This window comes from Ligilactobacillus equi DSM 15833 = JCM 10991, from assembly GCF_000615765.1.
GTDB classification, from domain to species: domain Bacteria; phylum Bacillota; class Bacilli; order Lactobacillales; family Lactobacillaceae; genus Ligilactobacillus; species Ligilactobacillus equi.
Genome location: NZ_BAMI01000010.1, coordinates 1 through 52,196, shown reverse-complemented (window position 1 = coordinate 52,196; position 52,196 = coordinate 1). Strand labels below are relative to the sequence as shown.

General features: G+C 40.1%; 42 protein-coding genes, 6 pseudogenes and 1 riboswitch. Of the genes and pseudogenes, 11 read left to right on the top strand and 37 right to left on the bottom strand.

The window, feature by feature from the left end; genetic code table 11:
* Positions 1-216: 216 nt before the first annotated feature.
* The 7 genes and pseudogenes from JCM10991_RS03895 to JCM10991_RS03865 form a co-directional block, all read right to left on the bottom strand.
* Positions 217-843: a histidine phosphatase family protein gene (locus JCM10991_RS03895; protein ID WP_025020616.1), complete on the bottom strand. Its 627-nt coding sequence runs from the start codon at positions 841-843 to the stop codon at positions 217-219.
* A gap of 65 nt (positions 844-908) precedes the next feature.
* Complete coding sequence (serS, locus tag JCM10991_RS03890) at positions 909-2,186, bottom strand: serine--tRNA ligase (RefSeq protein WP_023860128.1); 1,278 nt, start codon at positions 2,184-2,186, stop codon at positions 909-911.
* 295 nt (positions 2,187-2,481) lie between these two features.
* Positions 2,482-3,928, bottom strand: a pseudogene (locus tag JCM10991_RS16310) (amino acid permease).
* A 118-nt stretch (positions 3,929-4,046) separates the two neighbouring features.
* A riboswitch (Lysine riboswitch) is annotated at positions 4,047-4,224 on the bottom strand.
* A 37-nt stretch (positions 4,225-4,261) separates the two neighbouring features.
* Positions 4,262-4,981, bottom strand: coding sequence for an acetolactate decarboxylase (gene budA / locus JCM10991_RS03880; RefSeq protein ID WP_023860126.1), 720 nt, complete (start codon positions 4,979-4,981; stop codon positions 4,262-4,264).
* Positions 4,982-5,001: 20 nt separating this feature from the next.
* Positions 5,002-6,683: pseudogene (gene alsS, locus JCM10991_RS12560) on the bottom strand (acetolactate synthase AlsS).
* 211 nt (positions 6,684-6,894) lie between these two features.
* Positions 6,895-7,668: a zinc-ribbon domain-containing protein gene (locus JCM10991_RS14335; protein ID WP_025020615.1), complete on the bottom strand. Its 774-nt coding sequence runs from the start codon at positions 7,666-7,668 to the stop codon at positions 6,895-6,897.
* A gap of 5 nt (positions 7,669-7,673) precedes the next feature.
* Positions 7,674-8,528 (bottom strand): LysR family transcriptional regulator, encoded by an 855-nt coding sequence (locus tag JCM10991_RS03865; RefSeq protein ID WP_025020614.1) that lies wholly within the window; start codon positions 8,526-8,528, stop codon positions 7,674-7,676.
* Between the two features lie 119 nt (positions 8,529-8,647).
* Here JCM10991_RS03865 and JCM10991_RS03860 point away from each other — a divergent pair, with 119 nt between their 5' ends.
* Positions 8,648-8,884, top strand: coding sequence for a hypothetical protein (locus JCM10991_RS03860; protein WP_494515718.1), 237 nt, complete (start codon positions 8,648-8,650; stop codon positions 8,882-8,884).
* Between the two features lie 29 nt (positions 8,885-8,913).
* Here JCM10991_RS03860 and JCM10991_RS03855 read toward each other — a convergent pair whose 3' ends face one another.
* From JCM10991_RS03855 to JCM10991_RS03825, 7 genes are all read right to left on the bottom strand, one after another.
* Entirely contained in the window at positions 8,914-9,357 is a 444-nt protein-coding gene (locus JCM10991_RS03855; RefSeq protein ID WP_023860121.1) for a threonine/serine exporter family protein, read from the bottom strand.
* Positions 9,358-9,367: 10 nt separating this feature from the next.
* Positions 9,368-10,117, bottom strand: coding sequence for a threonine/serine exporter family protein (locus JCM10991_RS03850; protein WP_023860120.1), 750 nt, complete (start codon positions 10,115-10,117; stop codon positions 9,368-9,370).
* Positions 10,118-10,164: 47 nt separating this feature from the next.
* Positions 10,165-10,365, bottom strand: a complete 201-nt coding sequence (locus tag JCM10991_RS03845; protein WP_023860119.1) for a cold-shock protein — start codon at positions 10,363-10,365, stop codon at positions 10,165-10,167.
* Between the two features lie 145 nt (positions 10,366-10,510).
* Complete coding sequence (locus JCM10991_RS03840) at positions 10,511-11,158, bottom strand: metal-dependent transcriptional regulator (protein ID WP_025020612.1); 648 nt, start codon at positions 11,156-11,158, stop codon at positions 10,511-10,513.
* A 67-nt stretch (positions 11,159-11,225) separates the two neighbouring features.
* Positions 11,226-12,101: an RluA family pseudouridine synthase gene (locus JCM10991_RS03835; protein ID WP_025020611.1), complete on the bottom strand. Its 876-nt coding sequence runs from the start codon at positions 12,099-12,101 to the stop codon at positions 11,226-11,228.
* The gene (locus JCM10991_RS03830; protein ID WP_025020610.1) at positions 12,101-12,706 is read right to left on the bottom strand and encodes a hypothetical protein; all 606 of its coding nucleotides are present in this window, start codon (positions 12,704-12,706) and stop codon (positions 12,101-12,103) included. Before JCM10991_RS03830 ends, JCM10991_RS03835 begins: the two co-directional genes overlap by 1 nt.
* 5 nt (positions 12,707-12,711) lie before the next feature.
* Positions 12,712-12,978, bottom strand: coding sequence for a hypothetical protein (locus tag JCM10991_RS03825; protein ID WP_025020609.1), 267 nt, complete (start codon positions 12,976-12,978; stop codon positions 12,712-12,714).
* A 282-nt stretch (positions 12,979-13,260) separates the two neighbouring features.
* Between JCM10991_RS03825 and JCM10991_RS03820 the strand changes: the two genes are divergently transcribed.
* A complete protein-coding gene (locus JCM10991_RS03820; RefSeq protein ID WP_023860115.1) occupies positions 13,261-14,094 on the top strand; it encodes an undecaprenyl-diphosphate phosphatase in 834 nt (277 codons plus the stop codon).
* Between the two features lie 110 nt (positions 14,095-14,204).
* Positions 14,205-14,837 (top strand): phosphatase PAP2 family protein, encoded by a 633-nt coding sequence (locus JCM10991_RS03815; protein WP_025020608.1) that lies wholly within the window; start codon positions 14,205-14,207, stop codon positions 14,835-14,837.
* Between the two features lie 96 nt (positions 14,838-14,933).
* On the opposite strand, the gene JCM10991_RS12550 is transcribed toward JCM10991_RS03815, so the two are convergent.
* The 12 genes and pseudogenes from JCM10991_RS12550 to JCM10991_RS03755 form a co-directional block, all read right to left on the bottom strand.
* Positions 14,934-15,713, bottom strand: a complete 780-nt coding sequence (locus JCM10991_RS12550; RefSeq protein WP_023860113.1) for a hypothetical protein — start codon at positions 15,711-15,713, stop codon at positions 14,934-14,936.
* Between the two features lie 93 nt (positions 15,714-15,806).
* Positions 15,807-16,154: an AzlD domain-containing protein gene (locus JCM10991_RS03805; RefSeq protein WP_023860112.1), complete on the bottom strand. Its 348-nt coding sequence runs from the start codon at positions 16,152-16,154 to the stop codon at positions 15,807-15,809.
* Positions 16,155-16,167: 13 nt separating this feature from the next.
* Positions 16,168-16,932, bottom strand: a complete 765-nt coding sequence (locus JCM10991_RS03800) for an AzlC family ABC transporter permease (protein WP_025020607.1) — start codon at positions 16,930-16,932, stop codon at positions 16,168-16,170.
* 295 nt (positions 16,933-17,227) lie between these two features.
* Entirely contained in the window at positions 17,228-17,482 is a 255-nt protein-coding gene (locus JCM10991_RS03795) for a hypothetical protein (RefSeq protein ID WP_023860110.1), read from the bottom strand.
* 91 nt (positions 17,483-17,573) lie between these two features.
* On the bottom strand, positions 17,574-18,908 hold the full coding sequence (locus JCM10991_RS03790) for a D-alanyl-D-alanine carboxypeptidase family protein (RefSeq protein WP_023860109.1): 1,335 nt from the start codon (positions 18,906-18,908) through the stop codon (positions 17,574-17,576).
* A gap of 94 nt (positions 18,909-19,002) precedes the next feature.
* Positions 19,003-20,157, bottom strand: a complete 1,155-nt coding sequence (locus JCM10991_RS03785) for a sensor histidine kinase (protein ID WP_025020606.1) — start codon at positions 20,155-20,157, stop codon at positions 19,003-19,005.
* A gap of 22 nt (positions 20,158-20,179) precedes the next feature.
* Positions 20,180-20,868 (bottom strand): annotated as a pseudogene (gene croR / locus JCM10991_RS12545) (response regulator transcription factor CroR).
* Positions 20,869-21,068: 200 nt separating this feature from the next.
* A complete protein-coding gene (locus tag JCM10991_RS03775) occupies positions 21,069-22,022 on the bottom strand; it encodes an ABC transporter ATP-binding protein (protein ID WP_023860106.1) in 954 nt (317 codons plus the stop codon).
* A gap of 21 nt (positions 22,023-22,043) precedes the next feature.
* On the bottom strand, positions 22,044-23,087 hold the full coding sequence (locus tag JCM10991_RS03770) for an ABC transporter ATP-binding protein (RefSeq protein ID WP_023860105.1): 1,044 nt from the start codon (positions 23,085-23,087) through the stop codon (positions 22,044-22,046).
* A 16-nt stretch (positions 23,088-23,103) separates the two neighbouring features.
* Complete coding sequence (locus JCM10991_RS03765; protein ID WP_023860104.1) at positions 23,104-24,129, bottom strand: ABC transporter permease; 1,026 nt, start codon at positions 24,127-24,129, stop codon at positions 23,104-23,106.
* Between the two features lie 4 nt (positions 24,130-24,133).
* Positions 24,134-25,062: pseudogene (gene opp3b, locus JCM10991_RS12540) on the bottom strand (oligopeptide ABC transporter permease).
* Between the two features lie 189 nt (positions 25,063-25,251).
* Entirely contained in the window at positions 25,252-26,889 is a 1,638-nt protein-coding gene (locus tag JCM10991_RS03755; protein ID WP_025020605.1) for a peptide ABC transporter substrate-binding protein, read from the bottom strand.
* 290 nt (positions 26,890-27,179) lie between these two features.
* On the opposite strand from JCM10991_RS03755, the gene hflX reads away from it, so the two are divergent.
* Entirely contained in the window at positions 27,180-28,433 is a 1,254-nt protein-coding gene (hflX, locus tag JCM10991_RS03750) for a GTPase HflX (RefSeq protein WP_025020604.1), read from the top strand.
* 87 nt (positions 28,434-28,520) lie between these two features.
* On the opposite strand, the gene JCM10991_RS03745 is transcribed toward hflX, so the two are convergent.
* From JCM10991_RS03745 to JCM10991_RS03735, 3 genes are all read right to left on the bottom strand, one after another.
* A complete protein-coding gene (locus tag JCM10991_RS03745) occupies positions 28,521-29,450 on the bottom strand; it encodes a DUF6681 family protein (RefSeq protein ID WP_025020603.1) in 930 nt (309 codons plus the stop codon).
* Positions 29,451-29,461: 11 nt separating this feature from the next.
* Entirely contained in the window at positions 29,462-29,938 is a 477-nt protein-coding gene (locus JCM10991_RS03740; RefSeq protein ID WP_025020602.1) for a hypothetical protein, read from the bottom strand.
* A gap of 90 nt (positions 29,939-30,028) precedes the next feature.
* Positions 30,029-30,469 carry a Fur family transcriptional regulator gene (locus JCM10991_RS03735; protein WP_025020601.1) on the bottom strand — a complete coding sequence of 147 codons (441 nt, stop codon included), beginning with the start codon at positions 30,467-30,469 and terminating at the stop codon, positions 30,029-30,031.
* Positions 30,470-30,656: 187 nt separating this feature from the next.
* Between JCM10991_RS03735 and JCM10991_RS15095 the strand changes: the two genes are divergently transcribed.
* Positions 30,657-30,803: a hypothetical protein gene (locus JCM10991_RS15095; protein ID WP_155889565.1), complete on the top strand. Its 147-nt coding sequence runs from the start codon at positions 30,657-30,659 to the stop codon at positions 30,801-30,803.
* 120 nt (positions 30,804-30,923) lie between these two features.
* Positions 30,924-32,318, top strand: a complete 1,395-nt coding sequence (locus JCM10991_RS03725; protein WP_025020600.1) for an APC family permease — start codon at positions 30,924-30,926, stop codon at positions 32,316-32,318.
* A 39-nt stretch (positions 32,319-32,357) separates the two neighbouring features.
* On the opposite strand, the gene JCM10991_RS03720 is transcribed toward JCM10991_RS03725, so the two are convergent.
* The 3 genes and pseudogenes from JCM10991_RS03720 to JCM10991_RS12535 form a co-directional block, all read right to left on the bottom strand.
* On the bottom strand, positions 32,358-33,536 hold the full coding sequence (locus JCM10991_RS03720; RefSeq protein ID WP_025020599.1) for a cation:proton antiporter: 1,179 nt from the start codon (positions 33,534-33,536) through the stop codon (positions 32,358-32,360).
* A gap of 176 nt (positions 33,537-33,712) precedes the next feature.
* On the bottom strand, positions 33,713-36,379 hold the full coding sequence (locus tag JCM10991_RS03715) for a YhgE/Pip domain-containing protein (protein WP_025020598.1): 2,667 nt from the start codon (positions 36,377-36,379) through the stop codon (positions 33,713-33,715).
* Positions 36,380-36,534: 155 nt separating this feature from the next.
* Positions 36,535-38,150, bottom strand: a pseudogene (locus JCM10991_RS12535) (peptide ABC transporter substrate-binding protein).
* 134 nt (positions 38,151-38,284) lie between these two features.
* On the opposite strand from JCM10991_RS12535, the gene JCM10991_RS03705 reads away from it, so the two are divergent.
* Positions 38,285-40,696 carry a Xaa-Pro dipeptidyl-peptidase gene (locus JCM10991_RS03705; RefSeq protein WP_025020597.1) on the top strand — a complete coding sequence of 804 codons (2,412 nt, stop codon included), beginning with the start codon at positions 38,285-38,287 and terminating at the stop codon, positions 40,694-40,696.
* 598 nt (positions 40,697-41,294) lie between these two features.
* On the opposite strand, the gene JCM10991_RS03695 is transcribed toward JCM10991_RS03705, so the two are convergent.
* A complete protein-coding gene (locus JCM10991_RS03695; RefSeq protein WP_025020596.1) occupies positions 41,295-42,167 on the bottom strand; it encodes an ROK family protein in 873 nt (290 codons plus the stop codon).
* A 254-nt stretch (positions 42,168-42,421) separates the two neighbouring features.
* Positions 42,422-43,842: pseudogene (locus JCM10991_RS12530) on the bottom strand (APC family permease).
* Between the two features lie 332 nt (positions 43,843-44,174).
* Between JCM10991_RS12530 and JCM10991_RS03685 the strand changes: the two are divergent.
* The 3 genes from JCM10991_RS03685 (at position 44,175) to JCM10991_RS12525 (ending at position 48,825) form a co-directional block, all read left to right on the top strand.
* Complete coding sequence (locus JCM10991_RS03685) at positions 44,175-45,512, top strand: MATE family efflux transporter (protein WP_025020595.1); 1,338 nt, start codon at positions 44,175-44,177, stop codon at positions 45,510-45,512.
* Entirely contained in the window at positions 45,502-45,885 is a 384-nt protein-coding gene (locus JCM10991_RS03680) for a VOC family protein (protein WP_023860089.1), read from the top strand. The genes JCM10991_RS03685 and JCM10991_RS03680 overlap by 11 nt, the downstream gene beginning before the upstream one ends.
* 120 nt (positions 45,886-46,005) lie before the next feature.
* Positions 46,006-48,825 (top strand): glycoside hydrolase family 73 protein, encoded by a 2,820-nt coding sequence (locus JCM10991_RS12525; RefSeq protein ID WP_025020594.1) that lies wholly within the window; start codon positions 46,006-46,008, stop codon positions 48,823-48,825.
* Positions 48,826-48,873: 48 nt separating this feature from the next.
* Here the strand turns inward: JCM10991_RS12525 and trxA are convergent, their stop codons facing one another.
* Positions 48,874-49,188, bottom strand: a complete 315-nt coding sequence (trxA, locus tag JCM10991_RS12520) for a thioredoxin (protein ID WP_035187961.1) — start codon at positions 49,186-49,188, stop codon at positions 48,874-48,876.
* Between the two features lies 1 nt (position 49,189).
* Entirely contained in the window at positions 49,190-50,023 is an 834-nt protein-coding gene (locus JCM10991_RS03665; protein ID WP_025020593.1) for a Cof-type HAD-IIB family hydrolase, read from the bottom strand.
* A 152-nt stretch (positions 50,024-50,175) separates the two neighbouring features.
* Here JCM10991_RS03665 and JCM10991_RS03660 point away from each other — a divergent pair, with 152 nt between their 5' ends.
* A complete protein-coding gene (locus tag JCM10991_RS03660; protein WP_025020592.1) occupies positions 50,176-51,042 on the top strand; it encodes a DegV family protein in 867 nt (288 codons plus the stop codon).
* A 268-nt stretch (positions 51,043-51,310) separates the two neighbouring features.
* Here the strand turns inward: JCM10991_RS03660 and JCM10991_RS03655 are convergent.
* A partial coding sequence (locus tag JCM10991_RS03655) for an IS3 family transposase (protein ID WP_155889564.1) occupies positions 51,311-52,196 on the bottom strand: 886 nt, incomplete at its 5' end.

The window sequence follows — 52,196 nt, the reverse complement described above, 5'->3', positions numbered from 1 at the left end:
CGATGCTTTTTATAAAAGCTCTTATATTATATCGCTTAGCAACCCTCACTGTCAAGAAGTTTTTTTAACCTTGAGACTGCTTCGCAACAACTTTTATATCATAACAAGTTCACACTTTCTTGTCAAGATTTTTTATCAAGAAATTTAAATGTGTCTTGTTAAGCAACGAATATAATCTTATCAAAGACCTCTTGTCTGGTCAAGAACTTTTTGCAATTATTTTAAAAAATCGGTCAAATTCCAAACTGGCATGGTGAAATTTTCAAAGTTATCAGTTTCTAATACCGTCACACTAGTATTAGCTACCAGCCCCGCTGGACGCACCGCATCGAGATTAATCCCAATTTTACTTTTAGTCAAAAAGGAAATTAAGACGGCGTGGGCGCTAATTAAAACTTTGCCCTGTGGGTGTTGCTGGTAAATTTCTGCGAGGGCTGCGTTAGCCCGGGCTAAAAATTCTGGATAACTTTCGCCACCATTCACTGCTGGATCATACTGGCTAGGTTTTTCTAAATAGTTCTTTAAGTCTGCGGTTCCTGCAAAATCAGCTAACTTTTGCCCATCCCAGGTTCCAAACTCTATTTCGCGCAAACCATCCAGTGGTTGGGCAACTAAATCTTGCGTAAGTTGATCAACAATCACTTGCCCAGTTTGCCAAGCCCGTTTTTGCGGACTGGTATACCAAGCATCAAAATTTTGCCCTTGAGCTTTAAAGTAATCCCCCACCTTTTTGGCATCACGCAAACTTTCCGACAACAAAGGCGAATCACACTGTCCCCCCTGGAAACGCCTTTCCAAATTAAATCGCGTTTTTCCATGTCTCACAAAATAAAATTCCGTCATTTTGCACACCCTTTCTATAAATATAGAAAAAAGAAGCAATTGCTTGCCCCTTTTAATTTTCTTCATTAATTTTCTTTGGTAATTTTTTCTAAACCACCCATGTATGGCCGTAAAGCTTCTGGAATAGTTACGGAACCATCTTCGTTTTGGTAGTTTTCTAAAATTGCTGCCATAGTCCGTCCAACAGCTAAACCTGAACCATTCAAAGTGTGGACAAATTGTAACTTACCTTTCTCATCGCGGTATTGGATGTGCGCACGACGAGCTTGGAAGTCTTCACAATTTGAACATGAAGAAATTTCTCGGTAAGTATCTTGAGCTGGCATCCAGACTTCCAAATCATGAGTCATGGCGGCTGAGAAGCCCATATCCCCAGTTGACAAAGTGATCACGTGGTATGGCAAACCAAGTTTTTCCATGATGTTACCAGCGTTAGCGGTCATCTTTTCTAATTCATTGTAAGAATCTTCTGGCTTCGTGTATTTCACCATTTCAACTTTATGGAATTGGTGCATCCGAATCAATCCCCGTGTGTCACGTCCAGCAGAACCAGCTTCAGAACGGAAAGATGGTGACATTGCCGTAAAGTAAACTGGTAATTTTTCATCCGGAATGACTTCATCGCGGTAATAGTTCGTTAAAGGCACTTCTGCGGTTGGAATTAAGGTCATGTCTTGGCCTTCGATAGAGTAAACGTCTTCCTTAAACTTAGGGAATTGGCCGGTACCGTACATAGAATCATGGTTCACAATGTATGGTGGAATTACTTCCGTGTAACCTTCTTCTGCGTGTTGGTCTAACATAAAGTTATAAATCGCCCGTTCCAAACGCGCTCCCCAACCTTTGTAGAAAACAAAGCGAGCACCAGAAACCTTGGCCGCCCGACCGAAGTCCAAGATATCCAAGTCTTCCGCAATATCCCAGTGCGCCTTTGGTTCAAAGTCAAACTGCCGTGGTGTCCCCACCTTACGCAATTCGACATTGGCTTCTTCATCCGCCCCAACTGGAATAGTTGGATTAGGTAAGTTTGGTAAACGAGCAGCCATATCTTTGACCTTGGCTTCCACTGTGGCCAATTCTTCATCTAAGGCTTTAATCTTACTCCCAACTTCACGCATGGCTGCGATTTGTTCACTAGCATCTTCCTTGTTGCGCTTAGCTTGCGCAATGGCTTCAGAAACCGTATTTCTTTCTTGCTTTAGACTTTCTGATTGTCCCACTAATTCACGGCGTTTCTTGTCTTGGGCCAATAATTCATCAATTGTTTCGGCTTGGACCCCCCGAGTTGCCAAACGCGCCTTAATTTCGTCAGGGTTTTGACGAATCATTTTCATATCTAACATGAAAATTCCTCCTAAATTCTTGATTGTGTAAACAAAAAAAGAGCCTCGCATCCCACTAATGGGACGAAAGACTCTTTTTCGCGGTACCACCCAGCTTCACCTATAAATAAGTGCACTCAACATGATAACGGTCATGACCGTGCGGCATTACCCACCCGCTTACAGCTCATTGGAATTTTCGTTCGCGTAGCTCGCACCAACCACTACGTCTCTTTACCCCTACTTAAAAGATGAGCTATACGTTTACATCATTTATGAACTCATTATAAGGCATCCGACCGGAAAATTCAACGTCTTAATTTTCTTTTTTGACATCATGAGGGGTTAAGTCAATTTCTTCTAAAGGAATCAACTTGGTTTTGTAACGAATCTTGTAGTACAAGTACAAAATCACAAATAACGGCACGGACATATAGGTCACCCCGACCTTTTGCCAGTTCAAAGTTTTAAAGGATTCCAAATCTTGACCAACAATTACCAAAATACAGACAATCAAAGCCAATAAGGGACCCACTGGGAACCACTTAGCTTTGTAGCGTAAGACTGATAAATCCTTGCCCTGCGCCTTAAAAGCACGGCGGAAGCGATAGTGAGATAAAGCAATCCCCACCCAAGCGATAAACCCAGTTAAACCAGAGGCATTCACCAAGAAAGTGTAAATTTGTTCACCAAAGATACTGGAAAGGAAAGTTAACAATCCCACAAAAGTCGTTCCTAATAAGGCGGGCACAGGAATCCCGCGCCCGTTAACGCGACCAAAAATTTTCGGCGCATCCCCTTCAACCCCCAAAGCAAATAGCATCCGCGTGGAAGCATACATTCCTGAGTTGGCCGCCGAAATTACTGACGTCAAAATTACAGCATTCATCACGGAAGCCGCCCCAGCTAAACCAGCTCTTTGGAAAACCAAAGTAAAGGGACTGATGGAAACATCACTGGCACTTGAGCCTAATAAATTAGGACTATCATAAGGAATCAGGCAAGCAATTACAAAAATTGCTAACACATAGAAAATAATAATTCGCCAAAAGACTTGCTTAATGGCTTAGGAATACTTTTTTCTGGGTGGGCGGATTCACCAGCGGTTATACCAATTAATTCCGTCCCCTGAAAAGAGAAACCAGCCACGACGAAGACACTTAAAATCATCGGTACCCCACCCACAAAAGGTGCCTGTTTGTAAGTAAAGTTTTCCAAATAAGTGGCATGACCACCGATAATTCCGACAATTGTCAACAAACCAATCGCCAAGAAAATAATAACAGTAACTACCTTGATTAAGGCCATCCAGTATTCAGTTTCCCCAAAAGATTTTACAGATAAAATATTAATTAAGAAAATCAAGAGCAAAGCTCCTAAAGAAAAGACCCAAGAAGGAACCTCTGGAAACCAAAACTTCAAAACCAAGCTGCCGTAGAAACATCTACTGCCAAGGTAATCGCCCAATTAAACCAGTAATTCCATCCCATGGCAAAACCTAAAGCTGGATCCACAAATTTTCGCGAGTACGTTGCAAAGGACCCTGTCACAGGTAAGTAAGTTGCCATTTCACCTAAAGAAGTCATCAAGAAGTAAACCATCAGACCAATACCAATATAAGCTACCAAGGCTCCCCCAGGACCCGCCTGCGAAATTGCGGATCCACTTGCTACAAATAAACCGGTTCCGATACTACCTCCTAAGGCGATCATCGAAACGTGCCGCGTCTTTAAAGAACGCTTCACATTATTTTTTTCTGCCATCAGAAAAAATACCTCCTCTTTTTCACAAAAAGCGGACAAAGATAGGTTCGGCGCAATAAAAAGGCGTATTTCTCCATCGAAATACGCCTTCAATCATCTTTAATCTCAAAAATAATCAATATCTCTTAGCGCTCCGCAACCTCTGTCGCGACAGTCCTACCCCTCTTAAGGTTAGGCCCAGCAAACTTAGCATAAAGTCTAAGCTCCCTTCGGCAACCTCCCCTTTCACCCCACTTCTCCGCTACTTTATTAGCTCAGTGAACTTACTCTTGTCAGTTGCGACCTCTTTTCGATATTTCTAATTATACAAGTTTGAAGTTAAATAGCAAGGATTTATTTCTCGGCCTTTTGGATTTGGTCATTAACCCCACCCACGTCAGCCTTATGATTCATAAATTCTTGATTATTCACTGGAAAGTGTTGAATTACATTTTCAAAGACTTGCAAACTCACTTGTGCTTGGGCAATTTTAAAATCTAAAATGTGCCCCCCCATTTGCCTGGTATCATCCAAGTAGTGGAGGTGATAACCTGGTGCAGCCATCCCAGCAAACATTTCCGGGGCAAAATAACCAACCACCGTCCCCCGACTGTTTTCAGCATCAAATAAGGCTTGCTTTTCCGCCACTTCCACTAAAGTCGGGTAAGGTCGTTTCTGACCTTCTACCGCCCGAGTGTGCATCTGCGCAAATTGCCCTTTCACCTTCACCGCAAAGAAGACATTTTCATACGCATGTTCAGCTAAAATCTTTTGTCCTAAAGCTTCCATGGTTAGATTTTCCACCATAAAACTTTCCGCTTGATCATCATTAAAGTGGACTGTCGCAAAGGGCACCTTAACATCGTGAGTCAAAAGATTGACACTACCATCACTACGTACCAAATATGGTTGGCCATCGACAATCACCATTTCACCATCTAATCCTGTTGCAGTTCCAATCCCGGTATCACCGTGTTGTAAAAGTTCCCCCACCGTTTGAGTACCTTCAAAAAGTCCCGGAACCAGTAAGCCTAAAGTACCATGTTGATATAATGTATGCAAATCTTTTGTCATTTAAGTCATCTTCTTTCAACTTAGTGTAATTGGTCATCTAAGAGTTGCTTACTTAATTCTTTATTGTAGCTGTAATCAACCGGGATATCGACGATTACCGGACCTTCTTCCTTAAAGGCTTGGTCTAAAACTTTTTCTAAGTCTTCCGCCTTATCAACCCGTAAACCCTTAGCCCCGAAACTTTCGGCATACTTAACAAAGTCCACTGGGCCAAAATCAGTCGCCGCCGCCTTACCATACTTAACTTCTTCTTGGAACTTAACCATATCGTACGCCCCGTCATTCCAGATTACATGTACAATCGGTAACTTCAAACGTACGGCAGTTTCCAAATCTTGGGCGGAGAATAAGAAACCTCCATCCCCAGAAACTGAAACTACCTTGGTATTAGGTCGCACTAAGGCCGCAGAAATCGCCCATGGTAAGGCTACACCTAAGGTTTGCATCCCATTCGAGAAGAGTAAGTGACGAGGTTGGTAACTTCTGAAGTGGCGCGCCATCCAAATGTAAAATGACCCCACATCTACGGTTACTGTCATATCATCACTAACCCGTTCTTGAAGCGCTTTGATAATACTCAAAGGGTGGCTAACCTTTTGTCCTTCAACTAAGGCCGGTGGTTCATCACGTAAAATAACTTCTTTACGCAATTCATCCAAGTAAGCTACTGCTTCATCTGGCAATTGATAGCCCTTCATGTACGGTAACAAGAAGTCCAAAGTTTGAGAAATGTCACCCACTAATTCTTTTTCTGGTTGAAAATGTTTGTCAATTTCAGAACGCATAGAATCAATGACCACAATGTTAGCACTCCGATCAGAGTTCCAGTTACGTGGTTCATATTCGATTGGGTCATAACCAATAGCAATTACCAAATCAGCTTGTTTCAACAATTTGTCCCCTGGTTGATTCCGGAATAATCCAACCCGGCCGAAAAAGTCACTTTCTAATTCTCGTGGAATAATCCCAGCTCCTTGGAAGGTTTCAACTACTGGTAAATGCGTCGTCGCAATCAGATTACGAATCGAAGCTGTTGTCTCAGGATCTGAAGCTCGCATCCCTAAGAGCAAGACCGGTAATTTAGCCGCCTTAATTCTTTGAGCCAAAAGAGTGGATTCAACCGGACTGGCAGGGCCTAACTTAGCTGGCATTAAAGGTGCAATTACATCCGTCTTTAATTCGCCATCAGTCACATCTTGAGGAACTGAGACGAAACTTGCTCCTTGCTTGGCGGATTCAGCTCCGCATAAGCATTAGCAATTACTTCAGAAACATTATCAGGATCTTGCACTTCAGCACTGTACTTGGTAACGGGTGCTAATAAAGCCGCATTATCCATACTTTGGTGCGTTAAGCGTAACAAGTCCGTTCTTTGTACTTGCCCAGAGATCGCCAAAACCGGGTCCCCTTCCGCAGTCGCAGTCACTAAACCTGTCGCTAAATTTGAAACCCCCGGACCGGAAGTCGTAATCACAACCCCTGGCTTACCAGTAATCCGACCAATCCCAGCAGCCATAAAAGCCGCATTTTGTTCGTGACGAGTCACTATCATTTGTGGCATTTTAGGGTCGTTAGAGTGTTCCAACACTTCAAAAACCCGGTCAATCTTAGCCCCAGGAATCCCGAAGACGTATTTTACATCGTGGTTAATTAAACTTTGGACAATCGCATCTGCCCCATAACGTTTTTTATCTTTAGTCATGAATTTTCCTCCAGATATTAATCACTGGTATCATAGCACGATTTATTTCAAATGAAAACACTTTTATAAGTTTGTGAATTCACATATTTTCGCTTAGTCTTTAATCCAAGTAAATAAAGGCTTAACTTCTACTAAAACTTTGTGAATTTGTGCAAAATTACACTTGAATTTTCCAAATAAAAAAGCCTCCTCCAAGGAGACTTCAGCCGTATTATTTACGCCATTTTTTACGTATCTCATCGCGTAATTTTCGCGCCGGATCAACAAAGCCGTAACGATTATTCTTAGTTAAAACCTGTGGCCGAGTTAAAAGAAGTAAAATCATAATCTCACCAATAACCGGAACCAAATAGATGAAAACTAATAGACCGGGTAACTCTAAATCATGCAAGCGCCGTATGACTCCAGCGGCTGTCACCATTAAATAGTACAGTGACCAACACCGTAATATAAACCAAAAAATCTGCCATCCAGTTTGAGTGGGCATGGACTGCAAAAATAGCATCGCTACCAGCACTATCACAAAGCTCAAAAGTACCATGCCTAACATTCCCCACCAAAAATCAGCTCGTCCCATGCGTTTATTAGTGGTAAACCACTCTTTAAGCATTAATTTAGTTGAAACTACCAATCCCGGCTGAGGATTCTCATTTTTCCCAATTCGTTCCATCCGTAAGACTTCTTGGCGTATTTTTTCTAATTCAACTTGTAAGTCTTGACCATTCGGCAACATTGATATCGTTTCAGGTTCTGGTGAAACCTGCTTTTCACTTTCAGAAGTTTCTGTAGCTCGATAAACGTAAATTGCTTGATCTTGACCACATTCCGTACAATAATTAGCATTCACCGGAATGATTTCATGACAAACTTTACATTTCTTACTTTCAAAGCCCAAATCTAAACGATCTTGATGTACCCCACAAAAAGGGCAACTTTCTGCCGTAGCCATAATCTTTTTACCACAACGTTGACAATATTTTTCCATCTTCATCACCCTTCTAATTTTTCAATAAAGTTCTTTAATAAGGGAGTTAATTCCACTTCTTCTAGCCAAATCAAGGCCATCTGCGTCTGCCAGGGTTCATAATCAATCTCGATTATCTGACATTTAGTTTCCAAAGCCGCAATTGATGCCGGTACTAAGGCAACCCCCATCCCCATTTCAGCCCAGCGAATAGTGGTCCGAGCATCATCACAAGTCATGGCAATAAATGGCTTAAGTCCGTAAGCACTAAAGGAATCAGCAAAAATTTTGGCAAAACGGCGATAAATCAAGAGTGGCTTTTGGGCAACATCTTCAATTTGATAGTGCTTCTTGCTTTCTTTTATTTTTGGTGGCAAGACTGCAACCATCTTTTCTCTAGCAAAATATTTACTAGCCACCCCTTGAAAATTAAAAGGTGTCCGAACAATGCCTAAGTCGATTTTTCGCCGTTTTAAATAATCTAAAACTCCAAAAGTATTGCTTTCATAAATTTCAAAATTAACTTCCGGATAAAACTCCTGAAATTCCTGTAAGCGTGGACCTGGGACCTGGTTACCAGATGAAGAAATAATTCCCAAAGAAATGGTTCCTTGGCGTCCCTGATCAATTTGCTTTACTTTATCTTTAGCATAATCTGATAGCTCTAAAATTTCTTGGGCGTAACCAGCTAAGGCTTCTCCCGCTTCCGTGAGGGTAATTCCCTTCGAATTACGAACGAACAGTTGCGCATCCAAATCTTTTTCTAATTCTTTTAATTGGTAACTTAAAGGCGGTTGCGCAATGTGCAAGTTTCGTGCAGCAGCAGTAATTTGTTTTTCTTGTGCTACTTCTAAAAAGTAACGTAATTGTTTTAAATTCATTTCAGTACCTCTTAAGTATTATACCAAATTTTAATGACAAAAGGAAAAAAATAGTATTTTTCATATATCAGACATAATGCTATGCTTAAACGCTTTTAAACGATGGATTCCTCAAAAAAATCGCTAATAAAATGAGTACCGATTTAACCTTTGACGATATGCTTTATCTCGGTACTACCTACCGAGTGGCCACACATAATTTGGAAACTTACACCCTCCAAGGAAAATCACAAATGATTGATGGTCAAGCCTTTGAAGTTGTACCGCAAAATACCCTTGATGAAATGACCCACATCATTTATCAGGCGCTAGAAACCGAGAACGCTGATTCAACAGCTCTTACCAATAATGAATAACGCCAAAATGCCAAGCTGAAAACTTCTATTCAGCTTGGCGTTTTTAGACTAAATTTCAACCATGTTTCGCCCGTAAATTCGGCTAAAAACAATCCCATCGCAATCGCTCCAGCAATCAAAACTACTTCAACCATAAAAGTTAAAGCAACTTGATTGTTGTGCAAAGCGAAATTACGAACGGCTTGATAGGCCTGACCTCCAGGAACTAGCGGAACTAGACTAGGAATATTCAGTAAGATTGTCGGTACCTTGATTTTACGCGCCAAATACATGGAGGCTAAACCGATGATAAAGGCGGACAAGAGATTAGCCAACATTCCTCCTAATTCTAAACCCTTAATCGCCATGAAAACTGCCCAACCACACAAGCCCACCAAACCACAAGCTGGTAAGGCACGTCGAGGGATGTTAATAATAATCGCAAAACCCATGGTCGTCAGATAAGCAAAGACTAAAGAAATTATCACGTGCATTAAATTCACCTCACATAAATCGTAGAACCATAGCAATCCCCAAACCAATCGCCCCAGCTGTCAAAAAAGCTTCCGCACCTCGAGCAAGGCCTGACAAAATGTGTCCCGCCAATAAATCTCGGAATGAATTGGTAATCGGCACCCCAGGTACCAAAGGCATCACTGCCCCAATGATAATACTATCGACATTGCTGCCAAAACCAATTCTAACAAAGAGACTAGCCAAAAAGGCCATGGCCATCGCCGCACAAAACTCACTGACAAAGTGCAATTTGGAATTAAGCCGAATAGCAGTATAGATACTAAAGGAGACCCCAGAAACTACCAAGGTGGGCACAAAATCTTGCCAAGCTTTACCATACATAATCAACAACGTCCCACTAACCAACATTGCTGCTAATAACTTAATTCCAAACTTAAAATCGGTTTGATCTTGATCAATTTCTAAAAGCCGACACCAAAAAGCCTCTAAATCTACCCGTCCCTCTGCAAAAGCCCGTGAAGCATCATTAACCTGAGCAACCTTCTCCAAATTAATCGCCCGTCGCTTAATTGGTTCCACTTGAGCTTGATGGCTTTGAGGTACGGACATGGTAATGGCGGTAGTCGTTTCAAAAATTTTCGGATTTTTAATCTCTGCATTATAAGCTATCCGGTGGAGAGTGTCGTCAACACGCGTCATATCTGCCCCAGCCTCAATCATAATTCTGCCCGCCATTAAGACACATTCCACTGCCATACTTTCTTGTTTACTCATCATATTCACCCTACAAAAAACCGCGAAGCCGAAACTCCGCGGTACCTATTTTAGTCTTTCACAACGTTAACAGCTTGTAAGCCACGTTGACCTTCTTCAACATCGAAGGAAACGGCTTGACCTTCTTCTAAAGTCTTGAAGCCTTCTGTTTGAATCGCAGAGAAGTGTACGAATACATCGCTACCATCTTGACGGTTAATAAATCCAAAACCTTTATCTGCGTTAAACCATTTTACTGTTCCTTGTTCCATATGGGAATCCTCCTTGTGCGCCATTTCTAGCACGTTTTCTTGTAATTTCGAAGTGGTGCAATGGAGAAAGTCATATGAAATCCTACAAAATACCATACAAAAGTACTCCGTTTAGTATAGCACAGTAAAATTTAAAAAGATATAATTATTTGACAAAAATGTAGTGAGCTGCCTTATAACCAATGGAAATTTCTTCACCGGTATTTAAAACTTTAACATTTAAAGGCCCTTCAAAGGGAAGTTTTTCTAAAATTTCCACTTGATCCCCAATATTGAGCTTAACATCAGCTAAGTATTCTAATAAATCATGGTTATCAATGAAATGCTCGACTTCGGCGCTTTGTCCAGGTTTTAAATCATTTAAAACTACATGAGAATCTTCCGGATAAACTCCATCCTTACTTGGAATCACACTGCCGTGGGGACATTTTTGCGGATGACCTAAAAAATCTTCCAAACGATCAATCAATTCCTCACTTACTGTGTGTTCTAAAACTTCGGCATCCTTGTGTACATCGGCTAATTTGTAACCTAACTTTTCTACCAAAAAGGTCTCCCAAATTCGGTGCCGTCTAATCAAAGCTTCCGCAACTTTGACACCTTCTTCCGTCAGCGAAATGCCCGCATAAGGAGCGTGAATAATGAGCCCATCCTTAGCCAATTTATTAACCATTTCCGTTACGGAACCGGCCGCCACATTCAAGCTTACTGCAACTTGCTTATTTGAAATCTTGCTAGTCTTACCTCCTAGCTCAAAGATAATTTTTAAATAATCTTCTTTTTTCGGAGTCACTCTTCTCACCTTCCCTCAATCAATCTGCGATATGTTAATTATAGCATTTTTTAACATTTCGTCCTACCTAACTTTGACACGCTTGGGCAAAAATTTCGGGTAAGGAACTGGTCAAACTCCTTAATTGTCCGCTAAAAGGATCATAGAAACTTAGTTTATGTGCATGTAGTAATTGACGTCCTAATTCTTGGGCTCGTGGACCGCCATAAAGCTCATCACCGACTAGAGGATGGCCTAGATGAGCAAAGTGGGCCCGTATCTGGTGAGTCCGACCGGTTTGTAAAATTACTTTAACCAACTGACACTTAGGGTAACTTTCTAACAGCCAATAGTCGGTTAATGCCTTTTTCCCTGCGGCAGTTACAATTTGCCGAAAAGAATCCGAATCCTTTTGTAAAGGAAAATCTAATCGTCCACTAGCTTGCGCTAAGTGGCCACTTACCAAGGCCCGATATTCCTTGATCATTTGGTCTTGATAGGCGCTTATCCACCCTTGCGCAAGACTATTTTTCGCCACCAAAACCAAACCACTAGTATTATAATCTAACCTTGTCAAAACATGAACGGCAACGTCGTTTAACCCTTGCGCCAATAAATAGCCTTTGATACGGTTGGCTAAAGTATCGCTAGTTTCACTCGGCCCTGGCACCGAGGCGAGGCCCGCCGGCTTATCTGCTACGAGATAGTTAGAATCTTCGTAAACTACTTTAATCTCACCCGTTGAAGCTGTAATAGCCTGACTGGCTTCTGGTTCTAAGGTTATCAAGCGTAATTCTCCTGCATCCTTTAATTTACTAGTTAAAGTTAATTTTTCTTGTCCCCAATATACCTCAACTAAACCTCTACGAATCTTAGTTTGAAGTCGACCACTCATTTTCTTAGCTGTTAAAAAATTGCGCAAAGATTGCGGCTTCGTATCCCTTTTGATAATTTTAAATTCCATTAATTTCTTCTCCGAAATAAACCTAAAGTTAACCCCACTACTGCTATGGCCAATTGAATACCGGCAATTTTTTGTAAACTTGTCAGCATCCCTGTCAATAACGCACCTAGCACACCTTGAACTTGGCTAGGTAGTGGTAAAAATTGTTCCAAATTTAAAACCAGTAAAAAAGTCGTTAAAACTAAGAAAATCAAAGCGGGCCCCAACCAAGCTAAACCAAGGTAGTAGCACCAACCAAAGGGATTAAATAATTGATTAAAAAATAATCGCACTAATAAGAATAGCAATAAGCCTAAACTCACCCACCAAATAATTTGCACCCCGTGAATAAAATTCTGCACTCCGCTTACTAGGTTTTTCAGAATTTGATTACTTTCTAAAGCGGCTTGCACTTGATCATCCGCTAAATCTAAAAAATTTGTCCGTAAAGTTTGGTAAGCGACACTATTTGTCGCAAATCCACTCGTCGTAGCTTGATGGTCAAGATTTTGCCCAATTTGGTTAACTAGCTTTTCACTATCTAGAACATCTCCATCTGCACTACCATTTAACAGGTCCTCAATCCCCGCTTGGAGATCACTGCGTAATTGGTCAGCAGTCAGCAAGTTCGTTAAAAGATTCGCCGGTAGCCACTGCCATTCATGCCCGCTGCCACTTGTTGATTTAATTCTTGGGTCAGGATGGTCACGTTTTCAGTCGTAATCACTTTTGCTTTTAAAAATTTCGGATTCAAAAGCGTCATTTTCAAACTTAGTATGAGTACTAAAACTAGGCTCACTAAACTTAACAAAATCGTCAAAACGCGATCCTTACCTCGTTTAGGGAGTCGCTTTCCTTTTTCCAATTCACGTTTTTGGGTTCGGGTCATTTCCGTCATTATTTTCCTCCTAGCGTTAGCTTTTATATATTGTCCTTTATTATAGCCTACTTTAGACAAACTCACCGGTGATATTAGGGAAAATACACTGCACTTCTTCCATAATTAATTTGTCAGCTTTACCTTGCATCGTTATACCACCATAGATTATTTTATGCAGTTTTATTATACTACATTCATTTGCATTATAAGTACCTTCAGTCCTGTATTTTTAACTAGCACCACACACTTAAAATTGTTATAATTACTGATGATTTATATAAATGAGGAAGGATTAGACTAATGTTTGAACTTTTTAAAGCATTCCTTTTTGGGATTGTCGAAGGGATTACTGAATGGTTACCAATCAGTTCAACCGGACACATGATTTTGCTAGATCAATTTGTCAAGTTGGGCGTTTCAAAAGACTTCTATAGTATGTTTGAGGTAGTTATTCAGTTAGGGGCTATTTTAGCCGTTGTTGTAATTTACTGGAAACGTATCTGGCCTTTCCACTACCAGACTAATCAAAAAGGTTTGTGGAAAATTATGGATGAAGACATTTTCTTTATGTGGGTTAAAGTTGTAATTGCTTGCTTACCAGCGGTCGTTGCTGCGGTTTTTAATGACGAATTTGAAGAATTATTCTACAACCCAGTTTGTGTAGCTTTAGCCCTGATTGTCTTTGGGATTGGCTTTATTGTAATTGAAAACATGCATAAGGGTAGCACACCTAAGATTACTTCAATTAGTCAAATGACTTATGTTTTAGTCTTTATTATTGGGATTTTTCAGTTGCTTGCAGCCATTTTCCCTGGAACATCTCGGTCAGGGGCAACGATTTTAGGTGCCTTACTTTTAGGTGTATCTCGGACAGCTGCTGCTGAGTTTACTTTCTTCTTAGCAATTCCTGTCATGTTTGGGGCTGGAATTTTAAAGTTAGTTAAATTTGGGTTGGTCTTTACAAATCTGGAGATATGGATTATGATCGTCGGTTTAGTGACCGCCTTTGTTACGTCTATCATTGCCATCAAATTCTTAATGCAATACATTAAAAAACACGACTTCAAGGTCTTTGGTTGGTACCGCATCATTCTCGGAATTTTAGTATTAGCCTATTTTTTCTTAATTAAGTAATAAGTTCCGCAGAAATGCGGGATTTTTTTATTAAAAGAGTGAGATAATAGTTATTACTTAAGTCTTTCGAGATTTTTTGACTACAACACTTTATAAAAAGGAGTTTTTCAGTGCAAAAAAGTAATAATTATAAAACACACCTACTTCTAGGTGGCGGTTGCGCTTTAATTTTTTTATTTTTCGCTTACAGTATCAAAACCAATCTTGGCTGGGTAACCAGTTTAGACACTAGGATCCAGGCTATTCTCTTACCGTTCACAACCAAAACAATGACAACTTTTGTGGCTCTACTAACAAAATTAGCTAGCTCACCTTTGGAATCATTCTATTGTCTTTTACTCATTGCCTTTTTATTTTTCCGCTATAATAAAAAAGAAGCCATTTGGGCTGGCTGTACCGTCTTCATTTCACTAGCCTTTACTTACCTCGTTAAATTTGCCATGCAACGCCCTCGGCCTAGTGACCGCCTAGTTTCTGCCGCTGGTTACAGTTTCCCTAGCGGACACACTTTTGGCGCCGCCTTAGTTACTTTGATTATTTTAACACTCATCTTACCTAAGCTGAAAAGCTCCGGCTTACGCTGGCTTTTGGGGATTTTAGCTTGCTTGTGGGTGCTAATTGCCGCTTTCACACGTGCTTACCTCCACGTCCACTATCCTAGTGATACCCTTGCTAGCATGCTCTTGGCAGTTTCTTTATGGAACTTAGCTAGTCTAATCAAAGATCGCTACTTCAAACGTTAATGCGCGTTGTGAATATCATATATAAAATAACCTTGTTGTAATCTCACAACAAGGTTATTTTTGAAAATTTTCTGTCATAGTCTCTTTTTCTTCGACTTATTCACTTACCTTTTCCTTAGCCTCTGCTTGAAGCACTTCAACAACTGTCTTTTGGTCTTTGCGCGCCTTAACTATTAACTCTTTTAGTTCCTTGTCAGGCTTAACTGGCAGGCCAGCTCTTTGTAAATCTTCGCGCGCATCCAGTAAATCTTCTGGTGTAATAGCCTGATCATCGTCACTATCACTCGAAGAAGTCGTGGTATACCCCAACATTTTTAGAGTTTGATTGTTTTTCTTTTCTAAACTCTTAGCTTGCTTGTAGATGTCATCATAATAACTTTCCTTAATCGAACCATAGCCCAAGATGACCGCTAGCTTTTGATTGGATGCTGTATATTCGTGGTGACGACTAAACGTTTTCGCCCGTACGTAAGCCGCTTGGAAAACTTTTCTTTCTTTGATGACTTCTTTCAGCTCTGTCTGCTTGATAGTGGCCATTTTAACAATTTCACTTGAACCACCATCAATTTTAGCAATTTTAATAAATTCTTTGCGCGCGGATTTAAATTCCTTCATTTGACTCTTTTTTAAAGCTTTTCGATACTCACGTAATTGATATAAACTTATCTTCGCTTCAGTCGATTTTTTCTTTTTTTTCAAGGCATCTTGATAATTCAACTCAGCTTTTCTATATTTACTTTTTTTAATATTTTGTTTAGCTTTTTCCATTGCTAGCTGATATAGGTGGTTGTCTTCGTGGGCGCGACTCACTCCATATCCCCCAAAAAAGAGTGCTAACACAACACCAGCAATTAGCCAAATGGTCCAACGTCTCATTGCTTAAACTCCCCTCTATACTAATTCTTTATTTATAATATTACCAAAAATTAAGACAAAATAAAAAAAAGATTGCCCCAAGAGCAAATCTTTTTAAACTGGCATCCAACCAAAGAAGTGAATAGCAAAAACTAAGACTAAACCGATTATCACAGAAAGTCCCATGGAACGGGTCTTAGAAGCCACTCCTAACACCACAATGGCCGCCACAATTTTTCCCAACCGCTCGATTCCAATAAAGGAGTAATCAGAGGTATCCATGAAAATGTCTTTGACAATCAAAGCCGTAAACAAAGATACGGGTACGTATTTCATCCATTCGTTAAACCATTCTGGAATTTTACGAGTCGCAAAAATGCGGAGCGGAATGTAACGAGGTAAAAAGGCAGCAATGGCTGAAAAAATAACAATTAAACCATGATCTAAAAGTGAATAATTCATCTAATTTCTCCTCCTAATTGCCTTTCGTATTTGAAGCAATTTTCTTACGCTTCTTAATCCGCGAAAGCAAGAAACCATTGGCCTTACCGTGCTTAACTAAGTAGTCTTCTAAAGCAAAACCAACCAAAGAAGCAGCTAAAGTTGCCACGATTAAGCCCATAGTACTCTTGAAGATCAGCATGAAAATAACTGCGAAGATTCCGGCTATCACACTGATTAAGACCGTCATCCAGTTCTTCAACTGCATAGCAATCATGTATAAGAACATAGCTGTTAAGGCAAAGTCGACGATTTCCAAATTAATCGCAATAACACTACCAATGAGAGCACCAACCAGGTTAGAAATTGACCAGGAAGCCAGTGAGTAGTGTTCAACCATCAAACTATCTTTACCGCTCCATTGCTTGTCGGTCGCAAATTTTAAATAGTTAACCGCATAGTTTTCATCGTTCATGTGGGATGCAAAAGCTATCAAAAATCCTTTACTCGAACCCCGTAAGTATTGAGATAGGCTTGAACCTAATAAAGCATAACGTAATTCTAAGAAGAATAACATTAAAACAATTGATTGAATTGATGCATTAGAAACTAGCATCGAAGCAATCAAGAATTGTCCCCCACCAGAAAAGACCAGTAAAGAGACTAATAAGGTCATAATTGCATTAAAACCTGCTTTATTCAGCAAAATCCCACAGGCTAAACCAATTGGAATGTATGAAAGACATAAAGGTAGAGAAACGCGCAATACCTCTAGCCAACGTGGTTCTTCTTTTTTCACGAAAAATCCTCCAATAAAACCCTCAGTCCCCCGTTTGACAGATGTAACGTCGTTTCTCTTTCGACATTCTTCTGCCTACACCGCCACAAAAACACCAGCAAGGCAGCTGGCTTGGCTCTTTTATAACGTTTATCTATCTTTCTTCGCACTGAAAGTCATGTCACGTTACAATAATGTAACGTTTGTTCATTACAACAATAAATAATATTTTTTTAAAACTATAATTCCATCATAACAACTCATTTAGGTTATCGTCAACCGATATTAACGTTTTCCGCAAAAATTTACAATAGCTTTACACAAGCGCCATTTGACGATAAGAAATCACAATTTTTTGCTTTAAATCTTGGGCTAAAGTAGACCTTGCCCCCTCGCCGGTAAAAGTGATAATAGCAGAATTCCTTAATTGTTTTTCCACAATACCATCAAAATGTTCCTTGCCAAAAGTAAACGAAACATGACTCCCGACCGTAAAAGGTTGCCCTAAATGGCTAACTTCAATCGTTGGTTGTGTGAGGTCTTTACTACTTTTCGTTATCTTTGTCGTCATGAGAAATTCCTCCTTTGTTTCACTTTCTATTATACGCTTTCAAAATCCACAAAAAAAGAGACTTCTACAGAAATCTCTTCCAATTATATTATTATAATTTACTCATTAACGTACGCCAACCAATGACGAAAATATTAGCCTTTTGAACCGCCTGCTTAGTTTGAGCCGGAATTTGAAGGCTAGTTTGACCGTTAAGGAAAGCTAGCTTTTGCCCCTTTACCGTTAAAGCATAGTTTCCAACCGTTTTTCCTTGCGCAATTGGAGCTACTAAGCCATTTTTTTCAGTTAACTTCTTATTGGCCATCACGCTCGCTTGAATTTGTTTTTTCGTCAGTCCTTTCTGTAACCATAGGTGACTTGCTTGAGCAGTTTGAACGGGCACCGTCAATTCCTTACCATGAAAGGTTGCCAAAGACTTGGCTTGGGCATAACTTTGCCCCTGTGCTAAGTTAGTGTAAGTATAGTTATTGTAGACATAGGACATTAACTTTTGACTATCTTCGAACCGTGCCGTATCAGTTTCACCTTCATGACGTGACCCCATGACCACGGTAATAATCCGGTGACCATCCTTATTTACCGTCCCAATGAAACATGCCCCTGCGCTATCAGAAGTTCCCGTCTTTAATCCATCAACTGGTAATTTCGTATAAGCTTTAGATAACCCTTTCAACATCCAATTCCAATTTTCCATTTGTGTTTTATTAGTCCCATTATCAAACTCTGCCTTCGTCATCGCTGTAGTTTTCAAAATTTCAGGGTACTTTTGTAATAAGTTTTGGCCGATGAGAGCCATATCCTTGGCAGACATAGCGTTTTCCGCATTCTTAGCTACACCAGGATAAGCGGCGCCTTTAACCTCACCATTGCTCAACCCATTAGCCGTATAAAGCTGTGCATCTTGAATGCCAAATTTCCGAGCCTGTTTTCGCATCAAATCAATAAAGGCTGGATGACTTCCTGCAAGAGCATAACCTAAAGCCATAGTAGCCCCATTAGCAGAATAAATTAGCATTGCTTGGTATAGCGATTTAACGGTGTATTGATGATCGGTTTTAAGGGGAACATTTGATAACGAAGTATCTTGACTAACCGCAGCCGAATCCTTATCTACCGGTATTTCTTGATTCCAGGTTAATTTATGATCATGGATGGCCTCTAAAACCAAGTACGCTGTTAGCAACTTACTCATCGAAGCTACTGGCATTGTAGTCTCTGCATTTTTGGCATATAAAACCTGCCCCGTCTTAGCATCAACGGCAATGGCTGCTCGAGCCGTAAGATTAAGCGATTCTTGACTATCAGCTAACGTTGCTGCTTGAGCTTGAATTTGATTAGTAGTAAAAACCGTTAAACCCGGTGTTAGTAGCGCTGTTACTGTCAGTAAACTGACAACCATCTTTTTAATCTCTTTGAAAAGTCGCATTTCTTTTCCCTCTTAAACTAAATTTCTTATTTAAGGATAGCCTAAAAAAACCAAGTCTTCAAGACTTGGTTTCAGATTTTTACCATCTTTTAACTTAGTTTCGCATTTCAACTTGGTGCTGATTTGTCAATGGCAAATGAATAATAAAACTCGTCCAAGTTTCATCCGAAGTTACATAAATATAGCCTTGGTGCATTTGGACAATTCCTTGAGTAATAGCAAGTCCGAGTCCCGTCCCACCAGTTTCTTTAGAACGAGAACTTTCTACCCGATAGAAACGGTCAAAAACCTGACTTAAAGATGCTTGGGGAATGGGTTCTCCATCATTTTTAACCACGATTTTAACCTCTTTAGCTGAAAGCTGCTGAGCACTAAGAACGATTTGATGTCCTCCGTGACCATACTTAAGCGCGTTGGTAATTAAGTTATTGAAAACCCGCGCTAATTTTTCGCCATCAGCTTCAATCATCAAAGGCTCAACAGGCACATCAATCTTAATTTTCATCTGCTTTTTTTGAGCTTCTAACTCAAAAGAAGCTCCTAATTGTTCGATCATGGCTCCCAAATCGAGCTGGCCAAGATTTAACTTGGCCCCCGTTTGATTAATTTTAGTATATTCGAATAAATCGTCGACTAAAGCTTTCATCTGCCCAGCCTTAAGGTAGGCCGTGTGCGTGTACTTTAAAAGGTCAGCTTCATTTTGATATTGTTGATTTTCCACTAAACCTAAATAACCGATAATTGAGGTTAAAGGCGTCCGAATATCATGGCTGACATTGGTAATCAATTCATCTTTAGAACGCTCAATGCGTCTTTCTTCTTCCATTGCATTAACCGCTGATTCAACCAAAGCATTGACACTTTCCACCACTTTTTGCATCGGCCCCTTCAATTCAAACGGAATTTTATGTTCCAGGTGACCGGCAGCAATATAGTGCAACTCATCAATGATATGGTGGAGTTGCATTTGGCCATAACGCCGAATTAAACGCCAATAGACAACTGCGACATTCACGAGCGTTGCTAAAGCCATAAAAAGCCAGCCCCAAGACCAAATTCGAATATTACTTGGCCCAAAACTCAGGGACATTTTAATTTGAAAGATTCCGTTTTTGAGGCCTGGATTTTGCGTCACCAGTTGATTTAATAAGATATACAACGACATTTCCATCAGCAGTAATAAAATCACGGTAATAATGCCTTCGACAACTAATTCACTTTTTTCCCGGCCGGTTAATCGCAGCTTCACAAGCCCACTCCCCCACTAAAAATTAGCGCACCTCGATTTTGTAACCTACACCCCAAACAGTTTGGATTACCTTCTCACCATCAGTAGCTTCTTCAATTTTATCACGTAAGTGGCTCACGTGCACCATCACAGTTTTCGCTGAAACGACTGATTCTTGTTGCCACACACGTTCGAAAATTTCATCAGCTGAAAAGACCCGGTTAGGATGACTCGCTAATAGGTATAAAATTCCAAATTCCAAAGCTGTTAATTGAATGGACTTACCCGTTAAAGTTTCAACTTCGTGGGAATCTTTTTTGATAACTAGTGGTCCCACTTCGATTTGATCAGGTTCTTCATTTTTTACATCGTGTTGGGAACGGCGTAAAAGTGACTTAACCCGCGCCATAACTTCTAAAGGATTAAAGGGCTTGGTAACATAATCATCAGCCCCTGAATTAAACCTTGAATTTTATCGAGGTCATCAGTTTTAGCTGACAGCATTAGCACGGGAATTTGTGAATCTTTACGTACTTCGCGGACAACATTTAAACCGTCCATTTGGGGCATCATCACATCTAAAATCATTAACTTGATGTCAGGGTTCGTATTTAACTTGGTGAGAGCTTCCTTACCGTTATAAGCCTTTTCAACCTCATAACCTTCATTAGTAATATAAATTCCTAGTAATTCAACAATATCTTTATCATCATCAACAACTAAAATCTTCATTTTTTTAACTCCTTTAACTAATTTATCCAAGCAAGTTTGAACCGCAAAATCCCTATTTCCTTGCCTTTCTTTAAGCTTATCCTAACCAATCCCCTAAACAAATTCAAGCAATAACTAGTTAATTCAAAAAATTTTCAAATTCTTCAGAAAAATCTTAAGAATTACCAAAAAAGCCAGCCCTAAGGCTGACTTGTTTTACTTTAATTTTCGTAAGCTGCGGCCTTTTGACGGTAGCTTTCCACTTCATCTTCGGAACAACGCACAAAGTGACCTGGGGTAATTTCGTGTAATTTACGTGGCTTACCTTCTTGATCATTTTCGATAGCTGGATCGTAAGCCAAACGTTTACGTTGCCGTTCAAATTCTGGGTCTGGTACCGGCACCGCCGAAATTAAACTCTTAGTATAGTCGTGTAATGGTTTGAGGTAAACATCATCGGCTGGGCCTACTTCGAGTAAACGTCCGTAGTGTACCACTCCAATACGGTCAGAAATAAACTTCACCATGGACAAATCGTGGGCAATAAAGAGGTAAGTTAAACCTTGCTTTTCTTGCAATTCTTTCAATAAGTTCACAACTTGAGCTTGAATAGAAACGTCCAAGGCGGAAATTGGTTCATCGGCAATAATAAACTTAGGTTGCACGGCTAAAGCACGGGCAATCCCGATTCTTTGTCTTTGTCCACCGGAAAATTCGTGAGGGTAACGACTCGCATGATCCTTGTTCAAACCAACTGTTTCCAAAAGTTCTTCAACTCGCGCCCGGCGTTCTTCCTTAGAAGATACCAAACCGTGAATATCAATCCCCTCAGCAATGATATCTTCAACCGTCATCCGAGGATTTAAAGAAGCATAGGGATCTTGGAAAATCATTTGCATGTCGCGCGTGAAGTCCATCTTATCTTTTTTAGACTTTAATCTACTTACATCTTTACCATCAAAGATGATTTGTCCATCAGTGGGGTCATAAAGGTGAATCACTGAACGACCAATCGTGGTCTTCCCAGAACCAGATTCACCAACCAAACCAAAAGTTTCACCTTCGTAAATGTCAAACGACACATCATCGACGGCTTTGACCATGTCAGGCTTGCCCACACCGAAGTATTGTTTTAAATGCTTTACTTCGAGAATTTTTTTGTTTTGATTAACCATGTGGTTATCTTCCTTTCTGGTCTAGTTTTCTTTTTGCGTTAACAAGTCCCGGTAGTGGGCTTGCCGACGTAAAATTTCTTCTGGTGGAGTAACCTTAGGTGCATCTGGATGCAATAACCACGTTGCTGCATAGTGACCTTCAGATACCTTGAAGAATGGTGGTTGTTGGGTCGCATCGATTGCCATCGCGTATGGGTTCCGCGCCGCAAATGGGTCCCCTTTAGGTGGATCCAATAAGTCTGGCGGGGTCCCTGGAATTGCTTCTAGGCTCTTAGATTCCAAGGTTGGCATGGAGTTCAAAAGTCCCCATGTGTATGGGTGTTGAGGGTTAAAGAAAATATCATCTACCGACCCATATTCCACAATCTGACCAGCATACATTACGGCTACACGATCCGCCATTCCGGCCACCACCCCTAAATCGTGGGTGATGAAGATGATGGAAGTTTCAATTTTTTCTTGTAATTCCTTCATCAAGTCTAAGATTTGCGCTTGGATTGTAACGTCCAAGGCCGTCGTTGGTTCGTCGGCGATTAAAATTTCTGGATTACATACTAAGGCAATCGCAATCACAATTCTTTGCCGTTGTCCTCCAGAAAATTGGTGTGGATAGTTGTTAATTCTTTCTTCCGCATCCTTAATCCCTACTAGCTTTAATACCTCTAAAGCACGGGCCCACGCTTTTTTCTTATCCATACCGCGGTGTTTGATGAGTGGCTCCGCAATTTGTTGGCCAATTTTCATAGTTGGATCCAAAGAAGTCATTGGATCTTGGAAAATCATGGCAATATCTTTACCACGCACATCTTGCATTTCTTTTTCGGTATTTTTTAATAAATCTTTACCGTGGAAGAGAATTTCGCCTCCGACCACACGGGCGTTATTCGCAAGTAAACCCATTAAACTCTTGGTGGTAACTGATTTCCCGGAACCAGATTCCCCCACAATTGCTAGGGTTTCCCCCTTATTTAGGTGGAAGCTAACATCGCGAATCGCTTTAACTTCCCCAGCATAAGTGTGAAAGTCGATTTTAAGGTTTTTTACATCTAAAATTCTTTCGCTCATTTTACTACCTACCTATCTATCTTCTCGTCTTAGGGTCAAATGCATCCCGCAAACCGTCACCTAAAAGGTTGAAGGAAATCATCAAGACACATAAGACAATAGCTGGATACCACATTTGGTATGGCAAGAATTGGAAGTTCTTTTGTCCTTCGTTCATCAATACCCCTAATGAAGTTTCTGGAGCAGAAATCCCAATCCCAATGAAACTCAAGAAGGCTTCGAAGAAGATAGCCGAAGGAATGGTGTACATTGTTTGGATAATGATGATACTTGATAAGTTAGGTACCAAGTGCTTCCAAGCAATCTTAGGCGCTGATTGGCCTAAAGTCCGTGCTGCTAAAACATATTCTTGGGACTTCAATTGCAAGGTTTCGGCCCGAATCATCCGCGCCATAGTTGTCCAAGATGAAATGGCAATAGCGGCCACAATAGAACCAATCCCTGGCTTCAAGACCAATAACATCAAAACTACGATAACCAAACTAGGTACTGAGGAAATAACTTCGATAATCCGTTGCATTACATTATCAACGCGACCACCTTTCCAACCAGAGACAATCCCGTAAGTCACCCCGATGGCTAAGTCAAAGAAAGTAGCAAACAAAGCAACAATCAAGGAAATTTTAGTACCATAGATAATCCGTTCAGCTAAAGAACGACCTAAGTAGTCAGTCCCTAAAGCAAAGTACTTGTTAGTGGCGTTGTTTTGAGCGTAAATATCAACCCATTCGCCCCCAACTTTCATCTTCCCGTTTAAACCATTAATGAAGTCTAAACCGTGTACCCGAGCAGGTAAGTTAGCATATTGTGGTGCTGACTTAACCAAAGTTGAATTATCAATAAATGGTGTTGAGCCAAAAGCCACTACCACCATCAATAAGATGATAAATAAGGAAACCACGGCCCCTTTATTCTTCTTCAAACGGCGCCAAGCATCTTGGGTAAAAGTTAATGAAGGAGCCGCAATTTTTTCATTATCCAGGTTTTCTTCCTTGGCTAAGGGTTTGAAACTAGCTGGATCTAATTTAATCTTTTCTTCCATACTCTTATGCCTCTTTTCCTGCAAGTCGAATCCGTGGGTCAATAATACCGTAAACGATGTCCGTTATTAAGATAACTGCCACCAAACCAGCAGAAAATAACATTGTTACCCCCATGATGGTTGGGTAGTCGTTAGTGGTGATGGACTTAACGAATTGTTCCCCAATCCCAGGATGGAGAAGATATTTTCGATAACCATCGAACCAGTCATCAAGGAAACGGTGTATGGCCCAATCAGAGTTACCAACGGAATCAAACTGTTACGTAAAGCGTGGTGGTAAACGATTTGGAATTTTGTCAACCCTTTAGCCCGCGCTAATTCGATGTAATCAGAGTTCAAAACATCAACCATCCCTGTCCGAATAAACCGGGCTGTTTCAGCCAATGGCCCTACCCCCAGGGCAATCGTTGGGAGAACCGTGTAGGAAAAGCCCCCCCAGTCAGCAATGGGGAACCAACCTAACTTCAAACCAATGTAGTATTGCAATAAGACAGCTAACACGAAGTTAGGTACAGACTTACCAATGATAGATAAAATTGTCACCAAAGTATCTACCCAAGTATTACGGTTGATAGCAGCAATCGAACCTAAAATAATCCCAAAGAAAACCCCAAAAATCATGGCTTGCAACCCTAATTGAGCTGAGGCGCCAATCCGGCTAGCAATCAAGTAAGAAACTGGTTGGTTACTAAATTGGAAACTTGTTCCCATGTCCCCATGCAACATTCCTCCTAAGTAAAGGAGGTATTGTTGCCAAAGTGGTTTGTCCAAACCATATTGTTCATTCATGATTTGAATTTGAGCAGCCGTTAATTTTTCTTGATTTGAATATGGTGTCCCCGGCATCAACTTCATTAAGAAGAAGGTGATTGTCGCCACTAAAAACAGGGTTAACACCATATAAAAAACACGTTTTAGTAGGTATTTACGCATTTCTCTCTCTCCTGACTAATAATTATTTTAATAAATCCACCATAATTGCTTAGCGATTTACAACGTTTATTTAATATTTATATCACAAAACCGAACAAAATTCTACTAACTTAGCTTAAAAAATAGAGAATTGACCGCTTGCATGGCCAATTCTCTACCTTTTATTCAGTATTCACTTGCCACTAGAGCTTATTCTTGGATGTAAGCATCCTTGAAGTTGTAGTTAACCCCAGCAGTGTTGTAGATAATACCTTTAACCTTTGTCTTAACTAACCAAGGTGTGTTCTTGTTGTAGATTGGAGAAATACCTTCTTCACCCATCAAGATTTGTTGAGCTTGTACTAAGTCATTCCAACGCTTGTCAGGGTCATTAGCATCTTCATTCTTAGATTTTGCAATCAATTCATCGTATTGTTGGTTTGACCACTTACCTGCGTTATTAGCGTTATCAGAAGTAAATAAGTCTAAGAAGGAAATTGGATCAGAGAAGTCTGCTCCCCAAGCGGAAAGCACGATATCAAAGTCACCCTTATTTGTACGGTTAATCCGTGTCTTAAATGGCACATTAGCAGTCGTTACTTTTGCACCTTTAAGGTTTGTTTCAATTGCTGATTGTAAGAATTCCGTTGACTTCTTAGCTCCGTCAGTATCGTCAGAAAGAATTGAGAAGTTTAAGCTTGATACCCCTAATTCTTTCAAACCTTCAGCCCAAAGTTTTTGAGCCTTCTTGACATCATAAGTTACCCCGTCGCCGTTATTAGCAGCTGCTGAGAAGTCCTTACCGTTGTTTGAAGCTAAGCCAGCAGAAACTAAACCTGTAGCAACAGTACCTGAACCTAAGACTTTATTTACGAATTGCTTCCGGTTAATTACCAAGGAAATTGCTTGACGAATCTTTTGGTTTTGGAAAGCCTTCACACCGTCAATATCCTTTTCTTGATTGTATTGGAAATAGAAAGTTGAAGCGTCTTTACGTACAACATAGTCTTTTTGGTTCTTAACTTGTTTAGCTTGTTCAACGCTCAATGGAGTGGCATCTAACTTACCTGATTGGTAAAGGTTAAAGGAAGTTGAAGTTGACTTGTTAACTTTGACATTAATTGCGGAAAGTTTAACGTCTTTCTTGTCCCAGTAGTTATCGTTTTTAGCCATCGTCCATGAAAGGTTAGAACCAGTCCACTTAGTTAACTTAAATGGTCCGTTGTAAACCATGTACTTGGAGGCAGTCCCGTACTTATCCCCATACTTTTCAACCACTTTTTGATTTTGTGGGAAGAAGACAGGGAAGCCCATTAATAACTTGAAGTAAGGAACTTGCTTATCTAAAGTAACCACTAACTTGTAGTCACCTTCAGCCTTAATTCCTAAATCAGTTACTGGTTTTTTACCTTCTAAAACATCGTTAGCATTCTTAATGCCATCAAACAAGAAAGCATATTGTGAACCCGTCTTAGGGTTAACTGTTCTTTGCCATGAGTATACAAAGTCCTTAGCCGTTACCTTGTCACCGTTAGACCACTTGGCATCTTTACGTAAATCAAAAGTGTAAGTTAAACCATCCTTAGAAACGCTAGTCTTAGTAGCAATTCCTGGGGTGATTTTGCTATCTTTACCGATACGGTAAAGACCTTCCATCGTGTTGTTTAAAGTGTTAAATGAAACAACATCTGTAGCGGTTGACAAGTCCATGGTTGGTAGTTCTGCCGTTTCATCCCAGTTTAAAACTTGGTTAGAACTTGAAGCAGACTTAGAAGAACCACAAGCAGCTAATAATAATGCAGCTGCAGTTGATACAACCCCAACTTTAGCAAGTTTTGAAATCTTCATATATACAACTCCCTTAATTTTTATTCGTAAATTGGATGATTACACCCTTTTTACTTCTTTTCGCTGTATAAATTCTACATTAAATTTTTTGATAATTCAAGGTTTTTTTAAGAAAAACACCCATTTTATTCATAGTTTATTTTCATAAAACTCTATTTCTTTCTTTATAAATGTTAAGATATCTATCACTTTTTCCTTATCTAGACAGGTTCTAATTCGCCCCCTTAAGCAAATACTGCTATAATAAAAGAAAAGCTTAAATAGAAAGAAGGAACATTATGCCGCAAGATATAACTCGCGTCGTCATTGCTGGAATTGATAATGAGATTGAAAATTTCAGCTACACCATGCAAGAACTTAAAGCTTTAGCCCAAGCCAACTATATGAAAGTTGTCATGGAAATCTCCCAAAAGCTTCCTAAGCCCGTCAGTGGAACTTACTTTGGAACGGGAAAAGCCGAAGAGATTAAAAATGCGGCCCTGGCTAGCGAAGCGGAGACCGTCATTGTGAACGACGAATTAACCCCCACTCAAATCCGCAACTTAGAAAAATTAACAGACTTAACGGTCATTGACCGAACCGCCTTAATTTTGCAAATTTTTGCTTCTCGCGCCCGCACCAAAGAAGCTAAACTTCAAGTCCAAATTGCTCAGCTTCAGTACCAACTTCCTCGCTTGCACACCAGTTCTGCTACCAAGTTGGACCAACAAAGTGCCGGGGGTGGTTACAGTAACCGGGGGGCTGGGGAAACCAAATTAGAATTAAACCGCCGGGTAATTGAAAAACGTATCAGTCACCTCAAAGCTCAATTAAAAGACATTGACAAAGACCACCAAATCCAAAGAAAACAAAGAGATTCTTCTGGTATCAAGACCGTCGCCTTAGTTGGCTACACCAATGCTGGTAAATCAACTACTATGAATGGTTTATTACGCCTAACGGGACAGGAAGATGATAAGCAAGTTTTCGAAAAAGATATGCTTTTCGCAACTTTAGATACTTCAGTACGTAAAATCCACTTCAAGGACAATAAAGAAATTCTTTTATCTGACACAGTAGGTTTCGTTTCTAAACTTCCCCACCAACTAGTCAAGTCCTTCCGTTCCACCTTAGCCGAAGCTGCTCAAGCTGATCTCTTAATCCAAGTCATCGACGGTAGTGACGAAAATGCACGTGATATGATTGCGACCACTGAAGAAACGCTAAAAGAAATTGGCGTTACAGAGATTCCCATGATTTACGCCTATAATAAGGCTGATTTAGCAGGACAATCTTATCCACTTTTAGCCGGAGATAGTTTCACTTATAGCGCGCGTGACCAAGCCAGCTTAGAGGCTTTAATTGACCTCATTAAAAAGGAAGTTTTTGCCGACTACGAAACCCATACCTACCTAATTCCTTTTGACCAAGGACGCTATGTAGAAGCTCTCAATCAAAATGCTGAAATTCTCGCTACCGAGTACTTACCAGAAGGTACCCAAATCACCGCCAATCTAGCTCAAGATTTGGCCGGCAAACTCCAAAACTTCCTCGTTCAAGCTTAACTAAAAAAAGTCCGCTTCAACATAGCGGGCTTTTTAGTTGCAATGAAAAAGTCTTGCTGTGAACGCAACAAGACTCCTATATTATTTTTATCGCCGCCGACGTAATTCACGGTCTGCTCTTTGAAGAACTTTTTCCACACGGCTTTCTTCTGATTTAAACTCTGCAGCCACCTGGGTTTCAGCTTCTTTAACTACCCCGTGTACACCTCTTTGTCGGTATGCCACTCGACTTTCCAAAGCAAAGGGTGCCTCTTTTTCAACACTCGAAGTCCGTCCCGCAACACGGTATGGTCCTCCCGTTAAGAGCACTGTCGCCAGGTAAAGATGGTAACGTTCCATGGCTTCACTGGCGGGCATTAGGCCAACAGTTTCGACCGTCCCCAAATCTCTTCTTTGCATTTGGTTAAGCCCACCCCAAATTTTTAACTGGCCTTGATTATCTTGAGCCAGTTCAAAATACGGTAAAGCTAACGGAGCACCCATCGCCAAGGGCTTATCACCATTTTTAGCTTGCGTAAATAGTTGTCGTTCCCCTAAGCCACCATAATCTAATTGGAGATAGTCAACCGCCAATAAATCTTCAACCACATGAGCTAAGTTACTTTTTTGAGTCTCAGAAAAGGTAATTTCTGCTGGCAAAAAGTCAGTATCTTGAAAAATGCCATTGGTCTGCACAAAACCAGCCTGAGCATTATTTGGCTTCGGTGCATCAGTCAAAGGATCCTTAGCTTCCAAGTGGAAAGTCTTTTCAATCCATGGCGACACGTCAAACTGGGATTTTTTGTCTTCTGTAAAGTAATATAAGATGTTAAGGTATGCAAAGTAAGCAATTACTAAGAAGGCCAAGATAAATAATAACCCTCGCCCCCAGTAACCATTAACAAAGAAACGGTAGGATACATACAAAAGATAGAAATCTCCCACACTTGCCATGGCCGTGTAAATACGGTTTTTTATTTTAACGTTTAGATTAATATAGGATAAGTAACTATTTATCATACTTAAAAGACTAACCATTTAATTCACCTCTATTCTGCTGTAGCATCCGTCGTGGTACCTGCATCTGTACCACCTGTCGTAGTTGTTCCGTTTGTTGGCGTATTAGTTGTAGTATCCGTCGCACTTGAGCCCGTATCAGGTGTAGCTACACTACTACTTGCTGCTCCAGCATTATTACCTGTAGTTGTAGCATCATTTGTCGTACCACCTGTCGTAGTTTTGGTGGTAGTTGAAGTATCATCGTCCCGAGTTGAACTTGAACTTGAATTTGTCTCATCACTGGAACTACTTTTGCTAGAGCGATCCTTCGCGTCCACGCTAGAACTATCTTTCAAAGATGAGGAGATACTGGATACACTTTCAACAGATGAGCTAACCTCACTTTCCACCTTAGCCCCTTCTGAAGTGTGGGTTACTTTGTTAACCGCTACGTTAGTTGCGCCAAGGGCTAAAACTGCTGACATAATCGCAAACGGTGTGACAAAAGGTGCGGTTCTTTTTACCATTTTCCTTCCTTCTTTCTCTCAATTCAATCTCTGCTCTCCATTTTACACTATTTTGACCTGATTAATTGCGAATTTTTGGGTTCCTTTATGTTAAGAATTCATTAACCTTTTTTGAGCCGCACATTGGGCACACAAACCCAGCATTTCAAACCGGTGACTTTGAATTTCACAACCTGGTAATTGCTCTAAAAATTCTTTACTAGGACAAAAGTCAATTTCTTGCACCTGACCACATTGCTGACAAATAAAGTGATGATGGTGAATATTACCAAAATCGCATTGATACTTAACGCCTTGACCATTTTTTTGTGCTTGCGTCTCAACAATACCAATTTCCTCAAATTCTTTGATATTACGATAAATAGTATTATGACTCAACCCCGGATACTGCTGACGCATCCAATCATCAACTGCCGTAATTTCCACATAGCGATGACGACAGTGGGTGTAAAGATATTCCAATAAACTTTTTCTTTGCTTGGTAACTTTGAGTTTATGTGACTTCAATAAATATAACGCTTCATCTAGCATAGTTCCCTCCAAATAATAATCGTTACGTTTTATCTTTACTAAATTTTAGCATTTTTCCTCTAACTTGTCATTATTTCCCAAAACTTAAATATAATTTGCTTGATTTTTCACAAAGTAAGCGTTACAATATGCTATGTAAACGTTATCTGAAAACATTTACAGATATAATTAAGAAAGAAGGCTGATTATGATGCTTAATAACAACTTACCATACCATGTTGCGCTAGATACCCAGGCACAAGAGTTTCTCGTTTGGGAAAATGATACTCCTGAACAAATCGGCCGCGGTATTACCATCCAAGATGCTATTGAAGCGCTCCAAATGGGAAAATAAATTTAAATACTAAATTTTGCGACTAACATTCCAGTGAATCTGTTATCAGGTTCACTTTTTTGTTTTACTTCATGAAAATTCAATGTATAATTAATCTATTATTTTAGTTAGGAGAAATTTATGGGGATTAAAGAAAAAATCTTTCGTAAAGAAAGTGTGGCCTCCTATATTGGCCAAGATAAGAAATTACTTAAAATTTTGACTGCCAAAGACTTAATCGGAATGGGAATAGGTTCCGTTATCGGCTCAGGGATTTTCATCTTACCAGGAACCGTCGCCGCCATGCATAGTGGTCCTGCTATTATTCTTTCTTTTGTGGTCGCAGCTCTTGTTTGTTCCTTTGCAGCCATGTGTTATGCGGAATTTTCCTCCGCTCTTCCTGTGGCTGGTTCTGCTTATTCTTTTGGTAACATTGTCTTTGGAGAAGGAATTGGCTGGTTTTTAGGCTGGTCACTAATTGCCGAATATATGCTAGCCGTTGCCACGGTTTCTACTTCTTGGGCCGCTTACTTCAATTCTTTTATTGAAGGGTTTGGCTTCAAGATACCCACAGCTCTTGCCGGACATTTTGATCCTAGCCACGGTACCTACATTAATATTGTCGCGGTTTTAATTATCCTCTCCTTGGGAATTTTACTCCACCGCGGAGCCCACACTTCCATGGCATTCAACAATGTTATGGTGGTCGTAAAAATTGCTATTATCGTTTTATTCTTATTAGTAGGTGCCTTTTACGTTAAGCCAGCCAACTGGACACCTTTCTTACCATTTGGTTATAGTGGTGTTTTTACTGGAGCTTCCTTAGTCTTCTTTGCATTCCTAGGTTTTGACGTGGTATCGGCCGCAGCTGCCGAAGTTAAAGACCCTGGTAAAAACATGCCGAAAGGAATTATTGGTACTTTAGTTATTTGTACCGCCCTATATATTTTGGTAGCTCTAGTCCTAACCGGAATGGTATCTTACACCAAGTTAAACGTTGATGACCCTGTGGCTTTTGCCCTCCGCATGGTTAACCAAAACTGGATGGCTGGTATTCTTTCTATTGGAGCTTTAGCTGGGATGTTCACCATGATGATTACCATGACTTACTCTTCATCACGGTTAATTTACTCCATTAGTCGCGATGGTCTTTTACCTCACTACTTCAGCAAAGTTAATCAAACGACCCACAACCCTGATCGTAGTATGTGGTTGGTAATTATTATCATTGCTATTATGGGAGGTACCTTCTCTATGACACAGTTAGCCTCCTTGGTTAATATCGGGACACTCTTCGCTTTTGCTTGTGTTTCCTTAGGTGTAATTCCTTTGCGAAAACATCCTGAACTTAAGCAACACGATGGCTACCGGGTTCCATTTTATCCGGTCTTACCCGTAATTTCCTTCCTCTTATGCTGCTTCATGTTATCCCAACTTTCTGTTGAAACTTGGATTGCTGCAGTTATCTGGTTTGCCTTAGGGATTACCATTTACTTCACCTACGGGATTCATCACAGCCGACTCTCACAAAAATAATCAGACCAAAAAAGGACTTTCAAACGAAAGTCCTTTTTCCTATGCCATCAAGTCCGCTTTGCGTTTGCGACGAATGGCACTCTTCAGCATAAAGGGAGCAATCACCGTTGTTAAGATAATCACCACAATTACACCTGAGTAATATTTTTCTGATAATAAGTGGGCATTGTAACCGATTTGGGCAATAATCAAGGCCATTTCTCCTCGGGAAACCATCCCCGCCCCGATAATATCAGCTGATTTGAAATCCATTCCTAAAATCTTAGCCCCAAAACCACAACCAATCCATTTGGTTAGTAAGGCTAAAATAGTCAACGGAATAATAAAGACTAAGTCGCCTAAGAAACCATCAAAGGTCATATTTAAACCAATACTTACAAAGAAGACTGGAATGAAAACTGCATAACCAATTGGTTCGATATTTTCATCAACTTCCCGCTTGGCTGAGGTTTGTGCTACGGCTACCCCCGCAAAAAAAGAGCCTACCACACCAGACAAACCTACTTCTTCCGCTAACCAGGCCATCCCTAAGCAGATAAAGACCGACATCAAAATTACAGAAGCGGGAATTGTTAGACGTGACGCAAATTTAATGAGCCAAGGAGCAATCCACTTAAAGAGCAGGTAAATGCCAACAAAGTAAATAACTTGTAGAATCAAACTCAAGCCAATGTTTGACGAAGTATGGCCCCCGCCACTAGCTGCAACATCACTAAAAATACTTACCAAAACACTTAAAATTAAAACAGCTAAAATATCATCAATGACAGCGGCCCCTAAAATCGTCGTTCCTTCTTTGGAATCTAAAAAGTGCAATTCCTTCAAAACTTCAACCGAAATGGAAACGGAAGTGGCTGCAAAAGTCACCCCTAAGAAAATCGCTTCTTCATTATTGAAGTTAAAAATCAAACCAAAGAGATAAACCAAAATAATTGGCATTAAGACCCCCATTACCGCCACTGACGTTGCTGGTTTAAGGTATTTCTTTAGTAACGCTAAATCACTTTCCAAGCCTGCCATGAACATTAAGATAATTACCCCAATATTGGCAAAAATCTCGATAAATTCATCACCTTTAACCCAACCCAAAACAGCTGGTCCCAAGATAATCCCACATAATAACTGGCCTACCACAGCAGGGAGGTTAAACCTTCTAAAAAAATGCCCTGCTAAGGCCGTAGAAATTAAAATTAAACATAAAGTTCCTAAGTACTCCATATCTCCATCCTTTCTTAAATCTAATTTAATCTAATCAGCTCAATTTTAATTATACCGAAAAAATTTCCCTTTTCTCAAGTATTTAGCCTTTTTCTTGAAAAATAGTTAAATAATTTCAAACTAAATTCTACAAAAAAACTCAAGTTTCATAGAACTTGAGTTTTCTTTTAGCAGTATTATTCTGTTTTTTCAACTCCACGAACATAGCCAACTTTTGGTCGCATAACCATCATTGCTAGATAAGTTAAAACCAAACAGAGGATAATCACAAAAATCTGTACACCATAACTAATCAACATTTGGTTAGCACCCAAGCCACCGGTCAAGGATTCACGGAAGCCATAAATTGAGTAAGTCATTGGTAAGTACGGATTAATCGCTTGGAAGAAACCATTTAAACCTTTCGTTACTTGGATTGGGAAGGAACCACCGGCCCCACCTAATTGTAGGACTAAGATAATCATCCCCAAGAAACGACCTGGATTGTCCAAGGCCACCGACAAGAACATAATCAAGTACATCATCGCCAAAGAGAAGAGCCAAGCGTTAAAGAAAGTAGCCCAGAAGTAGTCAGGCTTTAAGCCAGCTAAGTACATAAGTCCAATTTCAACAACGGCATTTCCGGTCGCTACAAGTGCTCCAATTGACGTTTTGGCTAAGAACCATTCACCCGGAGTTTCATCTTCAAAGTCAATCCGTTTCAATGGGTAAACTAAATTAAAGACCAAAGCTCCGACATACAAGGCGACGGATAACATGTAAGGTGCCAAAGCGTGACCATAGTTTGGAACATAACTGTAATTTTTATGTTTCAAATTAGAAGGTGCGGCAAACATAGATGCATTTTCATCATTCATATTGATTTGGTCAATCTTTTTAACCCCACCAGCTAAGGCTGTAGATAGTTGAAGATTACCGGCACCAATTTTACCAGCACCAGCAGTTAAGGCCGGACTATTAGCTACTAATTGGTTTGTCCCGTTAGCTAATTGACCAATACCGCTAGATAAGGTTGGAACTTTACTATTTAAGGTACCTAAACCAGAAGCCAATTGACCGGCCCCTGCATTCAAGGCCCCACTATTAGCCGCAAGTTGTCCGGTTCCATTAGCTAACTGGTTAACCCCTGCGGTTAACGTTGGAATTTGACCATTTAAGACCCAAAGACCGTTAGAGAGTTGACTAGCTCCACTTGTTAAAGCCCCACTATTAGCGGCTAATTGGCTAGTTCCTTGAGCTAATGCATCAGCTCCCGAAGTTAACTTCGAATTATTTTGGGTTAAGGTCCCTGTCCCCGCATAAGCCATAGCAACCCCATCAGTATAACTCTTTACACCATTTTGAAGAGTAGTTGCACCGGCTAATAACTTAGCAATCCCTGCTTGTAGGTTTTGTAATTGAGCCGGATTTACACTATCTAATTGATTAGCAGCTGCAGTAAGTTGTTGAGAAAGCGCATCTAATTTCCCACTTATACCACTCGCATCTGTACTTGTTGGTACACTCATATTCGCCAAGGCACTAGTTATACCTTGGGACTTTTGAACATCTCCTAAGGCAGCTTGTAGGTTTTGTTTATCAGCATCTGATAAACTACTGTTCCCCATTACTGCTTGAATTTTACTCTGAGCATCACCATTTAATTGGCTAGCATTGTTAGCTTGCGCTTTTAGTTGTGCTAAACTTCCTTGTAAATTCTGACTAGTCTGTAAACCTGCTTTTAATGCAGAAACTTGACTGGCCGCTGCCGTTAAACCTTGTTTTAATTTAGGCAAATTAGCTGCAAGTCCGGAAAAACTTTGAACTCCACTATTAACTTGACTCAAACCCGCCACCAATTCTTGAGAACCGGTATTTAATTGCGCTGAATTATCATCTAATTTTGCCAAGCCAGCATTAACTTGCTTGACACCATTAGTATAATTGCCAATTCCTGATCTTAAAGTACCAACACCTTCATTAACCTGGTTAACCCCGCTGGTATAAGTGTTAAGACCACTTGTTAAACTTTGAGAACCATTAGCTAATTGACCCACACCAGCAGCTAAAGCGGGCGTCTTTTGGGCTAATTGTCCCACCCCGGCATTGACTTGGTTGACACCGTTAGTGTAAGTACCAATTCCAGAAGCTAAGGTGTTAGCTCCGGTTGCCAAGGCATTAACCCCTGAAGCCAATGGTAAGACACCGGCTTGGAGGGTCATGACCCCATCATTGACCTGGCTGACCCCAGCTGTGTATGTGTTGATTCCATCAGTTAAAACCTTGGAGCCATCAGCTAGCTTAGCCGAGCCACTGGCTGCAGTTTTGAAACCTTTCTTCATGCCTTTAACCGCATCAAACATGGTATCCGCATAAGCCGTTGATACCGTTTGACGAATTTGCGTGTTAAGTTGCTTAGCCGCTGCTTCTGACATTACTGCCCCAATGTAGTTCAAGGAATCATTGGTCGTATAAGTCAAATCCATCTTTTTAGGATGGGTATTTAAAACGGTGGTAGCATTCTTAGAAAAGTTCTTGGGAATGGTAATTACCATGTAATACTTTTTGTGACTTAAGCCATAGTCAGCCTTTTCTTTGGTCACAAAGTGCCACCCCATTTGATCATTTTTCTTCAATTTCTTAACTAGCTGTTGACCAACAGCAAACTCTTTACCTCGATAGGTAACGGCTTGGTCCTGATTAACAACTGCAACTGGTAAGGAACCCGTAGAGGCGTATGGATCCCAAACTGACTTTAAGAAGAAGAAGGAGTATAAAAATGGAATAATCATAATAGCGGTCACGGTTGCCAACAAAAGTTTGTGGTTTTTAATGACGCTAAACTCCTTACGAATCGCTCTCAAAGTAAGTCCCCCTTTCAATTCTACTTTCTTTGTTCAATTAAAAATTTTAATCCTTATCATCAAAAAAAGTAAGCTATAAAATGAGATTAGTGTCGCATTTTCGAGTTTTTACTCAAAAAGACCTGCCGATAATCAAAATCGACAGGTCACTTTTTTTATTCAGCTAATTTGGTATTACGGTAGAAGACCACCGTCCCATATGGAGAGATTTGGAAGTCTTTTACCCTATCATTTAAGAGGTAGGCCATCGCTCCTTGATAAACAGGGGCAGTAAAGGCATCGTCTTTTAATAAGAGCTTTTCAGACTTGATTAAAGCATCCCAACGCTTATTGTTATCCGTAGCGTAAGTCGTAGAGGCTTGATTCAACAAATCCCAGAATTCTTGGTTCTTGTAGTCGTCATCGAAGTGGTATTGTCCCCCATCAGATAAGAAGTTAATAGGGTCAGCAAAGTCTGGTTGCCAAGTTCCATAAACGACATCAAAATCATAGTTAGTAGTTGAGTTCAAACGTGACTTCAATGGAATGGAACGAACCTTCACTGTCAAACCAGCTAAGTTTTCTTCCAATTGACTTTGGAGGTACTCACCAACTCGCTTAGATTCACTCGTATCGGAAGTCAAGATTTCGATAGTGATTTGATCCTTACCCAATTCTTTCTTGGCTTCGGCCCATTCCTTCTTCGCATTCTTAAGGTTATAAGTCAACATATCCCCAGCATCTTTGCGGTAGTCGTGACCTGTACTTGCATTAAAAGCAAAATCTTGCGGTACAATCCCGTTTAATGGTTGCCCTGCGTAAAGCACTTTTTTCACTAATAATTCCTTATTAAAGGCTTGGGCTAAGGCTTTACGAACGTGGACATTACCAGTAGTTTCTCTTTGAGTGTTAAAACTCATATAACCAATCAAAGGAATTGCACGCGTGTGGTAACCCTTAGTAGACTTGTATTGGTGGATATATTCATTAGAAAGCGCCGTGTAGTCCAACTTATTTGTTTGGAAAAGCTTAGCTGCCGTTGAAGTATCTTTAACTACTTGAACGTTAACCTTCTTTAAAGCCACGTCTTTTTTAGCATAGTAATTCTTGTTCTTGACATAAGACCACTTAAGGTTTGTCCCAGTCCAACCATCAATTACAAACGGACCGTTATAGACTGCTTTCTTAGCTGAAGTCCCATATTCCTTACCATATTTTTCGGCTACTTTTTGGTCTTGAGGCGCAAATGGGGCCCCGCTAAAAGTTCTGGTAAGTAAGAAATTGGCGATTCTAAAGTAACTTCCAATTTGTACTTGCCTAAAGCTTTAACTCCTAAACTATTGACGTCGGCTCCTTCTTTAGCAATTTGCTTCCCATTTTTGATAGGTTCAAACCGTTGGGAATTAGGCGAAGCGGTCTTTTGGTCAACTGTTTTACGCCAAGCGTAAACATAGTCATTGGCTATAACAGGATCACCATTAGACCATTTAGCATCTTTGCGTAAATAAAAAGTGTATGTTAACTTATCTTTTGAAATTGTAACCTTTTTAGCCCCCGCTAAGACAGGCTTGTTATTTTTATCAAAACGGTAAAGTCCTTCATAGGCATTTTGCAAGGCTTCCAAACTAGTTGTATCGGAATAGCGACTTGGATCCAAAGTCGCCATTTCAGCCGTAACTGCCGTAGTAAGTGTTTCGTTTTTTGCTTGGCTTGTTGCTTGATTCGTTTTGCCACAAGCAGCTAATAGCACTGCCGTCGCAAGAAGTGGTAACGCGAGATATTTCTTTTTCATGACTACGTCCCTTTCTTTTTACATTTACTTCTTTATTGTAAGTTATTTTCTCTAAAAATGCACCTATTTTCACTCCAAAATCTAATTTTTTCCGCTATACTAAAGGTAAATACTTTTTGAAGGTGGGAAATTACATGCATTATCATCAATTCGCACATAGCCAAGTCTCATATCCCCAAGCAGTTAAAGAACTGCAAACTCTAGGATTTTTGACGGAGATTGATTTAGAAAATACGACGCCCAACAGCCTTTGGCTTAACCTAGTCGCAATGACTTTTTGTCAAGCTAAAACACCCCTTGCCAAGCAAGCCTACCTGGCTAACCTCTTAGCGCGCCCCAACCAAACTCTTCTAGAGTTTGCGGCTAACAATACCCTCGAGACAGAGGCCTTTTATGCAGTGGCCTTACAATTACTCGGCTTCGAAGTTGGTGTTGACTTTGAGGTTGCCGAAAGTTTAAAGTTCATGGAAACAGTTGGCCTCAAAAGTCACAACCAGGTACAAACTGTGGAAGAGTTACTTCTAGCTTGGTATGACTTGCTTGAATTACCACGCAAAAATGGCCAAAGTTTCTTGGATTACTTGGCTACCCAGGGATTCTTTTTACCAATGTATAACCTGCCCGCCAAGGAAAAGCCACAATTTTACAATGGTAAATCCTTACCGATTTTTGATACAAGTCAGCTAATCTATGAAGTTGTCTACGTGGAAAGCGACCTCGACACTGATTACGATGGTCGTCGCGACTTACTTCAAGTCCAAATTATCCGCCCCAAAGACACCGAAGCTGGCTTGAGGGTGCCAGCAGTCTTCACCGCCAGCCCCTACAATCGTGGGACTAACCCTGAATTGGGCCAAAAACTCACCCATAATGTTGATGTACCTTTAATAAGAAAGGAACCTAACCAAGTTAGCTATCAAGATATTCACGCTCCCCACCAGTTACCCCCTGCTCCAGAAGGACGGCTTTTAAACGGTCATAGTAAGGAAGCTATTGAAAGTTTTGACCATTCCTTTACTTATAGTCTTAATAACTACCTACTTGCTCGAGGCTTTGCAGTGGTATATGCTGCGGGAATTGGGACTCGTGGCTCGGAAGGGTTACGGACTTGCGGTTCTGTCGCGGAAACCGCCTCCACAACTGCCATTATTGAATGGCTCAATGGCAAACGTCCAGCCTTTACCGACCGAACCTCCAATCGCGCCATTAATGCCTGGTGGTGTAATGGTGCCGTTGCTATGACGGGTAAATCTTACCTCGGAACCTTGGCTAACGCAGCAGCTACCACCGGAGTTGAGGGCCTGAAGACTATCATCGCCGAAGCCGCCATTTCTTCTTGGTATGACTACTACCGCGATGGGGGCTTAGTTGTCGCTCCAGGTGGTTTTCCCGGTGAAGATGCCGATGTTTTAGCCGGTGAATGTCTTTCGCGGATGAAAGATGCCGGTGATTTCCTTAATGTTCAAAGTCAAGCTGAACAAACCTTAGCTACCATCAAAGTTCAGCAAGACCGCCAAAGTGGAAACTACAATCAATTCTGGGACGCCCGTAACTACCTCAATGACAGTGCCCAAGTTAAGTGTGACGTCATGTTAGTTCATGGTCTCAATGACTGGAATGTTAAACCTCGTAACGTCTACAATTTCTACAAGGCTTTAAGTAAATTGCCCATCGCCACCAAACTTGTCTTACACCAAGGACAACATATCTATATCAATAACTTCCGCTCGCTTGACTTTAACCAAATGGTCAACCTCTGGCTTTCTAATCACCTTTACGACTGCCAAAACGATGCAGTCGCTACCTTACCTAATGTTGTGGTCCAAGATAATGTCCAAGCTGAAAAATGGCACGCTTTAGAGGCTTGGGAGGCGGATAGCAATCTAGAAGTCTTTAATTTCAACCCCAAACACCTAACTAATGCTAAATCTCAGGGGGGACAAGTTAGTTTCAAAGACCAATTGCCACCAGCCGACTTTGACCACTACAAACAAGATTGGACAGCTTGGAAGACTGATTTGGTTAAAGAAGAAAGTCCCCTAACTCATAACCGCTTGCTCTTCGCTACAGACATACTTAAAGAAGACCTCACCCTTCAAGGGGCACCACGCTTAAAACTTAAAATTAAGTCTAACCAAAACGTAGGAATGGTTTCTGCCATGTTAGTTGACCTGGGCAAGGCCAAGCGTCTCGGTGAGGTTCCAACCGTCCTAGATCGTCAAAGTCTCGGCCTTGGTTATCACTGGCACACCGAAGATTTAGTCGAATTCACCCTTGCTCAAGAAAGTGACTTCAAGCTAATCTCTAAAGGACACCGTAATCTCCAAAATCGTACTAGCCTCTGGCAAAATGATGAACTCGAAGCTGATACCTTCTATCAGGTAAACTTTGACTTACAGCCCAGCTTCTACACCATCCCAGCAGGCCGGAAATTAGGGCTAATTATCTATGCTACCGACATGGAAATGACCGTCCGCGGGAATCAAGACCTTACCTACACACTTCAACTTGAGGACTGTCAACTTCAATTTTTAAAGCATAATTAACACTAGTAAACCGTCAGAAATTAACGCTTTGATGTCGTAATTTCTGGCGGTTTTTATTGCAACTATTTTTATCAGAAAATCTAACTCTCTGCTAGGCTCTTATTTGCCAAGCAACCAATCAACAACATTAACTACCATAATACCGTCAATCTGAGTAATGTCGTAGTATTTTTTTGAGTAAGTCAACTAGAGGCTGGGAAAAAATAGCAGCTTTTTATTTTTCTTTCATTTAAATTGTCTATTGTGGTTGAATTGAAAAATTTTTGCAGATTTTGCACAAGCAAAACTATTCCAATTTCAGTAGTGGACTTCCTAACCCCAATCTGCTATTATCTTTTTTCTACTGTTTTCGCTGTGGACGTCCCTTACCGGAAAGCAGAGCCTTTGCTTGATCCACCTCCGGTAACTTAAAGTTGACTGGTACAATTTCTGTTATCTTTTCCATTAAAAAATCCCTCCGTAATACTGATTTTCTTCCAGTATACAGAGAGATTGCCTGATAGTTAATACGGGGGTGTTACAGGGTGCTTACTCACCTTTTTTCATCATTATCCCCTTAGTAGAAAAAGGCGACACATAACAGCGTCGCCTTTCATAATTATTTAGCAGCTTCTTCCATTGCGAGTAAGAGACAACCAGTGATGCCTGCATCATCACCTAATTCTACGTGCACAATGTAGTCATCCAAGTCTGGTGTCGCTACATAATCTTTCATTTGTTCCTTGAATGATTCACGAATCATTGGGAAAAGTTGTTCTTGCTTAGAAACCCCACCACCGAAAACAATTTTTTCAGGTGACAAGATTAAAGTGTAATCCATACATGCTTGCGCTAAGTAGTAGGCTTCAATTTCCCAGTCCTTAGCGTCTTTAGGAATATCATAAGCTTTCACTCCACCCGCACGTTCTTCCACAGCTGGTCCACAGGTTAATCCCTCGAGACAGTCCTTGTGGTAAATGCAGTAGCCTTCGTACTTGTCTTCTGGGTGACGACGCATTGTGATGTGACCCATTTCAGGGTGACCGAAACCTTCAAGTACTTTACCGTTAACCACGGCACCGCCCCCCATACCAGTTCCGACTGTTAAGTAGAGACATGATTGGCAACCCTTAGCAGCACCGCGCTTTAATTCACCGTAAGCCGCTACGTTCACATCAGTTGTCCAAACATAAGGTACATCATAGTGCGCCTTCATATCGTCTAAGAAGTTATAGTTAGCCCAGCCCTTCTTAGGAGTGGTTGTTACATAGCCATAAGTTGCGGAGTTTTTGTTAACGTCAATGGGACCAAAAGACCCAATGGCAATGGCTTCCACTGTATACTTGTCGAAGAATTCAAAGACCTGCGCCATGGTTTCAGCGGGAACTGTGGTTGGAATTTGGACTCTTTCTACAATGTTTAAGTCGGCATCACTCACCGCACAAACAAACTTAGTTCCCCCAGCTTCAATTGCACCGTATAATTTTGTCATAATTAAATTTCCCTTCTGTCATTTTATCATTACCCTTATTTTAGCTTAAAATCGTTTTCAATAAAAGCCCTTTCTGAAATTTCTGTTAAACGATTGACAGAAAAAATGAGCTCCTTACCCTCACATCTGGTAGCATCATTTAGATGATGCAAAAAAGACTAACTTTCACGTTAGTCCCCTGCTTTGTCAGGTAATCAGCCTAACTTTATAGGTTTTTCTTCTTATTATTCATTATCTAAAGATAAGAAAACTTTTCAAGCTTGTTCACGCTTCTTAATCCAAGGTAAAATCAAACCCAAACCAGTTAAAATAATGGGTGTCAAAATGTTGAGTGCCAGAGTGAATGGGTCCGGTGAATAAATACCTAATAAGCAACAAGCCGCTGTGATCGCAAAGCACCAACCACCAACGATAACGGCAAGCGTTTTATTTTTGATAAAAACGTAAACGGATTTGAAATGCTTTTCACCTCCGCGTAAAGCAATATAGGCAGCAAAGACCCACAGGTAACGTAGTGGCATCGTAGTAGCATTTAACTTCACCAATTGAGCCATAACTGTCGTAGCTCCTGGCACAACAGATTGAATTAAAATGATGGCTCCAGAAAGAATACCCACCATCCAAATTCCGTTAGTATAAGCACCATACTTATTTTGTTTCAATAACTTACTTGGAATATAGTTTTTGGCTTCCCTACTTCCCAAAAGCATCCGCAAAGGTGCATCAATACTTAAGACTAATGTTGAGAATTGTCCGATAACATTCGTCCAAGCATAAATCACCATCAAAGTGTTTCCTATATGGTAATAAGCTCCTAGTTTTTGGAAGGCCCAGTAAGCACCATTAGAAACATAATCATTGAAATGTGCATTGACATCTCGGACATCGAACATCATTCCCATAGCAACGGTGCCTAAAATAGCACAAACCATTACCATAATCGCTAATGCAAACATTCCTTTAGGAAAGTCCTTGGATGAATTTTGCATCTTATTAACATAGGGCGAAATTTTTTCACATCCCCCCACTGCAAAGACCAAAATAGACAGAGAAGTAAAGTAGTTGATATTAAAAGTTGGGATTAACTTTTTGAAACTTAAATCTAAAGGTAACATTCCATGTGGATTAATCGCAGGTGCTGCTATCATCATCAAAATGTATAAAAGTGACATAATAAACATCGTTGAGCCTGCAATAGTTGCTAAAGTTTTTAGAACACTTAAACCGCGACTAGCCAACCAACAGAAAAAAACAAAAATCACAAACGTAATTAATTGAATCATCATCGTGTTAGCATGGTCAAATTCCGTAATATCTTGAAAAATTGCCCAAGCTAAAGCCCGAAGTCCACCAGTACCTTTACTCGAAATATAGGCCACGTGACAAGCCCAATAAGTCCAGCCAGCATAATAAGCAATTTGGGGTCCCATTGTGGCATTAACCCATGAAGATACCCCACCTTCTGATTCTTTAAAAACTGAACCTAGTTCCCCTACCATTAAAGCATAAGGAACAAAGTATAAAATAAACATCAGGACCCAGGAGAAAATCACCTTAACTCCACCAAAATAAATGTAACCATTAACGACATTACCAAAGCCCCAGACTGTAGAGAAGGCCATCAAGCTAAAGTCCACCAGGCCATCTTTTTGGCTGTTTTTTCTTGTGTGTCCATTATACCCATCCCCTTAAAAAATAAAATTTCTACAATTTTATTTTAAATCTTTTTGCGACTTGTGAAGATTAAGTATAACTAATATTTTATCTAACTATGACTTAATTTTTCTAAGTTATTTGCATCACCATTACTAATAATTAGTTCATCTATAACTTAAATAAAGTCAACTACCCTAAACTTTACTTTTTACCACATCAAAGCTCTTTAATATGCTATCATTATCTAGTAACTTAAATAGAGAATCGCAAAATCGCCGGGTTTTGCCACTATAATCAGTAACGTTGTCGACCAGGCGACCTTAATGGTAGAGACAACTTCCGGAGGAACCTATGCATATTACTACTTCAATTCGCCACGAAGTTAATCACTATGTCATTCGTAATATTATGGCTTCGTTAGGTTTGTCGTTTTATGTCTTGGCTGATTCAATTTTTATCGCTAAGGCTGCTGGGGCTTTGGGCTTAGCCACTCTAAATATCGTCTTACCCATCTTTAACCTCTATGGTGCACTTGGGTTACTTTTGGGTGTGGGGGGCGCTGCTATTTTTTCGATGAATAAAATCACCCATCCCAAAAAAGTGCAAAATCTCTATAGTCAACTTTTTTGGACTTGCTTAGGCTTGGGACTTTTAGTAGCTTTACTCTGTAACCTATTCCCCCAGCCTATTTTAAAAGTGATGGGAGCTACTGCTCAGACCATGGATATGGCGGTAATTTACTTACGTATCGTATCTTTGGGAGCACCATTATTTATGTTAAACTACCTAACTATCAACTTTATACGTAATGATGGTAACCCTCAACTAACTATGATCGCTACCTTATCTGAATCGGTTTTTGTGGTCATAGTTGACTGGATTTTAATTTTTGGCTTAGGGCTCAAGATGGAGGGCGCTGCTTTAGCCACTCTTTTCTCACCTTCAGTCAGTTTGTTAATCTTGAGTCGACATAAAAACTTTGCCCAGCGACAATTACAACTTCACTGGTGCTTACCACAATTCAGTCAGTTCTGGCACGCAGCCAAATTAGGTTTCCCAGCATTTCTTAATGAAATGTCTACGGGAGTTTCGATCTTTGCATTCAACGTCGTGCTCTTAAAACTAGCAGGCAACTACGCAATTTCCGCTTATGGAGTAATTGCTAATATTGCGGTACTCGTCTTGTCCGCCTTTAACGGTGTGGCCCTCGGCGTACAGCCTATTGCTAGTCGCGAATACGGAAAAAAGAATTACCTTGCCACACGTCAGGCTATCACCTATGGGCTTTTCCTAGTCAGTCTTCTTGGTCTCGGTATTTACCTATTCCTCTTCAGTTTCCGTGCTCCAATTATCGCGGTTTTTAACGAGGAAGGACTACCCCAACTCGTTAAATACGCAATGGTCGGACTGCCATTATATTTCACCATGAACTTCTTCACGGGACCTAACCTCTTGATCTCTACTTCACTAGCAGCTACCAATCAAGCGCAAGCAGCCTTTAGTCTTTCAATTTTGCGAGGCTATCTCATCTTGTTACCGATGATTTTTATCGGTTCCAACTTCGGACTTACAGGCGTATGGTTGTCTACTCCACTAACTGAATTGCTGACACTCTTAGTAGCACTTTATCTCTTACGGAAATTATTTATTAGTTTTAAACGAAAGGAATTATTAAACCATGAAAGTTAAACGTATCGAACGTCTTACCATTACTGTTTCAGATTTAAAAGCTGCCCAACGTTTCTATCACGAAGTTTTCGACATGCCAACCATTAGCGAAAGTGATGATAATATAACCTTACGCTGTGGGCATAATGAACTCATCCTCTCACTAGGACAAACTGAAACAAGTCGTGCCAAAAAAACTACTCCAGGATCCGCTGATTTACGCTTAGTGGTGGGTGATAACATGGAAGATATTTTAAATCACCTTAAAAGTTACTTTGTAAACATCCTAGGTGAGCCTGTAATTAAACAAGGTATTGACGGACAAATTTTAGCCGTTAATATTACCGATGATGATGGTAACCTTATTGAAGTTTCCACCTATAGTAATCGCTAAAGCAACATTTTATTTACAGTCTTGTTAAATACATTGACAAGACTATTTTTTATGTATATTTTAATATCAGTGTATAATAGTTCTATTACGATTTTAGAAGATAATTAAAAGGAAACATATATGAAATTAAAAAAGAAACAACGACTTCTTAAAAAATTTAAACATAAGAAATTAGTAGCTTCTAGTGCTATTGCTCTTTCGATGGGAATAGGACTATTTAGCGGTCAAGTTCTGGCTGATGAAACCGTCACGGTTACTTCTGAACAAGAAGATAATAGTTTGACTGGTAACATTACACAAGCCAATACACAAACAACTACAGCTACTACTACGACACAAATCGAGACACCGAAAACAGCTGAAGCCCCTGTACAAACGGCTACTGTAAATACCCCGAAAACTGTAAATACAGTAACAGATACAACTGACATGGCTACAGCTAAAACAGCAACTGCTCCTGTACCGTCAACTGTAATTGATGAAACACAAGATACTACCCCTAGTGTTCCATCAATTACTAAAGTACATAATGAAGATGAAGTTGCCAAAACTAATGCACAAAATCAAAATGTTTCACAAGAAACAAAGCCTGTTATTACGGTTCCCGCAACTACAACTAATACTACAACCACAACGCAAACTAAAGTAGCTGCTACCTCTAATACTGCTACTAACTTTTTCAATTACTTAGGTGAGACAGCACGTCAAGTCGCTAACGATTACAATATTTATGCATCTATGTTACTTGCCCAGGCAGGCCTTGAAAGTGCTTATGGCCAAAGTACTCTCTCTACCCAAGCTCATAACTATTTTGGAATTAAGTACCGTGGAACTGGCAATTATGTTACTATGAACACTTTAGAGTTTTATGGTGGCCAATACCATACTGTCAGTGCAAGATTTCAAAGATATGACTCACTATATGACTCTTTAGCAGGGTATGCGCGATTAATCACTCAAAATTACCCTAACTCCACGCGTGCTGCTGGCTCAGTCGAAGCTGCTGTTAACAATCTCTATCATGGACGTTATGGAGCATACGCTACTGATCCTAGCTATGCGTCAAAAATTATGGGTTTAATCAATACTTATAATCTAAAACAATATGACTATGTCAATCAAAATGTAGGTCATATTGATAGTATCAGTTTAGTTGGTAATACCTTAAAAGTTAGTGGTTGGCACGCAGCTGATAACTCTAAAGCCCAAAACCACGGTTACATCATTGTTTATGATGTAACTTCTAACCACGAGATTACACGTCAAGCTTACAGCCCTACTAGCCGTGGAGATGTATACAAAGTCTACCCTAGAGTCTACAACTCCGGTAACAGTGGCTTTAACGTTACTATCAACCTTGGAAACTACGATCTTACTAACAAAGAAATTAAAGTTATTTCCCGTTTTTCTAACCAATCAAATGGTGAAGGTGCAGTAACTGATTTATGGTCAGATGGTTATATCTTCAAGCAAAGTCTTGGCAATATTGACTCTGCATATATTGATGGTACGGAGCTGAAAGTTTCTGGTTGGCATGCAGCCACGGACGCTGTTAAACATCCATATAACTACATTATCTTATACGATGCTACTGATGGTACAGAACTTAGTCGGAAGAAAGTTACTGCTACTCGTAGACCTGATGTAGAACGAGCTTATCCTAACCTGTACAATGCAGTTAATAGTGGGTTTTCAGTAAGTTTTGACCTAAGTAAACTTAACTTTGTAGCTGGTCATAATTTACAGGTAGTGATGCGTTATGCCGCAAATAGTGATGGTGAAGGCGATAGGATTGATGTTTGGTCTGGTAAATATAACTTTAATGGTAATGAGGCCGTTATTGATACCGCTAAGTTTAAAGGAACTAAACTTCACGTCACAGGTTGGCATGCAGCTGATGCTTCTAGAAACCAACCAAATGCTTTCCTAATCTTATTTGATAAAACTGCCAATCACGAAGTTGCCCGTGTCAAAATCGGGACTTCCAATGCCGTTGCTAGCGCCAAAGCTGTCAATCGTCCTGATGTTGCTAAAGCTAAGAATTACTACAATGATGGACTATCAGGCTTCGATGCTTATTTCGATTTTAGTAAACTTAATTTTGTAGCTGGACACCAATATCAAATCGTTTCTCGCTTCTCTGATGCTACCAATGGAGAAGGAAACAGAACCGATGTTTGGTCTGGAATCTATAATTTCAACGGTAATGAAGCCATCATTGATACTGCAAAAATTGAAGGAACCAAGTTACACTTGGCTGGTTGGCATGCAGCCGATGCTTCTAGAAATCAAGCTAATCCGTACATTATTCTTTACGATAAAACTGCTGGCCGAGAAATTGCACGAATTAAAGTTGGTGATAGGAACAATGTTGCTACATCTAAACTAGTAATGCGTTCTGATGTGCAGAGACTTAAGAACTACTATAATGCTGACAAATCTGGATTCGATGTTGAATTTGACTTAACTAAGTTAAACTTTGTAGCTGGTCATGAATATCAGATTGTGTCACGTTATTCTGATGCTACCAATGGAGAAGGTCATCGAACAGATGTATGGTCAGATGTCTACAAATTTACTGCTAATGCAGGTCATTTAGATACTGTAAAAGCTAACCATCAAAAGAACAGTTTAACAGTTACTGGTTGGCATGCAGCCGATGCTAGCATAAATCAGAAAAACGCCTTCATTATTTTATATGACGCTACTACGGGACATGAAATCTCGCGTCAAACTTATACACCATCGAAAAGAACTGACGTTGCCCGTGTTTACCCTAACATTTACAATGCAGCTAATAGTGGATTTGACCTTACTTTTAAGAATTTGAATCTTAAATCTTTAGCTGGTCATAATCTTCAAGTTGTTGCTCGTTATTCTAACCAGAAAAACGGTGAGGGTTCACGGACAGATTACTGGTCAAGAATCTTTAAACTATAAAACAGAAAAGGCAAGTAACCCTACTTTTATGGATTACTTGCCTTTTATCTATGCCAATTTTTCATCCAAGTATTTTTCCATCGCCGCCTGTGGTTTAAAACCAGTAACTTTTTCCTTAGCTACCCCATCGACAAAAAGTACTTGGGCCGGAATACTCATAATTTTATATTGCTTGGCTAATTCTTGATTTTCTTCAACGTTAACTTTAGCAAAACTAATCTTACCTTGATACTTCTTTTCCAACTCTTCTAAAACTGGATCCATCATTTTACATGGACCACACCAATCCGCCCAAAAATCTACCAAGGTTAAACCTTCCTTAGTAACTTCAGCAATATTATCTTGGTTCGCGACTTTTGCCATCTTAATCCCCTCTCTCATCATTCAAAACAAATTTTTCAATTACTTCGGCGACCCCATTATGATTGTAATCATTGATTGTTACATACTGCGCCTCAGCCTTCACAAAATCACGTCCATTCGCCATACAGACTCCTAAGCCAGCTATGCGAATCATCGACAAATCATTACCATTATCACCTATTGCAATAATTTCTTCTGGTTTAATACCCAAACTCTGCGCTAATTTTAACGTCGCTTGGCCTTTGTCAGCTGTCGTGGAATTGAATTCTACATAACGGTCAGAAGAAAAGGTAATATTTAAATCTGTAAACTTACCCTTCGCTAAGTCACGAAAAGCGATTCTTTCTTCTTCCGTTAAAATTTCTACAATCACTTTGGTAATCGTTTCTGAAGTTAGGAAATCCATTTTATCATCTGCTAACATTTGTGTCCAGTCATCTACCCTACCCGTCAGATAGTCAATATCTGTTTGTGTCTGATTCCAAATATAGAGGTCATTAACGGTATACACGTGGACACAGTAGCCTTGACTTAACCCTAGCTCCAAGAGCGCCTTAGCCACTGAAAAATCCATTCCTGCAGTCAACTTAATCTTCAACCCCTGATTTTCGACCACAACCCCACCATTATAGGAAATCACGTAGCTATCAGCTTTCTGAAGTAAACCTAGTGTCTCTAAATTATCTTGAATAGAGTGAAAACTCCGCCCCGTATTAGGCACAAAATAAACTCCTTTAGCGACCGCTGCCTTGATTGCAGCTACTGTCTTAGCACCGATTTGCCGTTTTTCATTTAATAATGTTTCATCCATGTCACAAGTGATTAATTTATACATGCTAAAACCCCTTACATTCTTTTTCTTACAGAATACGCTAGCTTTTTACCTAATGCAAGCCCTACCATCTAAAATTTAATTCTATTTACTTTGGACTTGTAAACTATTAATGTATTATACTTAAGGTGAGAAAAAATTATGCGAGGTTCGATATGACAAATAAATTGAAAATTGTGACAGATTCCTCGGTGCAACTTACCCAGGAAGAAATTGAAAATTATGATATCACCGTCATCCCTCTTTCCGTAGAAATTAACGGAGAAAATCACGTGGATGGCGAAACTATTACGCGTCAAGAATTAGTTGATGAATTACGTAAAGGTAATATTCCCAAGACCAGTCAACCTGCTATGGGACGGTTCGTTGATACCTTCCAAAAACTCGGGGATGAAGGCTATGACGTTTTAGCAATCATGATGTCTGACGTCTTATCTGGAACTTATCAATCAGCTTGTTCAGCAGCGGAAATGGTTGACACTAACGTCACTGTCATTAACAGTAAATCAACCGACCGTGGACTTGCTTTCCAGGTTCTTGCCGCCGCTAAAGATTTACAGGCTGGTAAAAGTGTTGATGAAATCAAGGCACACTGCCTAGACATCTACTCTCGAACCACAATTGATGTCTACATTGATAATTTAGATTGTCTAGTCGCCGGGGGTCGTGTAAGTAAAATGGCCGGACTTTTAACTAAGTTAATCAACCTAAAGGTCATTGTTCGTTTACGAGATGAAAGCCTAGACGTCTATATGAAAGGACGCAGTAAGAAAACTTTCTTAAAACACGCTAAAGAAGTTGCCGAACTACATCAAGATAACCCACTCGAAGCTTTAAGCCTCTCAAATGTGGGAACTGACCCTGAATTTTTACAAAAGATTAAGGATACTATCTATCCTGATGTAGCAGATGAAAACTATTTAGCCGAACTTACTAGTCCAATTATTATGACACACACCGGTCTTAATGCCGTGGGTGTTATTACCTTAGCAAGTAAGCCAGAACCTGAAAATAATCGTTAATAAATTAGCTAATTTTGAGAAAAATATAAAGGAAAAAGCACTAAAAATCACGTCACATATTAGAACGTTGATTCCTAGTGCTTTTTCATTTTATCTCAGAAAGATTTTCTCCCGTTTTTTCTTGATAGCATCTATATACTTTGTTAAAGTTAATGATATATTTACATATGGAGGATAAATTATTGTGAATAGGGAAATTAAAAAAAGATACAAAATGTTTAGAGGCAATGAAGTGCAACAAAAAAGTTAGACAAAAACAAAATATATTTTAAGCAGCTAAGACATGGGTCCGGTAATCAACCGGACTCATGTTTTTTGTTTTGTTCGAAATTCGGTCGTTATTATACCACTTGATATACTTTCTGAAGAACCATGTGAACTCAGCTATGTCCTTACAGCTCTTGATTTCAGGTAGCGATTCGATTTTGAAAAGGTGGAAGAAACTCTCCATTGGAGCATTATCTAGACAATTTCCCTTGCGGGACATACTTTGGATTAACCCCAATGAATCAATCTTTTCACGATAGTAGTCCAATTGATAGTGCCAACCTTGGTCAGAGTGAATAATAGGATTAACGCCTTCAGGAAGCTTATTTTCAAGTTGTTTTAACGTGTCCGTAATCAGCAATTTATTTGGACTTTGGCTGATAGAAGCAGCTAAAACCTCTTTAGTAGCCTGGTCCAAGATGATTGACATATAGGCCCAAGTAGAATTACCTAAACGTATCTGTGAAACGTCAGTATGAAGGACGGTGTAGGGATTAGTGGCATCAAATGTTTGATTCAGTAGGTTTTGAGCCACCTTACCAATTGTACCTTTGTAAGAAGAATAGTGGTCATTCTTACGTCGATTATACATTGCCGGTTGGACGCCTAATTCGCTCATTAAGCGACGTAAAGTCGCTTCAGCCATATGGTAACCCGCCTCTTGAAGGAGTGGCAGTATACGGCGGTAGCCGTATGTGTAATTTCCCATCCACTTACCTTTTTCCGCTATTTCCTTGATTATTAGCTTGACATCTGCGTACTTATCAATTTTATTGGCAATGCGCTTACGTTCATCGTAGTAAGTTGCGCGCTTTAAGCCAATCATTCTCAGAAGCTCACCAATCCCATACCGTTTATTTTTAGGCAAGCCCTTTTGATCCACCCTG

What these genes read in the sequence shown, in the direction of transcription:
- JCM10991_RS03745 (WP_025020603.1), bottom strand. Translation starts at nt 29,450, where the DNA reads ATGGTTAGTCTTTTAAGTATGATAAATAGTTACTTATCCTATATTAAT.
- JCM10991_RS03835 (WP_025020611.1), bottom strand. Translation starts at nt 12,101, where the DNA reads ATGGAATTTAAAATTATCAAAAGGGATACGAAGCCGCAATCTTTGCGC.
- JCM10991_RS03790 (WP_023860109.1), bottom strand. Translation starts at nt 18,908, where the DNA reads ATGCGACTTTTCAAAGAGATTAAAAAGATGGTTGTCAGTTTACTGACA.
- JCM10991_RS03770 (WP_023860105.1), bottom strand. Translation starts at nt 23,087, where the DNA reads ATGAGCGAAAGAATTTTAGATGTAAAAAACCTTAAAATCGACTTTCAC.
- JCM10991_RS03820 (WP_023860115.1), top strand. Translation starts at nt 13,261, where the DNA reads ATGTTTGAACTTTTTAAAGCATTCCTTTTTGGGATTGTCGAAGGGATT.
- JCM10991_RS03740 (WP_025020602.1), bottom strand. Translation starts at nt 29,938, where the DNA reads ATGGTAAAAAGAACCGCACCTTTTGTCACACCGTTTGCGATTATGTCA.
- JCM10991_RS03660 (WP_025020592.1), top strand. Translation starts at nt 50,176, where the DNA reads ATGACAAATAAATTGAAAATTGTGACAGATTCCTCGGTGCAACTTACC.
- JCM10991_RS03685 (WP_025020595.1), top strand. Translation starts at nt 44,175, where the DNA reads ATGCATATTACTACTTCAATTCGCCACGAAGTTAATCACTATGTCATT.
- JCM10991_RS03680 (WP_023860089.1), top strand. Translation starts at nt 45,502, where the DNA reads ATGAAAGTTAAACGTATCGAACGTCTTACCATTACTGTTTCAGATTTA.
- budA (WP_023860126.1), bottom strand. Translation starts at nt 4,981, where the DNA reads ATGACAAAAGATTTGCATACATTATATCAACATGGTACTTTAGGCTTA.
- JCM10991_RS03895 (WP_025020616.1), bottom strand. Translation starts at nt 843, where the DNA reads ATGACGGAATTTTATTTTGTGAGACATGGAAAAACGCGATTTAATTTG.
- JCM10991_RS03705 (WP_025020597.1), top strand. Translation starts at nt 38,285, where the DNA reads ATGCATTATCATCAATTCGCACATAGCCAAGTCTCATATCCCCAAGCA.
- JCM10991_RS03735 (WP_025020601.1), bottom strand. Translation starts at nt 30,469, where the DNA reads ATGCTAGATGAAGCGTTATATTTATTGAAGTCACATAAACTCAAAGTT.
- JCM10991_RS14335 (WP_025020615.1), bottom strand. Translation starts at nt 7,668, where the DNA reads ATGGAAAAATATTGTCAACGTTGTGGTAAAAAGATTATGGCTACGGCA.
- JCM10991_RS03855 (WP_023860121.1), bottom strand. Translation starts at nt 9,357, where the DNA reads ATGCACGTGATAATTTCTTTAGTCTTTGCTTATCTGACGACCATGGGT.
- JCM10991_RS03695 (WP_025020596.1), bottom strand. Translation starts at nt 42,167, where the DNA reads ATGACAAAATTATACGGTGCAATTGAAGCTGGGGGAACTAAGTTTGTT.
- JCM10991_RS03765 (WP_023860104.1), bottom strand. Translation starts at nt 24,129, where the DNA reads ATGGAAGAAAAGATTAAATTAGATCCAGCTAGTTTCAAACCCTTAGCC.
- JCM10991_RS03720 (WP_025020599.1), bottom strand. Translation starts at nt 33,536, where the DNA reads ATGGAGTACTTAGGAACTTTATGTTTAATTTTAATTTCTACGGCCTTA.
- JCM10991_RS03825 (WP_025020609.1), bottom strand. Translation starts at nt 12,978, where the DNA reads ATGACGGAAATGACCCGAACCCAAAAACGTGAATTGGAAAAAGGAAAG.
- JCM10991_RS12525 (WP_025020594.1), top strand. Translation starts at nt 46,006, where the DNA reads ATGAAATTAAAAAAGAAACAACGACTTCTTAAAAAATTTAAACATAAG.
- serS (WP_023860128.1), bottom strand. Translation starts at nt 2,186, where the DNA reads ATGTTAGATATGAAAATGATTCGTCAAAACCCTGACGAAATTAAGGCG.
- JCM10991_RS03755 (WP_025020605.1), bottom strand. Translation starts at nt 26,889, where the DNA reads ATGAAGATTTCAAAACTTGCTAAAGTTGGGGTTGTATCAACTGCAGCT.
- JCM10991_RS03845 (WP_023860119.1), bottom strand. Translation starts at nt 10,365, where the DNA reads ATGGAACAAGGAACAGTAAAATGGTTTAACGCAGATAAAGGTTTTGGA.
- JCM10991_RS12550 (WP_023860113.1), bottom strand. Translation starts at nt 15,713, where the DNA reads ATGAGACGTTGGACCATTTGGCTAATTGCTGGTGTTGTGTTAGCACTC.
- JCM10991_RS03805 (WP_023860112.1), bottom strand. Translation starts at nt 16,154, where the DNA reads ATGAATTATTCACTTTTAGATCATGGTTTAATTGTTATTTTTTCAGCC.
- JCM10991_RS15095 (WP_155889565.1), top strand. Translation starts at nt 30,657, where the DNA reads ATGATGCTTAATAACAACTTACCATACCATGTTGCGCTAGATACCCAG.
- trxA (WP_035187961.1), bottom strand. Translation starts at nt 49,188, where the DNA reads ATGGCAAAAGTCGCGAACCAAGATAATATTGCTGAAGTTACTAAGGAA.
- JCM10991_RS03865 (WP_025020614.1), bottom strand. Translation starts at nt 8,528, where the DNA reads ATGAATTTAAAACAATTACGTTACTTTTTAGAAGTAGCACAAGAAAAA.
- JCM10991_RS03665 (WP_025020593.1), bottom strand. Translation starts at nt 50,023, where the DNA reads ATGTATAAATTAATCACTTGTGACATGGATGAAACATTATTAAATGAA.
- JCM10991_RS03775 (WP_023860106.1), bottom strand. Translation starts at nt 22,022, where the DNA reads ATGGTTAATCAAAACAAAAAAATTCTCGAAGTAAAGCATTTAAAACAA.
- JCM10991_RS03725 (WP_025020600.1), top strand. Translation starts at nt 30,924, where the DNA reads ATGGGGATTAAAGAAAAAATCTTTCGTAAAGAAAGTGTGGCCTCCTAT.
- JCM10991_RS03850 (WP_023860120.1), bottom strand. Translation starts at nt 10,117, where the DNA reads ATGATGAGTAAACAAGAAAGTATGGCAGTGGAATGTGTCTTAATGGCG.
- JCM10991_RS03795 (WP_023860110.1), bottom strand. Translation starts at nt 17,482, where the DNA reads ATGACGACAAAGATAACGAAAAGTAGTAAAGACCTCACACAACCAACG.